Raw genomic sequence first — 57,248 nt, forward strand, 5'->3', positions numbered from 1 at the left:
GGTTCTTGAATCACACCATCGACCATCTTCTGTACTACTTCAGGGCGAGAAACACCCATTTCAAAACCTTCGCGACGCATGGTTTCAATCAGTACCGAAAGGTGTAATTCACCGCGGCCAGATACTTTAAATTTATCTGGCGTCTCACCTTGCTCAACGCGCAGGGCCACGTTGTGAATTAACTCTTGGTCCAAGCGATCACGAATATTACGTGAAGTAACAAACTTGCCTTCTTTACCGGCAAACGGTGAATCGTTTACCTGGAAGGTCATGCTGACCGTTGGCTCATCTACGCTCAATGGCGGCAAGGCTTCAGGATGACTAGGCGCGCAAAGCGTGTCGGAGATATTCAGGCCTTCAATACCCGTCACACAAACGATCTCGCCCGCCTTACCTTCAGGCACTTCAACTCGCTCAAGACCGTAGTAGCCCATCACGCTTAACACTTTACACTTACGGCTTTTACCGTCAGCACCAACGACAACCAACTGGTCATTGGCTTTCATGGTTCCGCGAGTGATACGACCAACACCGATTACACCAACATAGCTATTGTAATCGAGCGCTGAAATTTGCATTTGCAAAGGACCAACAGCATCAACTTCCGGCGTCGGCACCTTGTCTACAATCATTTGGAATAACGGTGACATATCTTCAGCTAGATTTTCAAAATCTAGACCTGCAATGCCGTTAATTGCCGATGCGAACATGATTGGGAAGTCCAATTGCTCATCGGTCGCACCTAGGCGATCGAACAAATCAAATACTTGATCAACTACCCAGTTCGGGCGTGCACCCGGACGGTCAACTTTGTTAACAACTACAATGGGGTTCAGACCTTGCTCGAAGGCCTTTTGAGTTACAAAGCGCGTTTGCGGCATTGGGCCGTCAACCGCGTCAACCAACAGCAATACACTATCGACCATCGACAGAACGCGCTCTACCTCACCACCGAAATCGGCGTGACCAGGGGTATCAACGATGTTGATACGGTAACCGTTCCACTCAATTGCGGTGTTTTTCGCAAGAATGGTAATACCGCGCTCTTTCTCCTGGTCGTTGGAGTCCATGATCCGCTCGGAATCTTGGTTGCGGCGGTCAAGGGTTCCCGACTGACTCAACAGCTTGTCCACCAATGTGGTTTTACCATGGTCAACGTGGGCGATGATGGCGACGTTTCTTAACTTACTGACTTCACTCATAATTTAGAAATTCCGGATGGACATTTTTGCTATCTGTATACGAAGGCATGCACGCAAATAGTGGGGCTGGCAATTTCGCCATTTAAAATAAGGTCGCGATTATAGCGGGTTTATTAGCCAAGCACATGATTTATGCCGTGCATATTACAGCTAACGAGCAAAAGTTAACGACGTAATGCCACTTAATGATCCTTATTTGCCCAATTACAACCACCACTTGGGCGTAACGCCGATAGCCGTTACAATCAAATTAAAGTCAACTACATTCCGCTACGGATGCCAATAACGATGACAAGCAATGTCACATGGAAGAGCCGCTGGACCTTCATTCTTGCCGCAACCGGCTCGGCGGTTGGCTTAGGAAACATTTGGAAATTCCCCTATATCACCGGCGAATATGGCGGCGGCGCCTTCGTCCTAGTGTATTTAGGCTGCATTCTGCTCATCGGCGTACCAGTTATGATTGCAGAGATAATGGTAGGGCGAGCTGGTCGCAGCGACCCCGTTCATAGCATGAGCAGCTTGGGCAAAACGTCCGGCAGGAGCGGTAACTGGGGCGCTGTCGGCGCGATAGGCATTCTGGCCGGCCTCATGATTATGATGTTTTACAGCGTGGTTGCGGGCTGGGCGCTAGACTATGTTGCACAGAGTTTAAGCGGCAGTTACTTGCAAAAGCCCACCGCTGAAATCGAACAAAATTTCTCTTCGCTACTCAGCAATCCGTCAGAACAATTTTTGTGGCACACCGTCTTCTCATTGATCACCGCATCAATCGTTGCAGGCGGCGTGACCAACGGCATCGGCAAATCGGTCGATATTTTAATGCCACTTCTGTTTGGCTTTCTTCTGCTTCTACTCGGCTACAGCTGGATAAATGGCGATTTCAGCGCCGGCCTGCACTTTATGTTCGACACTGACTTCAGCAAACTCAGCAGCGACGCGATTCTCGTCGCGATGGGGCACGCCTTCTTTACCTTGAGCTTAGGTATGGGAGCGATCATGGCCTATGGCGCTTACTTCCCGGGGAAAGCATCCATTGGCAAAACTGTGCTGACCATTGCCGCGCTAGATACCGTGATAGCACTCGTCGCGGGGATGGCCATGTTCCCACTCGTCTTTGCCAACGATCTAACACCGGGACAAGGGCCAGGCTTGATGTTTGTCACGCTGCCCATCGCCTTTTCCAATATGGCTGGCGGGCAATTTTTCGGCACTATCTTCTTCGCCCTAGTTAGTATCGCCGCTCTCAGCTCGTCAATTTCACTAATAGAACCCGGCGTTGCCTGGCTAGAAAAATACGGCATCAAACGCCCGTTATCGACCTTTGGCTTTACCGGGGTAGCGTGGCTCGGTGGCATAGCCTGTATTTATTATGGAGAAGTATTCGATGCGCTTGACTACTTAACCGCCAATATCATGCTGCCGCTGGGCGGCCTAATGATTGCAGTATTTGTTGGTAGAGCAATGCCCCGCAAAATGGTCGCACACGAAGTGGGCATGGGAGACAGTATTCTCTTTAAAAGCTGGTGGTTTGTGCTGCGCTACCTCGCCCCAATCGGTATTATTCTTGTGTTTCTAAACAGCCTTAAACTTATCTGAACAGGATTACTCTGTGCGCAATATCACCTTAAATGTGTTTGTTATTTCTGGCCTGCTGGGCTTTGGCGGGCTTTATTACTACAGCGGTGAAGTCGAAAACCACTACAAGGCCAATGCTGACCGCTACTTAAAAGCGTCACTAGAAAAAATTTCGAGCTGGGAAGTGAGCGACCTAAAATCAGAGCTCGGAAAAGAAACCCTAGCCGAAGTCAGCGATCAGCAACTACAGGAATTAACGGCAAGCTATAGGCACCTAGGCGCATTCACCGACATGGACGAGCCAACATTCTCTCGCTTAAGTGGCGCGCTATCTATACTCAATCACCCGCCCAAGCTCAGCTATAGCAGCAATGTGCGCTTTGAACACGGCAGCGCCATTATGACGGCAACGCTAACACTCGAAAATCAGCACTTTAAATACTACAACCTAAACTTAGGCGCGCCAGCAAACAACTAGGTAGCTACTAAGCGAGTACGCACTTGTGTAACTCAGCCCGCTCGCCGTCCGCTATCGGCGTCGGGCGGTGCTCGGCGTCAACACACACCAAAGTAGTCTCACCCTCAGCAACTAACTCACAGCCGTCCTCCGAATATAAAGACTGCAGCAAACGAAAACTACTATTGCCAATGTGTATCACCCACGCTTTAGCGCGAAGACGTTTGTGATAATGCCACTCCTTTCGGAAATTAAGACCAATCGCCGCCACGATCACACCTGATAACTCACCATCCTCACCCATAGCGAACCCAGTATTTGCCATCCACTGCACCCGAGCTTCTTCCAGATATCGAAAATACTGCACGTGGTTTATATGCCCCATGCTATCTTGGTCGGACCAGCGCGGCGCAACTAGCACATCGAATAATGGCTGCGATAACTCCTTGTTCATGATGGACGGTATACCTTCACATTAGTAAAACCCTGTTCTACTAGGTGGGAAGCGTGCAATCGACTCATCACGCCTTTGTCACAGTACAGCAGATAAACTCGCGATTGATCTAATTCGACAAAACGGCGGTGCAATTCATAAAACGGTACTGCCTGGACCTCGGCATTGACCAACTTCAAGGGTTTGCGATCAACCTCATCGGGGTGTCGCACATCCAGTATTAACGATCCCGACACGGGAATAGATAAGACCTCGACATCGACTACGGTTCTATCTTCATCAGCCAATTGATCGATATTGATAAACTCCGCCGCTGCAATCGCGCGCTCCAACACGGAAAAATCGAATTTTTCCTCCTGCGCGACAATCTTCTCCGGCTTGGCCCGCGTGGTGGGCCTAACCGAAATAACGCCACAGTATTCAGGCATATTCGCCGCAAACTCTTCGGTGCCAATTTGCGCGGCCACTTTGATGATGTCGAGTTTATCCATCGCAATCAAAGGTCTGAGCACGAGGGTGTCGGTAACCTGATCAATGACAGATAAGTTCTGCAAGGTCTGGCTAGAAACCTGCGAAACGGCTTCACCTGTTACCAAGGCCGGCACTTCTAGCTGCGTTGCAACGTTGGAGGCTGCGCGCAACATCATGCGCTTGAGAACAACGCCCATTTGCGAGTTTTCGACATTTTTAAGGATTTCGCCAACCACCTCCTCGAAGGGGACACTGACAAACTTCACCCGATGAGACGCACCATATTTAAGCCACAAATACAGGGCAACCTCTTTCACGCCCACCTGGTGCTCACGACCACCTAAATTGAAAAAACAGAAGTGCGTTCGCATACCCCGCTTCATCATCATGTAGCTTGAGACCGTGGAGTCAAAGCCACCAGAGATAAGTGACATCACCGCGTCAACCGTGCCCAAGGGGTAGCCGCCTAAACCCTCTAAGCGCCGATTAACAATATAGACCGTCTCGTTGCGTACCTCGATTCGCACGGTTACATCGGGCTTATGCAAATCGACGCCGGCGGACTCGACGTGCTGATTCAAGCCACCACCGACATAGCGCTCAACTTCACTGGAATTAAAATCGTGCTGCCCCACACGCTTGCAACGAACTACAAAACGCTTACCCCGCAAGCTATCGCCAATGGCATCGCGGGTTTTCTCAAAAATATCGTGCACATCAATTAGCGGGTACTCAGCGACCTCGATAACATGAGCAATTCCGGGGGTATTGCACAATACCGTTGCAAAACCCTCCAGCACATCCAAATCGGTGGCGTGTGTTTCGATAGTGATACGATCCCAATCGCGAACAATGATCAAGCCAGGATCGAGTGGCAAAAGTAATTTCCGAAGATTATCTCGCAACTGCTGAGTAAATTTCTTACGCACCGGCTTACTTTTGATAATGATCTCAGGAAACAGCTTGACGATAAATTTCATTATAGGGTCGCATAAATAAATGGGCGGCTATTATAGCCTCCCCTAGGTCGCCATGCAGCCCAACCAACTCAGCGCACCGAAATGGCGCACAAACCCCTATGGTGCACCAAAATAAATCGCAATTTTAGCGGCTACGCACAATCTTTAATCACCGCCAACAACCGACGATCTCTACGCCCAAACAGCAAGCACAATTAAACGGCATAAATTTTGCTTTTCCGGTTCACAGATTGCTCCGCTATGCGGCACAATACGTTGCGAATATAATCATCATCAACTCGGCCTAGCCGAACCTTTAACAGACTCTCTATTCTGGAGGACGTACATAATGTCAGAGAACACTCTGAAGTTAATCGCCGATAACGACGTGAAATGGGCAGACATGCGCTTCACCGACACAAAAGGCAAAGAGCAGCACGTCACCATTCCGGCTACCGATGTTGACGCCGGTTTCTTTGAAGACGGCAAAATGTTTGACGGTTCATCGATCGCTGGCTGGAAAGGCATTAACGAATCAGACATGATTCTTATGCCAGATGACTCAGCGTCTGTTTTAGACCCGTTTACTGAAGAATCAACTATCATCATCCGCTGCAACATCGTAGAACCCTCTACAATGCTGGGCTACAACCGCGATCCACGCTCTATTGCTCAGCGCGCTGAAGACTATATGCGCTCAAGCGGCATCGCTGACAACGCGCTATTTGGACCCGAGCCCGAATTCTTCATTTTCGACGACGTTAAGTGGAAAGTGTCTATGGAAGGCGCTAGCTACGCAATTGCATCTGACGAAGCCGCGTGGAAATCTGGCGACAATTTCGAAGAAGGCAATACCGGTCACCGCCCTGGCGTTAAAGGTGGCTACTTCCCCGTACCGCCAGTCGACAGCCTGCACGACCTGCGTGGCGCGATGTGTAATGCAATGACCGATATGGGCCTGACCGTTGAAGTTCACCACCACGAAGTGGGTACAGCTGGTCAGTGCGAAATCGGCGTTGGTCCAAACACCTGCGTTAAGAAAGCTGACGAAGTTCAAATTCTTAAGTACTGCGTACACAATGTTGCACACGCCTACGGCAAAACTGCGACCTTCATGCCTAAACCAATCGTTGGCGACAACGGCAGCGGCATGCACGTTCACCAGTCTTTGAGCAAAGACGGCGTTAACTTGTTTGCTGGCGATGTCTACGGCGGCCTTTCTGAGACTGCGCTGTTCTACATCGGCGGTATCATCAAGCACGCTCGCGCTATCAACGCGTTCACCAACGCCTCTACCAACTCCTACAAGCGTCTGGTTCCGGGCTTTGAAGCACCGGTAATGCTGGCTTACTCAGCGCGTAACCGCTCTGCATCAATCCGCATTCCATTTGTTCCAAACCCGAAAGCGCGTCGCGTAGAAGTGCGCTTCCCAGATCCATCTGCCAACCCTTACCTCGCGTTTGCGGTAATGCTGATGGCTGGTCTAGATGGCATCAAAAACAAGATTCACCCTGGCGATGCTGCTGATAAAGACCTTTACGATCTTCCAGCAGAAGAAGCAGCGGCAATCCCAACCGTTGCCTCTAGCCTAGATCAAGCACTGCAAGCACTAGACGCAGACCGCTCGTTCTTAACCGCTGGCGGTGTTTTCGACGACGATACTATCGACGCTTACATCGCACTTAAAGCACAAGAAGTTGAGCGCCTGGCCATGACAACTCACCCTGTTGAGTTCGACATGTATTACAGCGTGTAATACTTGATAGCGCTTTAAAAGAACCCGCCTCTGGCGGGTTTTTTTTATACTTGTAGCCTAGTACTCCTTCAACATGATATTGACGGGTACAGTCAGCCCTACGGCGGTTCAGTGCGAGGCGTTTTCTCGAAAGCATAGCGGGCCTATGGCGAGAGGAAATAACGAAGCAATGGACTGCCGTAGGGCTGACCCGCAGGGCGCCAAGCAGGCCGCCCCCTGCGGCGTTGCACTGGCTTGACGTAGGCCCACTATGCCTGCGCCAGTGCGTCTTGCAGGGAACGGCCTGCTTGGCGCTGTAACCGTCAATATCATGTTGAAGGAGTACTAGCCATTCTCACGACATTATTAGACTCAGCGTAACCCAAAGGAGCCATCATGCGCGTACCAGTCATATTAAGCTGCCTATTTGCGCTGCTTGGCCAGCCTATAAATGCAGAAATTTATCGCTACACTGACGAAAATGGACGAACTGTGTTTTCCGATAAAGCGCCCAAAAATAGCGAAACCGTGACACTCCCCACCTTAAATACGACGCCCGCGGTAGACGTCGCAGAGCCAGAACGCTCGAAGGTGAACGACATAAACATGGACCGCAACACCATTCAAATAAGCTCCCCCAGTGACGGAACCATCATCCCCAATGGCCTAGTGGCAACCACCGTTAGCGTTAAGACAGATGTGCCTTTGCAAGACGGCCAGCAAATCCGCATAAAGCTAGATGGCAGCACCATCAGCACGTCCAGCGCCACCAGCTATGAGATACCTCGACTTACCCGCGGCCAGCATCAAATACAGGCCATCTTAATTAGCAAAGACGGAGAAAATCTCGCTGAAGACCGCAGCAGCGTAATGGTATACCTGCCCACAAATTAAGCCCACGCCACTGAAGTTTTTCGTGCCAGGACGCACCTTATAGGTGCATACTGAAAATTATTGACCAATTTCGCCTCATAAAACCGCTGCTCAAGCATATAAAATAAGGCCCCAAAATAGGGCTTCTCACCCTATCGAGCAGACAAAATTATGAATTTATCGATAAAGTCCTCGCAATTTCGCTTGGCCTAGAAATTGCTTTAAGGCAAGACATAACGAACATACTGGCGATGCTATGCCTCCGAGCAATATCTACCATCAAATTCTCGACAACTTGAAAACAGCGATACTGTTGGTCGAGCCGAACCTGACCGTCAGCTATATTAATCCGGCGGCAGAGGCACTGCTGGCAGTATCTGATCAACGTATTCACGGTGAAGCGATCACCAAACTTTTTCACGAGCAAGAAGACACCCTCGTAAAACTGCTAGACGCAATCAACAACTGCGAGGCGTATACCAAACGCGAAACGGTATTAACTCTGCGCTCGGGAACAGAAATCACCGTGGATTACGCAGTGACGCCAGTAACTGAAAATCGGCGTACATCTCTCATTATCGAATTGCAGCCATTAGATCGCCTGATTCGCATCAGCAGGGAAGAGGGCCTGCTCTCATCGCAACAAAATAGCCAGGCGCTAATTCGCGGCATCGCCCATGAAGTTAAAAACCCACTTGGCGGCCTTCGCGGCGCTGCTCAGCTACTCGCTCGCGAACTCACCGATCCCAAGCTCCACGACTACACCAATATCATTATTGAAGAAGCCGACCGCTTGCGGAATTTGGTCGACACCATGCTCGGCCCCCACAAGGCACCGGAGAAGAAAAAGACCAACATCCACGAAGTATTAGAACGGGTAAGACAACTTGTTGAAGCTGAATCAAACGGTGACATTCGCATTATTCGCGACTACGACCCCAGCATCCCTGACATTCTTGGTGACCGCGAACAGCTGATTCAAGCTTTTTTGAATGTCATTCGCAACGCCCAACAAGCACTGCGACAAGACTCGCCTAGCGATAGAGACCCAACAATTATTATTAGAACCAGAACACTGCGCCAACTCACCATTGGCACACACCGTCACCGGCTAGTTTGCAGTGTCGACATTGCAGACAACGGCCCCGGCATACCCGCCAAGCTTCGCGCCTCAATCTTTTTACCAATGGTAAGCGGACGCGCCGAAGGCACTGGGCTCGGGCTATCGATTGCGCAATCAATACTTAATCAACATAACGGACTTATAGAATGCAGTAGCGAACCCGGCAACACCGTGTTCTCGCTACACATTCCCCTGGAGCAAGACTCATGAGCCAAGCTAATTCTGTCTGGATAGCCGACGACGATCGATCGATACGCTGGGTGCTAGAAAAAGCACTCACTCAGGCAGGTATCATTACCCGCTGCTTTGAAAACGGCGATGAGCTACTCGGGCAACTCGAGGGTGAAGTTCCGGACGCTATCATCAGCGATATCCGTATGCCCGGTATTGATGGCTTAAAGTTATTGTCGAGAATTACCGCCGCACACCCCGGTCTGCCCGTCATTATAACGACGGCCCATTCAGACCTAGACAGCGCAGTGGCCTCCTATCAAGGAGGTGCATTTGAGTATTTACCCAAACCTTTTGATGTTGACGAAGCAGTCGCCACCACCCAGCGAGCCTTGCAGCACGCCAACAAGAACCGCAATTTACTCCCCGAACAAGCGCCGCTAGAAGCGACCGAAATCATCGGCGAAGCACCGGCGATGCAGGAAGTTTTCCGCGCCATCGGGCGGCTATCGCAATCAAATATCACCGTCCTCATCAACGGCGAATCGGGTACCGGTAAAGAGCTCGTAGCACAAGCGCTTCACCGCCACAGCCCCCGCGCAAGCAAACCGTTTATTGCTTTAAATATGGCGGCCATTCCTAAAGACTTAATGGAATCGGAATTATTTGGCCACGAGAAAGGGGCTTTTACCGGCGCCAGCGCCCAGCGCCGCGGTCGCTTTGAACAAGCCAATGGCGGCACTTTATTTCTAGATGAAATCGGCGATATGCCCGCCGATACCCAAACTCGATTATTGCGCGTGTTGGCAGACGGCGAATTCTACCGAGTTGGTGGCCACACCCCCGTTAAAGTAGATGTGCGAATTATTGCCGCCACCCACCAACACTTAGAGAAGCTAGTAAAAAACAATACCTTCCGGGAAGACCTTTTTCACCGCCTCAACGTAATCCGCATTCACTTACCACGCCTGTCAGAGCGCCGCGAAGATATTCCCAAGCTCATGCAGCACTTCTTCACCCGCGCTGGCAACGAGCTAAACGTAGAGCCCAAACGCCTGCGCCCTGAGACCGAGGAATATCTCTGTCAAATGGAGTGGCAAGGCAACGTTCGTCAGCTCGAAAACACCTGCCGCTGGCTAACCGTTATGGCGGCCGGCCGTGAAATCCACATAGATGACCTTCCGCCAGAATTACTGGAAAGACCCCAGGGCGAAGCGGCGCCAGCATCCAACTGGCAAGATAACCTCAAGCGCTGGGCAGATCAGGAATTAATGCTGGGACGCGACAAACTGCTAGATCGTGCAATACCCCAATTTGAACGAATTATGATCGAGTCCGCCCTGAAGCACACCCACGGACGCCGCCGCGATGCGGCCAATTTACTCGGCTGGGGTCGCAATACCCTGACCAGGAAAATTAAAGAACTGGGTATGGGTGGCGATGATGACGATGATTGATTTTAAATAAAACAGACGCTTGATGTCGGACGTCTGATGCAAAACATAAAAGCCCAGCACTCACGCTGGGCTTTTTTACATCCGGCGTCAGACGCCCGTCGCCTAGCTGGAACCCAAAAAACCCACCTGCCGCCACGCTTCATAACTTACCAGCGCCACGGTATTCGACAAATTCAAACTGCGGGACGTACCGATCATCGGGACTTTTAAGCAGTGCTCAACACCCAAATCATCGCGAATATTCTGTGGTAGTCCAGCGGTTTCTGAGCCAAATAACAGCACATCATCGGCCTTAAATTTGGCATCTGCGTAGTTGCGGCTACCCTTGGTAGTTAGAGCAAAGATACGCCGACCGGCCATTTCTTGCAGAAAACTTTCATAATTCGCATGCCGGCTCACCCGAGCTAAATCAGCGTAATCCAACCCTGCCCGGCGAAGTTTCTTTTCTTCGAGATCAAAACCCAGCGGTTCAATTAAATGCAGATGACAGCCATTATTCGCAACGAGACGAATAATATTACCGGTATTGGGTGCAATACGCGGCTCATGAAGGGCGATATGAAACATGAGGGTATTGGGCAACGCTAGACTTGATCAGCCCAGCGTTGCCAGCTCACTTAGTGAGTAGTTGGTTCAGCGGCCGCTTTTTGCTCTGCCTGCTGCTGCGCTTGACGATAAAGCGCCTCAAAATTAACCGGCTGGAGAGCAAGTGCAGGGAAACCACCTTTCACCACTAATGCGTCAACTGCTTCACGCAAATACGGGAACAACATATTGGGACACGCTATGCCAAGAAGCTGACGCAGTTGCTCACCCTCTATGCCTTCGGCCAGAAACAAACCACCTTGGTGAATTTCTACCAGGAATGCCGTCTCATCATCTTCCAGTTTAGCGGTAATGGTAACGGTAAGAATAACTTCGAAATTATTCTCTGCAACGGGATTACTGCGGGTATTCAAATCGACCTGAATTTTTGGCTTCCACGCCTTGGTGAAAATCACCGGTGCACTTGGCGATTCAAACGACGCGTCTTTAACGTATATACGCTGCAACGCAAACTTAGGTTGAGCGGGAGCTTGTGCTTCTTCTGCCATTATTTTCTACTTCCTAATTCTGGGTATAAACAAACAATATGGGCGCCATTGATAATTACAAGGCGAGCATTCCATCCAATTGCGCGCGACGCTCAAGTGCCATTAACTCATCACATCCACCGACATGGGTATCACCCACCCATATTTGCGGAACAGTTCGCTGCCCCGTGCGAGTCAATAAATCACTGCGAAGGTCATTGCGGCCATCAACCGGAATTTCTTCAAACTTAACGCCTTTGCTAGTCAGCAACTGCTTGGCGCGTACACAATAGGGGCAGAATCGCGTTGTATAGATTGTTACTTTCGCCATAATCACTCTCCCCCTATCTAAATCGTTAATGCTATCTGTTCGACTATTTTACCAGTGGCATCTGCATTGCCTGCCACTCACCGATACCACCTTTCAAACGGTGCACCTGCGTATAGCCTTTAGCACCGAGTTTTTTACCCGCGGCACTAGCGTGTTGGCCAAGCTTGCATACCAGTACGACGGGCTTTTCTTTGTCGGCAAGACCATCGATCTCTTTGTCTAACTTAGCAAAAGGCAGGTTAACCGAGTCTAAGATATGTCCTTTACTAAATTCAGCTTTGTCCCGCAGATCAATTACCACCGCGCCCTGCTGGTTCAACAAGCTTACCATCTGCTGAGGCGTAATAGATTTGCCAGCACGCTTTGACTCGTGAAAACTTAACAGCAATAAGCACGAGATTAAGGCCGATATAAGTATCCACTGCTCAGCTACGAAAGGGATTAATTTTTCCATGAAAGCTCTCTTGATACGTCGCGGTGAACACAATTCGCGAAAAAAGCGAGAGTATACACTGCCACTGTGCAATTCTCACCCTTCCCCGCATAGCCGCCTTGTGCCTAAAAAGTTACAATGTTCCGCTAATTCCAGCCCATTTGAAGTGATTTATTATGGCCGACACGCAAACCAAAAAACCCGTTGTATTAATTATACTTGACGGCTTTGGCTACCGCGAAGACCCCAAAGACAATGCGATTTTCCACGCCAAGACGCCCAATTGGGACAGTTTGTGGGAGAAATCACCGCATACACTTATTTCTGGTTCAGGCTTAGACGTGGGACTACCCGACGGCCAAATGGGCAATTCTGAAGTTGGCCACATGAGCCTTGGCGCTGGTCGTATTGTTTATCAGAGCATTACTCGCATCGACAAAGATATCGCCGACGGTGATTTTTTTAACAATCCCACCTACACCGGCGCCATAGACAAAGCGGCAACGGCGGGCAAAGCCGTTCACATACTAGGGCTGTTATCTAGCGGCGGCGTGCACAGCCACGAAAACCACATATTAGCGATGATGGAAATGGCCGCCAAACGCGGCGCCGAACGAATTTATGTCCACGCCTTTTTAGATGGCCGCGACACGCCACCACGCAGCGCCGAAAATTCACTCATTAAAATAGATCAAAAGTTCGCCGAACTCGGTCGCGGCCGCACAGCCTCCATCATTGGACGCTACTACGCCATGGACAGAGATAATCGCTGGGACCGAGTAGAAAAGGCCTACAACTTGCTCACACAAGCCAGCGCCGACTTCCGCTATGACTCTGCCTGCGAAGCGCTCGCCGCCGCCTATGCCCGCGATGAAAATGATGAATTCGTCAATGCCTCAGTCATTCAATCTGCCCAGCAAGACGACGGTAGCATTAAAGATGGCGACACCGTTATTTTCATGAACTTCCGCGCCGATCGCGCCAGAGAAATCACCCGCGCCTTTGTCGACAAAGACTTCGACGGCTTCCAGCGCAAAACAGTCCCCGCCCTCGCCGAGTTTGTCATGACCACCGAGTACGCCGACAGCATTAAAGCCGCCGTCGCCTACCCGCCAGAAACAATGCACAACAGCCTAGGCGAAGTGCTGGAGAAAACGGGCAAAACCCAACTGCGCATAGCCGAAACCGAAAAGTACGCCCACGTCACCTTCTTCTTTAGCGGCGGCCGCGAAGCACTTTATAAGGGTGAAGACCGAGAGCTCATTGCCTCGCCAAACGTCGCAACTTACGACTTGCAACCAGAAATGAGCGCGCCAGAGGTTACCGACAAACTGGTCGCCGCCATTCGCAGCGGCAACTACGACGCCATTATTTGCAACTATGCCAACGGCGATATGGTCGGCCATACCGGCGTATTTTCTGCCGCCGTAAAAGCCGTTGAAGCCTTGGACACTTGTATAAAGCGCGTTACCGACGCCGTTATCGAAATGGGTGGTCACTGCCTGATCACCGCCGACCACGGCAACTGCGAGCAAATGGTTGACTACGACGCCGGCCAAGCACACACCCAGCACACCACCGAGCTTGTGCCATTGGTCTATGTGGGCTACAAGCACGGCGTCCTGCAGGAGAAAGGTGGCAAGCTAGCTGATATTGCACCGACCATGCTGGCGCTGATGTCCGTCGATCAACCCGCCGAAATGACCGGCACCAACCTACTGCGTGAAGCCTGATTAAGGTGCTGCTGAGCGCTGTCAGTTTTCGAGCACTATGCGCGGCTTTATTGCTGCTTTGCGCTATCGCCGCGGCCGCAGATAACGACAACACCCAGCGCCAACTCAATAACCTTAACGACAAGATTGGCTCCCTAAAAAAATCGATTAATAAGCAGCAGCAAGATCGCAGCAGCACCGCAAAGGCGCTGCGCACCATAGAAAAAGATATCGGCGAACTAGCGGCAAAACTGCGGCAAACCAGCAGCAAGCGCGAACAACAACAGCGCAAACTGGCCGAGCTGGAATCTCGCCAACAGCTGCTTCGCAAACAGCAAGTGAATCAAAAGGCGCTAATTGCAGAACATGTTCGCAATGCTTATACCTTAGGCAAAGAAAGCCAGTTGAAAATGCTGCTAAACCAAGAGCAACCAGAAAAGCTTAGCCGCACACTTACCTATTTCGACTATTTCAACCGCGCCCGCAGTGAAGAACTGACCAAATACCGCGACACCCTCTCTGAATTAGACTCGCTAAAGCCAAGCATAGAGGCGGAAGCTCAGGCGCTTGCAGAAACCAGTGCAGAACTTAAACGCCAACAGCAAAGCTTGTTGCAGCAAAAGCAGCAACGCGCGAACGCGCTGGCGGGGATAGATCGTGAAATTCTAAATAAAACCAGCTCCCTGAACACCCTCGACAAGGAACGGAAAGGTTTAGAAAACGTCTTACAGGCCGTTGAGCGGGAAATCACTAATATCGTGATACCCGAAAACTATAAACCCTTTAATGCCATGCGCGGCAAAATGCCTTGGCCAGTAAGAGGTAAGCTTCTCAATCGCTACGGCGCATCTCGGCAAGGCAGCGCGGTGACGTGGCAAGGCATTCAAATTGCCGGCAACGAAGGCGACTCTGTACTATCCATACACAATGGCCGCGTGGTATTTGCCGACTGGCTGCGCGGAGCGGGCTTGCTGATAATTGTCGACCACGGCGGTGGCTACCTCAGCCTATACGCCCACAACCAAAGCCTGCTGCGCACCGAAGGTGACTGGGTTAAGGGTGGCGAGGCCGTCGCAACGGTAGGAAATAGCGGCGGACAACGCCAAGCTGGGCTTTATTTTGAGATTCGCTACAAGGGCCAACCCACCGACCCGCGCCGGTGGTGCCAATAAGGGCCAAGTATTCGCAGAAAAAGCGAGATACAATAACTTTCGATTGACGTCGTTCCAGGAATTTAGGTCATGCCACACTTTTTTCGCCACACCTTAACTGCTCTTATGCTTGTGCTGTTAGCCGCTCCTTTCGGCGCACTCGCAGACGAGGCGGCAAGCGCCGACACTGCCGCGGAGCCACAGGGGCAATTACCGCTGCAGTCCTTGAGAAACTTTGCAGACGTATTCAACCAAATTCGCCTGAGCTACGTGGAAGAAGTAGACGACAAAACCCTACTTGAAAATGCGATCCGCGGCATGCTCAGCGGGCTAGACCCACACTCTGACTACCTCGACGCAAGCTCCTTTGAAGACCTTCAAAATCACACCACCGGCGAGTTCGGCGGGCTTGGCATCGAAGTCGGTATGGAAAATGGCTTTATCAAAGTTATCACCCCCATAGACGACACCCCCGCGGCTCGCGCTGGCATTCAAACCGGCGACCTCATCATTCAAATCGACAACAAGCCAATTAAGGGCCTGAGCTTACAAGAAGCAGTCACCCTAATGCGCGGGCCAGCTGGCAGCAAGATTGTTGTGACTATTTTACGCAGCGGCATCAGCGCGCCGTTTGAAGTGCAACTCAAGCGCGACGTCATTACCGTGGCCAGTGTGCGCGGTGAAATACTTGAAGCGGGCTACGGCTATATCCGTATTTCCCAATTCCAGAACCGCACCGGCCAGGACCTTAAAAAAGAACTCAGCAAACTGAAATCGGGCCGCGAGCCGCTGAATGGCTTAGTCCTGGATTTACGCAACAACCCCGGCGGCTTGTTGCAAGCCTCAGTGCAAGTGGTGAACGAGTTTATTAACGAAGGCCTTATTGTTTACACCGAAGGACGACTGCCCAATGCGTATAGCCGCTTTATGGCCAGCGCCACCAACCCCGCTGACAGCACACCGATGGTGGTATTGATTAACGGCGGGTCGGCGTCCGCCTCTGAAATCGTCGCCGGTGCACTGCAAGATCACCGCCGCGCGGTCATTATGGGTACCCGAAGCTTTGGCAAGGGTTCGGTGCAAACCGTGCTGCCACTGTCTGAAGAAAGCGCCATAAAACTAACTACCGCCCGTTACTTTACCCCGAGCGGGAGATCAATTCAGGCACAGGGTATTGAGCCAGACATTATTGTGGAGCGTGCCAGAATCGAAGCGTTAACCAGCAGCGGTATCGAGATCACCGAAGCAGATCTGGCCGGCCACCTTGGTCGTGGCGACGGCAAAGAAAGTACCAGCGTCAGCCGCAAGGCAGAAAAGGGTAAGCGCGAAGATTTAGCCGCCGACGACAATCAACTCTATGAGGCACTAAACCTATTAAAAGGCATGTATATCATGACAAAGCCGAAAACCGCCCTTGTTGAAACCGCTATTCAGTAACATTATTTCAGACACAAAAAAGCGGGCATTTAGCCCGCTTTTTTGTGTCTGCTACGAAAATTACAAACGCACTTCTATCCCGCGCGCCGCCATATAGGCTTTAGCCTCTGGTACCGTGTACTCTCCAAAATGGAAAATACTCGCCGCCAGCACTGCGTCGGCCAAGCCTTCGGTAATGCCCGCCACCATGTGATCCAGATTACCAACCCCGCCAGAAGCGATAACCGGTACCGGCACCGCTTCAGAAATCGCGCGGGTCAACGCCAAGTCGTAACCTGCCTTGGTGCCATCCCCGTCCATACTGGTCAACAGCACTTCGCCGGCGCCGTTGGCGACCATTTTAATCGCCCACTCTACCGCATTGATGCCGGTTGGTTTGCGACCACCGTGGGTAAAGATTTCCCAGCGCGGCCGACCGTCAGCCTCGTTGGCAACGCGTTTGGCATCTATCGCAATAACAATACACTGTGAGCCAAACCGATCTGCGGCTTCTTTAACAAAGTCTGGCCGGTGTATGGCCGCCGAGTTAATACCAACCTTATCAGCACCGGCATTTAGCATGGTGCGAATATCTTTAATCTCGCGAATACCACCGCCAACGGTGAGTGGAATAAACACCTCGGCGGCAATCTGCTCAACAGTGTGAACCGTAGTTTCACGGCCTTCGTGGGTCGCGGTAATGTCGAGAAAGGTGATTTCGTCAGCGCCCTGTTCGTTGTAACGCTTGGCCACTTCAACAGGATCACCGGCATCGCGGATGCCGACAAAATTAACGCCTTTTACAACGCGACCCTTGTCTACATCTAGGCAGGGAATAATACGTTTAGCCAAAGCCATATTGGTTTCTCGTCCTGTTCGCTATTAGCGATTGTCGTCGCAGTAACGCTGCGCTTCGGCTAAATCGAGTTCGCCTTCATAAATTGCACGGCCGGTAATGGCACCCAATATGCCCGCCTCGGCAACCGCATTTAGTGCGCGAATATCATCCATATTGGTCACACCGCCAGAAGCGATAACAGGCAAGCCCGACGCTTTAGCCATGGCCACAGTGGCCTCAACATTTACGCCCTGCATCATACCGTCGCGGCTAATGTCAGTGTAAACAATAGAGCTAACACCATCTTGCTCAAAACGCTTGGCTAATTCTGTCGCCAATAATGTCGACACTTCCGCCCAGCCATCAGTGGCGACCAAACCGTCTTTGGCGTCTAAGCCAACGATGACCGAACCAGGGAATGCCTTACACGCCTCGGCAACAAACTTTGGCTCTTTTACTGCCTTAGTGCCGATAATCACGTAGTTAACACCCGCATCTAAATACTGCTCAATGGTATCCAAAGAGCGAATGCCACCGCCTATTTGTATCGGCAGATTTGGGTAGGCCTTAGCAATGGCCGTTACCGCTTCACCATTCACCGGCTTGCCCTCAAAAGCGCCATTAAGATCAACCAAATGCAGACGACGACCGCCTGCTGCAACCCAGCGCGCTGCCATTTCCACGGGGTCATTACCGTATACCGTAGAGTCGCCCATTTCACCTTGACGCAGGCGCACGCATTGGCCGTCTTTTAAATCTATTGCGGGGATAATCAACATAATAAAAACCTAAAAATAAATTCTGATGACGAGATCAACCCGTTACCGGAAAGAAGCTCGCCACGGGGCGATCCCAATTCAAAAAATTACGCAGTAGGCGCAGGCCAGCTTCACCGCTTTTTTCAGGGTGAAATTGCACGGCAAACACGTTTTCACAGGCAAGCGCCGCGTGAACCTGCACGCCATAATCAGCTGTACCAGCCACAAACTCTGGTGCATCTACGTAGTAGCTATGCACAAAATAAAAGCGGCTATCATTGGCGATACCGGCCCACAGCGGATGCTCAATAGTTTGGGCAACGTTATTCCAGCCCATATGCGGCACCTTTAGGCGTGTACCCGCGCTGTCATGCAAATCGTTACCAAAAAACTTGACCGCTCCGGGCAGAATATCTAAACACTCAACGCCGTCATTTTCCTCGCTGCTTTCCAGCAGCGCCTGCATGCCAAGACAGATTCCGAGCATTGGCTTTTGCGCTGCCACCTCTTGAATCACTTCATCAAGGCCGCGGGCTTTTAGTTCAGCCATACAGTCGCGAATAGCACCAACACCGGGGAAGATAACGCGATCGGCGCCGAGAATAGTCTCTGGGCAGTCGGTGACAATCACCTTAACGCCGTCACCCACTTTTTCGAGAGCGCTGGCTACCGAATGCAAATTACCCATGCCGTAATCAACGACGGCAACGGAAGAAGAACTCATACCGATAAATCCTAGAGACTGCCCTTGGTAGAAGGCGTAATACCCGCCATACGCTCGTCGGCCTGCAAAGCCATGCGCAAGGCGCGACCAAATGCTTTAAACACCGTTTCCGCTTGGTGGTGGGTGTTTTTGCCGCGCAGATTATCAATATGCAGCGTCACTTTGGCGTGATTCACAAAGCCGTGGAAAAACTCGGAGAACAAGTCCACGTCAAAACCGCCCACGCTGCCGCGGGTATAAGGGACGTGGTATTCCAAGCCGGCACGGCCAGAGAAGTCGATCACCACCCGCGACAAAGCCTCGTCCAGCGGCACGTATGCGTGGCCGTAGCGAGTAATGCCTTTCTTATCACCCACAGCCTCGGCAAAAGCCTGACCCATGGTAATACCGATGTCTTCTACGGTGTGATGCGCATCAATGTGAAGATCACCTTTGGCGTTGACCACCAAATCAATCAGGCCGTGACGTGCGATCTGATCCATCATATGATCTAGAAAAGGAACCCCAGTTTCAAAATGAGACGTGCCCGTGCCGTCTAGATTTACTGACACGGTAATTTGGGTTTCTAGGGTGTTACGGCTGATCGTAGCTTTGCGCTCGTTCATCGACGCCTCATCGGTTATTTGCTTACAATAGCGTATTATAAAAAATCCCGACCCGTATTACACCAAGCAGAAACGTACTAAATGCCTGTATACGCAGAAATAATCACACAACCCGATCCTCAGGATGCGGCTGACCTCGAAATACTGTATCCCAACGACAGTGTAAAACTACTGGCGTCCGCCGTGTCAGGTAAGCTAATTATCTACGGTGGCCGTTTTAATGGCCGAATTCTCTCGGCCTTCACGCTCACCCCCATATACGGTGGCGACTACCAAATAGCACGCTTATCCGTTCGCGAGGTAACACGTCGCAGGGGCGTGGCGAGGCAGCTCATCATTCAAGCGATGAAGCAATTACCCAAGGATCTGCAGTCAATTTCTGCCGACTTGCGCCGCGCGCCAGAACTGGTCAATCTATTCTCAGAACTGGGTTTTAACGCCAATAACAGCCTCTGGTGTTGGCAGCGCAACACCTAATGAAAGCTAGTAATAAACCTATTTTCAGCCAGCAGCTGCTGGCATGGTTCGACATCGCCGGCCGCAAAGATCTGCCCTGGCAGCAAAACATCACGCCGTATCGGGTGTGGGTATCAGAAATCATGCTGCAGCAGACTCAGGTCACCACCGTCATCGACTACTACCAGCGCTTTATGGCTCGCTTCCCAACAGTGCAGAGCCTTGCCGACGCGCCAACTGACGATGTCCTCGCCCTCTGGACCGGCCTTGGCTATTACGCCCGCGCCAGAAACCTCCATAAAGCAGCCAAACTCGTCTGCGAAGAATTTAACGGCGAATTTCCACACGACCACGAACTACTCCAGCAACTCCCCGGCGTAGGCCGCTCCACCGCAGCCGCCATCTACTCTATCGCCTGCAATGGCCGCGCGCCGATACTCGATGGCAATGTTAAACGGGTGCTCACACGCTATGCAGCCATCGACGGCTGGCCAGCCTTAAAGCACGTTGAAAGCCAATTATGGAATCTAGCCGAAGAACTCACACCTAAGAAGCGAGTAGCCGACTACACCCAAGCCATCATGGATCTCGGCGCCACCCTCTGCACCCGCAGCAAGCCCCAGTGCCCAAGCTGCCCAGTGCAAAGTAGCTGCCAGAGCTTCGCCAACAACACTCAAACTAACTACCCCAGCAAAAAACCGAAGAAACAAATACCCACTAGACAAGTTCACATGCTGATTATTGAAAATAATCGCGGCGAAATATTACTAGAGCAGCGCCCCGCCAGCGGCATATGGGGTGGTCTGTGGAGTTTCCCCGAAGCGGCAAATGTCGACGAACTCGACCACTACCTCGACAAAAACCTCTGCTCTGCCAGCACCACGCAGCACTGGCCCGTAATGCGCCACACCTTTAGCCACTTCCACCTGGACATCAACCCCGTCCATATCCGCCTCCAAAGCGAAATCACCACAGTCATGGAAGCCAAGCCACAGCTTTGGTATAAGGGACACCCTGAACAACAAGTCGGCCTCGCCGCGCCGGTAAAGAAACTGCTAGACGCTGTCTTCAGCTCAGATCTATTAAGAGAAGCCCCACTATGACCCGCACCGTATTCTGCAAGAAATTCCAGCGAGAACTCGACGGCCTAGACAAGCCGCCCTACCCAGGCCCCAAAGGCCAAGACATCTTTGAAAACGTCTCCAAAAAAGCCTGGGAAGAATGGCACGCCCACCAAACCATGCTCATAAACGAAAAGCACCTGAGCATGATGGACCCCGCTTCACGGAAATTCCTACAGGCTGAGATGGAAAAGTTTCTATCCGGCGAAGACTACGAAAAAGCCGAAGGTTACGTCCCCCCCAGCGAATAAGTCTTCTATGTCAGGGGCTTGACTCACTGTTTCGGAACAGGTTTAATACGCGCCTTCTGAGAGGCAGCCAAAGCCCTCAAACTAGGCCCAGATAGCTCAGTCGGTAGAGCAGAGGATTGAAAATCCTCGTGTCGGCGGTTCGATTCCGTCTCTGGGCACCACTACTTTCCTGTTTAACATCAAATATCTATCACCCCCCCAACCCAGACTACTTTTGCAGTCGCCCTGCTATTGATACACGCTGCCGAAAAACTAAATCTATATCTATGGAAACCCAGCGATCCTCAATTTAACTAGTTTCGATAGATCAATACACCAACGATAATCAAATTCAATGTTGCCAACGAGGAAGTTAGTTGCACAACATTACGCCTTCTACCACTCTTCCTCACGAACTGCCCAACAAAAAAAGTGGCCGATCACAAAAGACGACACTATGATCAACAAGATTGAGTAGCCCCCTCTACGAGACAGTGCTCATAACAGCCTCCATCACACCTCCTCCGCCAACTTAGGTTTATCACCCTCTGGCATAGGCGAGTAATATCTGCACGCAGGGTATGTGGAGCAAGCTAATATCTTCTTCCCTGCATGCTCGCCCTTTTTAACAGTTCGTTTAACTAAACTCGATGAACACTTTGGGCAGTTGCGAGAATCGTCTAAATTCACCACCTTGGGCTGTATCGTTGATTCGACTGCAACTTTTTCAGGCGCAGGCAGAAAACCAGACAACAACTCAGCTACGGCAGATATTGTGTAGGCTGCTTTCGCCGGTACTTGAATCATCGGTATTCCGGCTGTTTTACAAGCTCCAAGTAATAAATCATCACGCTCTTGCCGTGACTTGGCCTGATGTGACTTATCATCCAGCTCAATTACGCACATAACTGATAGATCAGTTGGATCACAGAGGACGAAATCAAAGTGCTTTCGATCTATTTTGTTTCGAGCGGTACTAGAAGCTCCCCGCTGCAATCCTTTTCGAGGGCTTAATACATCACCAACACGAACTTTACCGAAAACACGAGCGCGGCCAGCAACAGCCTGATCTAGCACTCCCAAAAATGAGCGTTCTGCTGGGGTAAAGAGTGGACCGGCCTGCTGGTAAGGAAATTCATCGACAGTAGCTGTGTCGCCAGTATTCGCTTTAGCGGGCAGTTTGGCTTTCAAAACAAGAATTGCGACTACGATAAGCACGACGAAAAGGAACAGCCACTCCATGTGAACACCTCATCCATACAATATTGAATTCGCGATTGCGAGATGTGGAATATAGCAGTTCGCCCCAATTACCTGCTAGCTATTGAGATTTACTGCCAAAGGCAATACAGCCAAGTGACGATCAATTTCCACTACAGCGTCTCGATAAATTGGAAGGTGATTTTTCTCTGCCTGCCAATGCTGATGAAATAACTCGATTGTTTCTTTAGCTACGTCGAGTATTAGCGTTTTCGGTATGCCTGCTCTCCCTGCCAAATGAATCAACTCTTCCTCGTTGAGCTCATCAAACCGACGCGTGCGACTGCATTTCAACGCCGTTTCGTTGTCGGGAATATAAGGGATAGTCGAGAGGAAGTCATAGGCTGGCGCTAGTCTAGCTACTCTCCGGTCAGGGTAATAAACCGACCAATTTTTCAGGTGCATGTCGGCATTGCCGATCAGGGTATTAAAGGTGAGACGCCGGATAAACTCACGCATGTCGTCCTGGTCACTTTCAATAGCAATAACGTTCGCGATATTGGCAGCGCTCGCTTTTTTATATTTGTCTCGCGGGTAAACACCGAAGATTTGCGCGAAGTCTTCCGTATGAACTGCACTGCCATCACTCAAGCGATCAAAACGCTCAATCACGAAAGCCTTACCTGGCAGCGCTGAAACGTCTTTTGGCAGGCCGCCAATCTCATCTATATCAACAAGATCGACAGCTGGCACATTCATCCCCAGCATGCGGGCTAGGGTCATCATTGAATATTCGTTTTCTGGTACGCCCGGATACTTGTCAGACGGTAGTTTGACGATCCATGATCCACCCACCCCCTTTGCCGGAATAGTGAGGCCACCACTGACTCCCTGTAACGCCGAAAACTTCAACTGCACTCCTGCCAACGAAAAGCGCAGTAATTTCTCTTCCCGCGCCTGCTTTTCGGCCTCATCAACAGGGTCTGATACTTCGGGCGGCCAGTCTTCTCCATCAGCTGGGCGTACCGTTACTGCTCCAGGGAGATCCCGCCCCAAAGCCCAGAGCAAAAAAAACTCCCGCTCAGGATTCACTCCAGCACGTTCAGCAAGGTAGTCCCGCATCCGCTCTTCTGGCAGTAAATTAGAGAAAAATGGCATGAGGCGGGTTTGATACGGCCTGAACTCAGTGAGCAACTCACCGTAGTGATCTTTGAATCCTAGGCTTAAGGTCGGTCGACCTGCGTCAGCGATATAGTCCTCATTAAAGGCAAACAGATTCCTGTCACCATCGACCCGAGTAAGGGTGCCGATAGGCTCACCATAGAGAAATACGTCCAGGACAGACAACTTAGGCATCATCATCTCCATCAAGCGAATAGGCCGAACGCCAACGACCTTCTGGCTCTGAATCCCGCTGATGCACCGCTTCGTTACGCAGCCTATTCACTTCCTCAAGTACTGTCTGAAGGGACGACACTTCTGTCTTTCCAGTGATCAGTTTCTGTAACTGCTTAGCGAGTGCCTTGAGCTTGCCCTCGCTTTCAGGAGGTAGAGATATTCGAGACAACTCATTGATACGACTCCGCAATTGAGCAACGCCCCTATCGCCGGCAAGCGCTGTATTCAATTGATCCGCTGCTCGCTGCAACTTTGCCATCACGTCTAACATTGACTTTGATTGGGCTTTTGCTTGCGTGCTCCGAATGATGGAATTCACCGCCGAAAGTCCTTTTCGCGGTACCAGCTTCAACTCCATGTCCAAGGCAAGAGCAATTTCAACCAAACTGGAGATGCGCAAATCCACGCCACCGGACTCAATCTTGGAGATATGACTCTGAGGTACACCAGATAAATCAGCCAGTGTGCGCTGACTCAGCCCCTTGGCTTCTCGAGCTCGTTTCAGCGACTTAGAAATGTCAATGACGGCATTCATTGTGATCTACTTTAATAGATATATTTAAACCGATAATATGTCATTACATATCACACATCAACAGCACAAACAGGAAACCGATCTATCAAAACAGATAAAATAGATCAATGATCTACAATAATGCATCAAAAAATAGAGAATTACTCAACCCCCCAAGCCAAATGCGTAACAGCCAACACCGCCGGCTATTCCACATACACCACTAGCTTACCGATATTTCCGCCGCTCATTAGTTTCGCCAGTCCATCGGGGGCATTTTCTAAACCATGGATAATATGGTTTTTATTAATCAGTTTTCCGTCCAGGAGCCACTTTTCCATGGTCGCTAATACGTCATTTATTTGATGCAAATAATCCAGTATTAAAAACCCTTCCATGCGCAGACGCTTCGAGGTAATTAGCGGGAAGTTTTTAACGCCGTACTGCTCTGACTTTCCATACTGAGAAACGCTGCCGGAGGCGACGATTCGTCCATTTATCGCCATATTCGGCAATACTGCGTCTAGAATTTCGCCACCCACATTATCAAAAAATACTTGGACGCCATCTGGCATCAGTTCCGCTATGGCGTGCTGCAAATTTGTCACAGCCTTGTAGTCGACTGTGCCATCCAGTTTGATCTTCTCTTCCAAGAATTGGCATTTATCTGCACCGCCGGCTAAGCCGTAAACTATGGCGCCGGCTGCTTTGGCAATTTGCGCGGCCATGATGCCAGTCGCGCCTGCAGCGCCACTGATGAGCACCTTGTCGCCCGCTTTGAGACGTCCAATTTCCATCATCCCGATGTAGGCCGACCAGCCAGTAATTCCCAGCGTGCCGAGATAGGCATCTAACGGCACGTCTGGATGGGGCTGAAACTTTAGTGTGATTTTATCGCTCAGTAAGGCCTCACCATCGATCACTAGATAATCCGCCCAAGACTGTAGGCTAAGAATATATTCGCCCTCTTTAAACTCAGGATGAGCAGAGGCTGCAATACGACCAATAATATTGCCGCGCATTAAATCGCCAATTTGTAACTGCGGGAGATAGTCTTCTTTTTCGCTAAGCCACAATAGGTTGGAGGCATCCAATGACAGCAAACAGCTTTTAATCAATACTTGCCCTTGTTTTAAGGCCGTCACGGGACGAGATTCCCAACGCAACTCCGATCCATCGAGCTGATCTTTTAGATAATGATCAATGACCCATGCATTGAAATGACTTGGTAAACCCATACCGATAACTCCTTAGAAAACAGTATCTCGTTAATTTTATTTTCAACTATTTAGCGCGCTTGAGATTTAGCTGCTCGCGCTGCTCTTTGTCAATGTTACATTAGCCGAGGAGATTTAATGATTATTATCCGCCCTGAATTTGTATTTCCCGACGAGCGATTTTTATGGATCTAGCAACATTAGCAAACACAATCTGGTCTGAGCTCTCACGGGCACAAGCAGATCGAGAACACCCATGGCGCACGCCGGTACTTGCCAGCGTTGACAGTGAAGGCTTACCTCAAGCGCGCAGTGTAGTGCTAAGAAAGGTTTGCAGCGACACTCAGACTTTACAGATTTATACAGATTCCCGCAGTCCGAAAGTTAAGCAATTACAGACATCCGCTCAGATCCAACTGGTATTTTGGAGTAGGTCGCTGAACTGGCAGTTGCGGGTAAGCGCACAAGCTAAAATTTCAAGAAGGGGCCCCGATGTCGATGCCGCATGGCAACAAGTTAAGCAAAGCCCGGCTCGACAAGACTATCTCTCTCCCCTCGCGCCAGGCGACACGCTGGACACGGAATTGCATAAGAAGCCGAGCAACACTCATCATTTGGCCATTATTAGCGCGACCGTCACTAAAATGGATTGGCTGTCTCTGAGCCCGGCAGGGCATCAGCGCGCAGAAATTTCTGGGAACACCCTGCGCTGGCTAAGCCCTTGATCAATGGCTGCACAGTGATGAGTTTAAACTTACGTCTAGCTATTGGAGCGCGCTGATACTTTTCCAACCTTGAAAACTGTCAGAGGCAAACACGATCATCAGCACCAAATATTATGATTTTGTAGCCTCTCGGCGATTAGGGACATGCTGCATCGCAGTCCGCGCCCACTCGTTCGTAGCAGCGAGTCAGCGCGACATGTCAGCAAGCTAGAGTACTTGCTGAACTACCTTGAGACGCCTTTGCGGTACTGTTTTTAATAATAAATCGTCACGGTTACCGTATCGCTATAGCTACCTTGAGACGGTGTGATCTGTGGTGCTGTGCGAGCATAAATACTTTGCGCTTGGGCGCTGCCCGTGCCGGTATCGGCAAGCGTGTCGCTGTTGAGGGTATCACCCCAGCGCTGGCTCCGAGCGACATCTCGATATAACTCATAGCTTACATATTTGCCGGCGCCATTGTGCATCCGACGGGTGCTACCGCTCGCATTCTGGCCGTTGTCTAGCCCGATCTGATACGGGGTGGTGTTGGTGCATTGCGGCGCGACAATAGCCGTGGTGTCTATATTGGCGCTGAGAACGCCTTGGGTGCCAAAGCTTATGTTTTGAACAGAAAAAACCGGATTGCAGCTCGCCTCGACGGTGGCGCTAGCGACGAAGGGAAAACTGCCGGTGCCGCTAAATGTGCCGCCACTGGTGCAGCTAGTCGGCCAGCTTGGTGTTCCCAATAACGCCTCATTCGCGCGAAATGACATTAGAGCGTCGATAAAATTCGAAAAGTTGTTGCTGTAACTCCCTGGGACGGCCGTGTTTTGAGGAGAAATTATGTCACCATAAACCGTCACACTGCCACTTCCTGAGCCACCCAATACCGGTACCGAATATTGCAGATCAACCTCGTATCGATTCACTCCGGATATGGCAATCGGCCACACTACCGAGCGCGCGGAATCCCGATAGAGATTGAACTGCAGCTCGTTGCCCCCACTGGTCATTCGTCTTGGCACGATGGTAACCCCCGAGCCTTGAGCGCCAACCCCAATACTGAAACAGAGCCTTACCCGCGCTGTTGCAAGCAAAGCTAAGCCGCCGGTATTGCATTGGTAATTGAGAGTCGCCGCAACACCGCCCCAACCAGTGAATGGGTCACTGGCACCAAAGCTCACATTGGTCATACTCGCAGTGCAGCTCGTTGATGCGTGAGCAGCTGCCGGTATAGCTAAAAGCGTTGTTAGCACCACTTTGCGTAGGTAACGTGCTGTCATGGTTGCTCTCGACAGATCAATGGTCCGATGCCGGAAATACCATCTATTTGCTTCGGCATGACGATGTCTACAACACAACTGTCGCCTCCTTGCAGCTCTACGATAACAGGGTTGTGGGTGGGCAGAACCTCCAAATATGCTTGGCCATCGTGTCCCACAATCGCGAGGGTGTTTCCGTCCTGCAGTAAACGGCTACCAAGAGGAATTACTTGGCCATCGCTGTTATGAAGGGTAAGTAAGGCGGCACGTACTCGGCGCATACCAAAATCAACCCGCAGCCCCGCTCGCTCTGCTGGCACTGCCAGTACAGATTGCTTGTCGAATTGAATGTTACTTGGCAATTGCAAGGGATCTATGGACACCTGATTACCGCGGTATGCACCCAAGCCCGTCAACAAATAATAACCCTGTTTATTAGTTCGACCGATTGGGCGATTTTCTAAATTTACTGGCACGCCGGCAATGCCGTTAGTGGAGACCAATGCAAAACTGTCGCTGACTTCACGGGCGGGGAAAATACTTTGCGGCGCGTCGGCCATCCAGATAAATGAGCCGCTAAGATCGCCGAAGGCTGAATCACCACTGGGTAACGAGCGAATCCCACCGCCGAGCTGGGCGTAATCACCTCGGTAAAGTGCATCGGCCTGGACGTAATCAACTTCACCTGTACGCTGCATTTGCAAGCCCCAGCCAGTACCGCCGTCGGCAGACACCCCGCGACGGAGATAGGCAGCCTGTTGCTTGGCGCCATCGCGATTGTGGCTGGCAGAAACACCGCCATTGACGCGACCACCTAGCGATACTGACAGGCCGGCATACAGGCTGTAACTTTCGCCGTTGTCGAGCTCGCGCGCCGCGTTAACAAACAGTGTGACACCGCCCAAAAGGCGGCGACTGTAGCTTGCGCCAATACTTCTAAAACGTCCTTCTTCCAAGGTATCTAGGCGGCTGTAGTTGAGCGATACTCGACCACTAGCACTGGAACCTACCCCGAGTAACAATCGTTCGGTACGCTGGGGCGGTGGGCGGCCGCCATTAGAGGCAATATCACGGTAGCTGCCAAAGCTGCGTTGCAAACTGTAATCGACGGTGACACCAAGACGACTCCAATTATATCCCAAGGTACGCTGCCAGCCGTCAGCTTGGTGACCCACACTGCGCGCCAAAGCGCCGCTAAACAGGCCCGCTTCGCCCAAGGTAAATAAGGCCCCAAGTCCGCCAGCCACCAGTTGCTCATCGGCTTCCCCGTGTGTTTCTAGCGTGAGGGTATCGCTGAGACCATAGCGTACGCTGCTACTTGCAACTGGGTGATCGCGATAGCTATACGAGTCCGTACCATATAGCTGGCGAACACTGCCCGCCTCCAAAGAAAAATCACTGAGGCCGCGCTGCAACAAACGAGGGGAACTGTAAAAAGAAAAGTCCTGCACCGTAGTGCGGCCAAGGGCATCAGTCAGCACCATTTGTGCTTGGCTCAAACCGCTAATCGTTGGCGCGCTATCAATGCGATAAGCGCCTGGTAAAACCTCCCCACTGTATTGGCGCAGCCCCTCGACATATAGCTCGACTTGCGATGGCAGCGCCGCTTCGCCGAAAAATGCGGGCAGCGGCTGAACAACTAAATCTGGCTGAAGAGAAAAATTACGCCGCAATTGCAAGCCACCTAGTCGCGTCGCACGGCTCCACGACAAGCCGCCACTAATAAAATCCCCCGCGGTGACAGTGAGCAGATCGTCCTGCGACGACCAGGTCCAGTGAGTATCTAGACGAGTGTAATCGTCATCGCCATCCCGACTGTTTATCCTTAATAAACCAGTATTTTCAAAGACCTGATTATCGACAAAGGCGCGCATTGCGGTGCTTGCCGCGAGGTCGTACTCACCCCGCTCATCTACCGTCGTATACATATCGTAATTGAATAAAGCGCCGAAACTAGCCTGTGCATGAGGGGTGCGATTGCTATCTCTACGATAAGACTGGACGCTCATAATGAGTAAATGCGGCGCAGCCGTCAGGTGCAATTGCTGCTGAAGTACGTCGTAGCGGTATGTAAGATCGGGGATAGCGTCTAACGCTAGATGCTGGTCATCCGATGGATTGGTCAAGACGATCCCAATTGCGACTAGGTGCTGGGGCTCTACATAAAACGCGCCATTGTGTGACATCACCTGAAGGATATATCTGGTGGGCACCATATTGAGAAACACTTCAAGATAAAGTGACTCTTGGCTACCCGGCATAACGGGGCCATCAAGAAGCATAATACTGCCGTTAGTTGTCGACTCGGGAGTCGCGACAGAGGGAAAGTCAGCGTTAGCCCAAACCGATGTCAACGCACAGCTAATCAGTAAGGTCAGCTGGCGCCAGAGGGTGCCGCGTGGGCTGACCATTGACCTGCATCCTTATTTCCGTCGCCGTTGCCGCGCTACTGGGCAAATTAAAAGTCCAAATCCGCGAACTCCCCGCCAGTAAGTAACCTACTAGGCCTTTATGTTCATAGACGACGCGACCTTCGCTGCTCAATAACGCAAGATCCGTAATCTGGGCGCGGCCGCTACCGGTATTTTCCGCCGCTAATTTCAAGCCCGCCTCGGTATCTTGCAAGCGCCAATTAAGTTTGGCGGCTGTCTCACCCAAGGGGGATTCTATAAATGCAGGAACAGAAAAACGCAGTAAAAAATTAAGCCCTGGCTGCGCGCCGAGTTGACCGCCGACAGCCAAATCATCGACTGACGCCGCAGGTAATTCATCTATTAAAATACGGAAACTGCGTTCACCCGAGACCGCGCCTAAGCCTGCGTCGCCGCGCTGAATAACCCGCACCACCTGTTTACCGCCCGGAGCGATATTTAAAAATGGCGGACTGGCTACCAGTGCAGTAGAAGGGGTAAGCACCTCTTTTCCAGCCTGCTGTTGCCACATAAAAATACGCACCTGTGCGCGGAGCGCGGTGGTGCCGGTATTGCGCAGAGTCAAACCCTTAGCCACGTCACTGGGTGCAAACTCCAATAACGTGGGAGCAACGCCTAAACCGGCAGCAAATGCTGGAAGAATTGTCAGAGCCAGGGACAGCCCTAAGAAGTGATGTAGCCGCAACGAGGACCATAAGGCAGACAGTAAACGGCGCATAAAGTATGGGGACCACAACAAATTTTTAGAATGTAACGCTGACCGTCACTGTATCAGAATAAGCACCAGCGGGTGGCGTTGTAGCGTTGTCACCTGACTCAACGCGTCCATACACTGTTATATCCTGTTCAATGCCTGTACCGGTGCCCGCGTTTACACTGCCAAAGGTGGCACCATCGCCCCACAATGTGCTGTGCCCAGCATCACTGTAAAGGCGGTAACTAACAAAGTTAGTAACCCCAGCGTCGGCCATGCGACGAGTCGTGCCATCATCGTTGCCACCTTGGTCCAGCTCTAAGTCATAAGCTGCATCGTCGGTACAGGTGACAGACACAGTCGACGTCGCCGTGTAATTGGTGTTGAGCAACTGAACGGTACCAAAGCCCATGTCCGTGGCCGGGGTAGTCAGTTCACAACTATCTTCGATGGTGATCGTAACATCAAAAGTATCGCTTGTTTGAGCCAATAAGCTACCCGACCATGTCAGCGTGGCAACCAGTAATCCATATAGGTAGTTTCGTTGAATAGTCATTTCTACATACTCATTAATTTAAAATCCTGCGGCATTTGAGTATATGCTTTCTAAGTATTACCTATAGATAGTAATTGTACGGATTAGGGTGTCGGTAGAGCGCAATAAATAACGATTACAATCCAAATTAATTTTTGGTTGGGAAAGTTATATTTCTAAGAAAATGACAAGTGAATAAATATCCAAGACACGGAAATGTGCGTTTAAAATCTATATCCTTGCTAACCCTCACATTCCATCCATAGTTTTTGTAATGATGCCGTTTCGGCCTAGCTCATGCTTAACCCTCCAAACAGAAAACACATTTCGAAAGTCCAACATTAAAACCGAATTTCAAGCCAAGCGCGCACGGTGGCACAAAGGTAGGTGGAAAGAAACGCTCTACTTCTACAGTTTTTTACCGATTCCATAAGTCGAAAAGTTAAGCAATTACACTACTAAACTCAAATTCAAATCGTATTTTGGAGCAATGCGCTTAACTGGTCTTTGCGCGCAAATGCAAAGGCAAGAATTACAAACACAGTTGGCGATGTCGATGCCGCTTGGCAACAGATTAAGCCCAGCCCGGCAAGTCTATCTCTCTCCCCTCGCGCGATGCGACAACCATCATTTAAAAATTATTAGTGCGACCGTCACTCAAATGGATTGGCATCCTTTGAACTCGACAGGACATCAGCGGACAGAAATTTCTGGCTATGCACTGCGCTGGCTAGCTCCTTAATTCATAGTCGTATAGTGATTAGTTAGAACTTATGACTAACTCAAGAAGAGCGCGCATATAATTCTCCACCGCGACAAATGCAATAGGCAAACACAGTCATCGACAGAATTTATAGAGGTTTGTTACCTTTAGGAGGGGAAGGACGCTACACAGTTATTCGACAGAGCACTTCGAATAACTGTGTGCTGTATTATCGACTAGCATTTACGGCGACTATGTTGGATGTTTCCACGCCATCGCCGGCCGGCAAGACCGAGTCGTCACCATCTAACTTAATCAAATAGGCTAAAACATAAGCCGCGGGAAACCGAGCTACCGTATCGCGCCCGGGTTTCTTGGCATCGAAGTACACCGCTAAGCCTTTATTCATCGCCTCTTTTAATTGCTCGCGACTCAAATCGGCGGTGACGATTTCGCGCTGATCGCACTTAAGAAAGGCGCTGGAGCAACGGGAAAACTTGCGTTCTTCGGCCTTGAAACGCAGTTGCTGACCGTCAGCCAGGGTCGCCGCCCGATAGTAGCGCCAGCCGCCAACGTATTTCATTTCTAGTAAAACCTGGTGGCGCGTTACACCGTCGTCATCAACAATGGTGCGGAGATAACGCTCGCTGAAGTCGTCAACCCAACCCCTCGGAATGCGCTTCGTAATGCTCATGCCGCGCAATACCGTGTCTCTATCCGCACCCACTTGCTCATAGCGGGTCAACTCAACCATGTCTTTCACTGTTAATACGTTTTCGTTTTCTGCCTGTGCCGACATCCCAAACCAACTAGCCAGCAATGCCACCAATAGAACTCTCATACATCCCCCTATTTACAGCCCTGAATCGGGTTTGCAGCGTTTTTCCACAGCAACACCCCAAAAATTGACTTTGCAATCAATATCTACGGAAACCTAGTAAGAATAGATCTTTTTCAGCGTATAGCAACGCACTAAGACCACCATGCCGAAGGGCGGCGGGTTTCGGAGAGTATTTTGAAATGAAGGGGCCGACGTCGCGCCGGCCCAGGCTAAGGCAAGTCCCTTATGACCAGCTCAGATCCTGCTTGCGAAACGGCGTGCTGCGCACTCGTTTACCAATCGCTTGATAGATTGCATTGCCGATAGCCGGCCCAATAGGGCCGACCGGTGCCTCGCCAATGATGGCAAAGCGATCATGGCCAGATAATGCCTCAAGATGGATTTTAATTTCAGGGATATCCGCCATCTTGAGCATGGGGTAGCGGTCAAAATTGCTCTCGACTACAGCGCCATCCACGATGGTTAATCCTTCATTGAGAGACATGTTGAGCCCGAAAATAATTCCTCCTTCCAGCTGGGCAAGCACGGCATCTAAATTGACGGTGCGACCGCAGTCAAAGGTAAAATCAATGCTATGCACGGTCAGCTTCCCCTCTTGGCTAACCTCGACATGAGCGACCGCGCACACCGTGGCACCAGCCTGCTTTTCTCCTGAATGAGGCCAGTTGCTAATGGCGATGCCGCGCCCCTGCCCTTTTGGCAAGGGCTTGCCCCAGCCAGCACGTTCCGCCGCCAGCTTAAGGCAATGCGACCAAGCAGGGTCCCAATCTGCCAATAATTTCAGGCGATACTCGAGCGGATCAATACCGCCAGCCACCGCACATTCATCAATGAATGTTTCAACCGTAAAAGCGTGAGCGTTATAACACGGTGCGCGATAAGCGCCAGTCGCGATATGCATCGGCAGATTGCTGGCCGCAAGGCGCACATTGGGTATCGCGCCACTAAACGCATACGCCATATCGGTAAAGCCGAGATTCAAGGCCATACCGCTAAAGCAGGTCTCGCCTTCCAGCGATTCCAGCATGCCTTGTTCATTTAGCCCCGCGCGGAAACGCGCCGCCAATTGGGTTCGATATGCACCCTGCTGGGTTGTTTCTTCCCTCGACCAAATTACTTTTACAGGCACGCCAGGATACTGACGGGCTACCGCGACAACGGCGCGAACATCATCACCGATGACGCGCCGACCAAATCCGCCGCCAACCATGGTTTGATGAATAGTCACTCGATCTGGATGTACACCAGACTCGTCAACCGCAACCCAAAAGGCCTGCTGCATGTCCTGAGTTGAATGCCACAACTCCAAGCTATCTTCGGTATACAGAGCCGTACCGTTAAGCGGCTCCATCGTCGCGTGTTCGCAGAACGGGGTTCGGTAGGTCGCCTCAATGGTTTTAGCTGCCTTTACCGTGTCTACATTTCCAGACTTAGTTAATGGAGCGCCCGCCCAGCGATCAAGAATCCGATCCTGACGTTCATGAATTTTCTCGTCCGAGTTCCAAAATGCGCCAAGACCGTCATCCCACTCCACCGGCAGCGCATCTAAGGCCTTTTTCGCCTGCCAATAATGGTCTGCAATCACCGCCACACCACTGCGACACTCTGACCCTTCAAAACCAAAGGTAGGACTCGCATCAACTGGCGAACCGGGAGTTGCAGAAGGATCAATCACCACAACCGCGCGAACACCCGGCATAGACAACACTGCTTCAGGATCATGGCTTTTTAGTAGGCCGCCGTGCACCGGAGATTGCCGCAATGCCGCATAGACCATCCCCGGCCGCGTGACGTCTACACCGTATTTGGCACTGCCATTGACCACCTTGGGCAGCTGCACTTTATGGGGTTTGGTTTTTCCCAGCAGCGTCCATTCACTCTGGGGCTTTAAAGAAGGCTCGGACTCAAGTACAACACTTGCCGCCTCTGCTGCCACTTCACCAAAACGCAGCGTTCTGCCACTAGGCAGGTGCTTTAGCACGCTATTGCGGGCTTCGATTTCAGTAATCGACACATTCCACCGTTGAGCAGCGGCCAGCTTGAGCCGCTCCCTTGCACTGGCACCTAACTGCATAGTGTAGGGCATACGCTCATGATCGGTACTGTGACCACCGAAAAAGGGCTGCATGCCAACGGCGTAACTGCCGGGTTGCTTATACTCGCGGCTAAAAGAAGCAAACTCGACGTTGACGCGCTGCCAGTCACACGCCAGCTCTTCGGCAATATTCATTGCCTGCTGGGTAGAGGCACCATTGCCAATTTCTGGTGTTGGTACGGTAACAATGATTGTGTCATCGGCCTGAATAGTCAGCCAAGGTGACAGCGCACTATCGCGCTGACCACCGTTCTTCCCGGTCGCCGCCATTGCGTCAATTGGCACAAGCTGCAGTGACAAGCCCCCCGCCACCGTAGCGCTAGTAATTAAAAATTTTCTCCGCGACATTTTCATCTGAGTCATGCCCCCATCTCCTGCGCTGCACGGCGGATACCTTCGCGAATACGGGGGTAGGTACCACAGCGACAGATATTAGAGATATTCGCATCAATCTCCTCGTCGCTCGGATTGGGTATACGCTTAAGCAAATCTGCCGCCGCCATTAAAACCCCAGACTGGCAATAACCGCATTGCGGTACATTTAGCTCCACCCACAATTTTTGCAATATGTGGTCGCCAGATTCAGACAAACCTTCAATGGTTGCAATGTCGGCGCCGTCCACAGCCTGTACGGGAATCAAACATGAACGGGTAGCGTTACCATTCAAATGAACCGTGCAGGCACCGCACATGCCAATGCCGCAGCCAAACTTTGTGCCGGTCATCTGCAAATGGTCGCGCAGGGTCCACAGCAACGGTGTCGTTGGGTCAATGTCGAGCGACTGGGCTTGCCCATTGACTGTGAATTTAATAGTCGTCATTTCAATCCCGCCCTCGATTTCGCCAAGGCCTCAAAATCGGCATTGATCGCCGCCAACTTCTCATCCGTCATCGTTTTGGAGTCAAACTTTTGCATGAATGCCAGCGTAAAGCCGCGCCCCTGATCTATGCGCGGCTCGGTGGAAAAACCCGGCAAATACTTATCTACTATAGCCCTCGCCTCTGGGTCGTCGAGTATGACGCCAACCAAGGTTGAACGCGTGGTGTAAACCACCACGCTTGAGCCTTTCAACTCAAGCAATTCAGCGTTCACTGCAGCTAACTTTTCGTCGGTAATCATTTTCGGATAAAACGGCTGAATATCAAGCAAGGTCAAAGGCCGCGCCACTTCAATTTGGCGAATCTCTGCGATACTTGGAATATGGCGATCGAGGATTTGTTTTGCTTCGTCGTAATCCAGCAGTGCGCCAATATCGGACTCCGCAACGGAATAAGACACACCAGGAAGGGTCACCGCGGGTTCTGGCGGCGGTGGCATTACAAAAAACCAAAGTGCGGCGAAAACGGCGAATAATATCACTACACCGCCGACAATTATTTTAGATTTACGTCGGGTCATAGCCAGTGCTCAAGAAACAATCAGTACCCACTATAGTACACCAGTGTTGATTATATATCTCGCTTGAGCGGCTACTTTAAATGACGATTTGTTAAGCTTGAATATCGTGCCGTAATTTATTATCAAGAAGCTGCTTGGCTCCGGATCTAACTGTACGGCGCGAGTTCCGAAGGATTGGGCCGAGTTTTAAAGCGCTGGTGAACCCATAAATACTGCTCTGGCACCTCGACAATTTCGCGCTCTAAAAGGACGTTAAATTCTCTCGCCACCGCCACAGGGTCGTCCGCTACCTCATCTAGGGGCGGCATAATACGCAGCAGGTATTTGCCATCGGGTTCACGCCGAAAGAAAAACGGCACTAAAGCCGCACCAGTGCTGCGCGCCAAACGGCCGGGCACCGTGACGGTAGCCGCATCTATCCCAAAAAAGGGGACAAAGGCGCTGTGCTCCATGCCGTACTCACCAAAATCTTGATCTGGCGGATACCAAACCACCTTACCTTGACGCAAATACTTGAGCGCCTTGCGCATATCATCGCTGGGGATCATATCTGCAAATCGCCCCAAGCGTGCATTTAACACCACCTCCTCTTGCGCCGGATTCGGGTGCCTGCGGTAAACACCGTGAATATGGTAATGAAAACTAAGCATGCGCACGCCGAGTTCTTGGGTTGTGAAATGCGCACCCAATAATAAAACTCCCTTGCCCCTCGCCAACGCTGCGTCTAGATGCTCAGCACCCTCAAGACGGTACTGACCTATTAACCGGGCATCGTCGCTAAACCAGCTGGCAACCGTATCGAAAAGCCCCATTCCCAAGGCTTCAACATGCCGACTCAGGAGCGCCTCCCGCTCAAGCTCACTTAACTGGGGAAAGCACATGGCCAAATTCGTTCGCGCTACACGCAGGCGCAAACCGAGTCGCGACCGCATTAACCGCCCTAATTGCCTGCCAAGTGCCAACTGCCACTGAAGCGGCAACTTTGCCAAAGCGCGCAAGACGCCATAGCTAAGTCCAAGGACCAATCGACGTGAAAATGAAGATGGTTCTGCGACAGCTTCGGCAGGCGGTGACTCAGTAGACGTCATGATCAATACCTATGTCGTGGTGGAAATCTGGAACTGTTTGCAGTATTCGGCAAAACGCAGATCAACCTCATCCGCCTGTAAGCCAAAGTCTGCTAACTGGTATTGATGCGCGCCGTGCTTGTGCTGTGGATTCGCCGCCATATAGTTAGCGATATTGCTCGCCATAATATCGGAGTATGCATAGCCGAAATGATGGTAGATAGCTCGTACCACAGCAGCGGGATCAGCCAGCATATCGGTGTACTGAACATCAAACACCCGCTCGGCAGAATGTCTGAGTCGCGCTCGCATCCCTCGCTGTAATGATGCGGCAAGCTGTGAACTTAAGTGCCGCCCGACCTCCAGGCAATCTACCATTCCACACGCGGCCTGCTGCATCACCGCATCTAAACTACAAATAGATGGCAAAACTTGTTTAGGATCGCGATGAGTTTGCACAACGCAGGCGTCGGGAAAAGTTGTCAGCAATGCATCTAACCAGTTCAAATGCAGTGGGCTTTTCAGCACCCAGTGACCGCCACCCCGCTGCCACTGCAGTATTTGCAGTTGCAATTTGTACTCCTCATAAGCGACACAAACCTGCTCCGTACTCAGGCCTTCAATCCAGGCGCGATAGGCGTGGTTATCTTCTTCGAAGATGGGCAATATATACGCATTAGCCAGCAGGCCCGCGCACTCTTCAGGCCCTAGGGGATCAACATCATGGATCTTGCGCAGCGCCGGCAACATACGACGCAATTGATCGACTATTCCCACGGCGCGGGCAATTCGCGGGTCCGCTTTGCCTACCACATGATCGGGATCTGGCGTCGGTTGCATGCTCTCCCAAAATAGCAAAGGTCGTGCATCCGGGTCTAAAGCCAAAAGCTGACTCAATATAGTCGTACCGGTGCGCGGAAACGCCGCAATAAATAAAGGCCGCACAATGCGCTGCTCGCGAATCTCTGGATGGCGATTCACTAAGTCCTGAATGCGCAAACGATTTACCAAGGGCTTAAGTAAAATCTGCCAAGCTACCACCCGCCCCAGAGGGCTGAATCTTTGATTGCGCTTTAAATAATCCAGACGAAGACGCAGCGGCTCAAGAAAACGTGGGTCGCCAAAATCATTTAGCCCGGTTTTTTTACGGGCCGCCGCCATTAACTTGTCCTCAGAGAAGTCTGGGTAGTTCAAACCCAATGCCTGCGCCTTACCTAAAAGCCATGCTAAAGCACGAACCCCCATGCTTAAGTTAGGCTTCTCCTGCCAAGGCTTTCTATGAATTTGGCGCTGATCCATCAGTGATATCTCTTAGTTAATTCGTCGCTGGCAGCAGCAAGCTGCAATTAAAGACCAAGCGGAAAAACTGAATATATCAGCGGGGGGCGCAAATTCACACCAGCTACAAGGTGTGAAATCAGAGTAAAAATGAAATATGAGGACTAGTACTAAAATTTTAAATAATTAAATACCTAAGCACGTAATTTCAAAGACGGCGAACAGAAATAATCGTAAATAACCAACCACGACTCTTCAGTAAAACCCGCAACACTACGACTCAAATATTATTATTTGTAATCTATAGCATTCAATCTTTAGAAATATTTATAGAACAATGCTCACCACAAATACAAAAACGCATGACATTACCGAACTACATTTAACACAAGCATCCCCGTAATCGCCTTGCTCGCTACTATGTCATTTTTGAAAATCACGCACACCGACCGACAATAAACTTTCGCGGCGGTTCACTTAGTGCAAACTTAAGAAGGGCCTGGCATTTGGGGGTGGCTTACACGACAACAGCATTCTAGCCACTGCACTGACTAACCCCACATGCGTCAACGTCCCTGCCAGAAAATATCTACTTGAGATTGACAATGTCCAATAGAGAAAAGATCACATTAAAACTAGTCAAGCGCAATATCGTCATGAGTTTATGTAAAAGATTCTTTATGATCTCCCACATATCACCTGCGCGGTATCTCGCTGCGTGGGTATATTCATATTCAGAATTGGCACAGGAAAATCAAAATTAATTTAATCATGCATAAAAAACATGACTACCAAATTGCCATCTAAGTGATATGAAATAGCCGTGCGAGAAAGGGGTTATAAAAATAACATTCTACCAACAGCATCCTTGCCAGCTGGAGTGAAATAAAATGATCGACGATTAAAAACCGTCGATCCGAGGCCGCTATCAGCTTTTAAACTTCACTAAAAAATCATAAAACGATGTCGCGAATTTGCCGTAGGGCGGGCGCAATAATGTCATCGGCGAAAACGACGGCTGATAGTAAATTGGCCGCAATTTCGAAAACGTCACAAACCCTTCATAGCCGTGGTAATGCCCCATGCCACTTGGGCCAACTCCGCCGAAGGGAATGTCGTGCTGTGCAACATGAAAAAGCGCATCGTTAACCGTCACACCGCCGGACATGACACGCTCAATATATTGGTCTTGCAAAGCGCGCTTATTGGTAAATGGATAAATCGCCAAGGGACGGTCATTGGCGTTGATATAGTCAATCACCTCTTTTGGCTGATCGTAGCCCATCACCAACAACAAGGGACCAAACGTTTCGCGGCTGCGAATATTCATATCCGCGGTGGTATCGAGGATCAAATGCAGCGGCATTTTACGCGTGGCAGGATCGCTGCCCTGCTCGCCGTGTAAATTAATTACCCTTGCGCCTTTGCTGCGCGCATCTTCCAGGGTCCCTTCCAGTCGCTGCAACGAGCGGTTATCAATAATAGATGTGTAATCTGGGCTATTAATATCGGGACAGTGCTTTTTCACCCACGCCTGCGATGCGCTGACAAACTCTTCAATTTTGCTTTGATGAACAAACACATAGTCGACGTTGGTACAGATTTGACCCGCATTGAACTGCTTGATAAATAGAATACGGTCTACGGCTTTTTCCAAAGGATAATCTGGATCAACAATGGCCGGAGCCTTACCGCCCAACTCCAGCACCACAGGTGTTAAATTCTTTGCGGCCGCAGCCATAACCGCGCGGCCAGTTTGACCAGAACCGGTAAACACTAATAAATCAAAAGGTAGTGTCGAAAATTCAATCCCGACTTGTCCCGTTTCCTCAAAGAACACTAACTTCTCAGGTGGAAAGTAATTCGGCACTATCGACGTTAACAAGCGAGTCAGGGCAATAGAATTTTCAGACATCTTCACCATAGCGCGGTTGCCCGCCGCAAAGGCTGCGGTGATTTGAGTCATACTAAGATTGATAGGAAAATTCCACGGAATGATGAGACCAACCACACCTAGCGGCTGGGGAATCACTCTATTTTTACCGCCGGGAAACATCATCTGATCAACGTGACGGCGCTGAACCTTCATCCAGCCCTTCATCTTTTTAATAATGCCATTGATGCCGTCGGTGACAGTAATAATTTCAGCGAACAAGCTTTCGTGGCGCGAACGATTACCGTAATCCTCTGATATCGCAGCAATAATCGCGTCGCGGTTTTCATTGATCATACGTTTCAGGGTCAGCAGGTCTTGCTTGCGCTGCGCATAATCCGGCACTGGATCAGCTAGATAGGCCTTGCGCTGAGCGTCAAAAGCCTGCTGTAAGATCGATGCCTGTTCAGTATTTTCTGCTATCTCAACACTGCTATTCATGCCCTGCTCTCCTATTCCAGATCTCAATTATGTTTATTTTAAAAGCCGGATTTACACCCAAACCGAGTAATTCCATCATACACCTCTCAATGTATTAGGTGTAACCATTCTAGTTAATAGCGTAAGCGCGCTGATTTCACACTTTTCCCTTAGACGTATTCAGAGCGGCAATAGCCGCAAGAGCAGAAGTCCAGCCCTCAAAAGCCAATCACGCTATTAGGAAATGCCTGAGCTCAAAATCTGCCACCCGTGCTTACCCTGCTTATGAAGCACCCAACACCGGACAGGCCAGTCACTCAGGCCGTCAGTATTTCATTGCGCCCAATTCGCCAGCGCGGTTTCTCCGTCACCTAATGTGGCCAACAATTCGCATGCACGGGAATCAAACAAACGCCGCCCAGATATCTCGCAGAATTAAAATACAAACCGCATTTTTCTTGTTGTAAATCAAATTCTGAACTCTAGATTCGGCGTCTAATAAACAGGCAAGAGAAAAGCAATTTGGAAAAATGGAGAACCGTGATGAAAATGTTAAAAGCAGCAGCCTGTGTTGTGACGGGAGCGAGCCTGTCCTTTTCTGCGCTAGCTTATGAAGCGGGAGATTGGATAGTTCGCGCAGGGGTAACACAGGTCGCCCCTGACGCCTCTAGCTCCGCTGTTAGTGTTAACGGTGACAATGGTGCGGCGCTCGACGCCAACAGCGCTGTCGACGTAGACGACAATGAACAACTGGGTTTAAACATTCAGTACATGATGAGCAAACAGTGGGGAGTGGAATTACTTGCGGCAAGCCCCTTTAAACATAAGCCAAACGCCGCCACAAATTGAGTAGACGCGTTTATTTTTTTCATTCTTAATCATAAACAACACCGCGAGCTACTTTTTATTACATCGCACTTATTGGCATCGCCATTTAATTTTATATATTAAAGACGAGCACCTATTATTTTTTCATCACAAAGATAAATGGCTATAACGGGCTATCTGCTTTAAGGCATATCGATGATAGCGAAAACCGAATCAGATCAAAAAAGCCCGCTCGCCTGTCTCAACGTCACTTTCAGGTACTCGCCAAGTCTCTTTAAGCTCTTCGAGCCAGACTTTAGTTATTTTATCTACCATTGGCACCTGGAACTCTATCAACTCGCCAGCTCTTTAAATGCGCACAATGGCCGAAAAAATCTACTGGCTTATTTATAAATGAGCAGGGATTATTAATTTAATAAAATACAGAATGGAATAAATGCGGAATGTTAAGAGGAAGTGCCTGGGTGTGGCCGCAAGGTCTTTCCCTTACGGCCACACCCAAAAGTATTACTTAATTTTGGGATTTAAACGGCCTGAGTCATATTCCATATACATGGCTTCTAAACTCATCGGTTTAATTTTAGAGGCATTGCCCGCGGTACCGAAGGCTTCATAGCGAGCAATACAAATCGCCTTCATTTCTTTAATGGTTTCTTGCAGATATTTGCGCGGATCGAATTCGCTCGGGTTTTGCGCCATAAAGCGACGAATCGCACCGGTCGATGCCAAACGCAAATCGGTATCGATATTTACTTTCCGCACACCGTACTTAATACCCTCGGCAATTTGCTCAACCGGCACACCGTAGGTTTCAGGAATCTTACCGCCGTATTCATTAATAATCGCCAGCCAATCCTGAGGCACACTAGAACTACCGTGCATAACCAAATGGGTGTCTGGAATACGTGCGTGAATCGCTTTAATACGGTCAATTGCCAAAATATCGCCTGTAGGCGGACGGGTAAATTTGTAAGCGCCGTGGCTAGTGCCACAGGCAATTGCCAAGGCATCTACACCGGTTTTAGCAACAAAGTCTGCGGCCTCTTCCGGATCGGTCAGCATCTGATCGTGGGACAAAATGCCCTCGGCGCCGACGCCGTCTTCTTCGCCAGCTTGACCGGTTTCAAGCGAACCTAGGCATCCCAACTCACCTTCAACCGAGACGCCGCAGGCGTGCGCCATATCAACTACTTTGCGAGTTACATCGACGTTGTAGTCATACTCAGCCGGTGTTTTACCGTCTTCTAATAACGACCCGTCCATCATCACTGAGCTAAAACCCAACTGCATTGAGCGCTGGCAAATTGCGGGGCTGGTGCCGTGATCCTGGTGCATCACCACTGGTATTTCTGGGAATTCTTCAATCGCCGCCAAAATCATATGCCGCAGGAAAGGGGCGCCCGCGTATTTACGCGCGCCAGCAGATGCCTGCATGATGACGGGACTATTGGTTTCGCGAGCCGCCTCCATAATGGCGCGGGTTTGTTCTAAATTGTTTACATTAAATGCCGGTACGCCGTAACCGCATTCGGCGGCGTGATCCAACATTTGACGCAGACTGATAAGTGCCATTGTGAGTTCCTTTTAAGTTTTAATTTGTGTGCTAGATGCTGGACGGAAGACGGGAGATGCAAAGAACAAAGCGTCTTCCATCTCCCGTCCCGCGTCTCCCTTAACCTTTCGCCCGCTCTTCCAGGATCGCTACCGCAGGCAATACTTTACCTTCTACATATTCCAAAAATGCACCGCCGCCAGTGGAGATGTACGACACTTGATCGGCAATACCAAACTTATCGACAGCGGCTAGGGTATCACCACCACCGGCAATGGAAAATGCGCTGGATTCTGCAATAGCGCGGGCAATGTCTTCGGTGCCGTCGGCAAATTGATCAAACTCAAATACGCCAACCGGGCCATTCCAGATGATAGTACCAGCTTGTTTCAGTATTTCGGCAAGGCAGGCAGACGACACGGGGCCGATATCAAAAATCATATCGTCATCACCGACATTTTCAACCGGACGCAAGGTTGCCGGCTCTTTTGGGTCGAATTTCTTACCTGTAATCACGTCCGTCGGAATCGGGATATGGCATTTTTCCATCAGGGCTTTTGCCTTGGGAATCAGATCTTCTTCATACAGCGACTTACCCACATTGTAGCCAGCCGCGGCGAGGAAGGTATTGGCGATACCGCCACCAACCACAAGCTGGTCAACTTTGTCTGACAGGGTTTCGAGCACTTCTAATTTGGTCGATACCTTTGAACCGCCGACGATGGCGACAAAGGGACGCGCTGGATTTGCCAGGGCGCGCTCTAAATTTTCTAGCTCACTAGCCAGCAACGGACCAGCGCAGGCTATCGGCGCGTATTTGGCCACGCCGTGGGTTGAGGCTTGCGCGCGATGCGCCGTGCCGAAGGCGTCCATGACAAACACATCGCACAGCGCCGCATAGGCTTTTGACAGATCGTCGGCGTCTTTTTTCTCGCCAACATTAAAACGCACGTTTTCAAGCAGAGCGAGCTGGCCACTTTCTAGCGATACGCCATTCTGCCAGTCATCTAGTAAGGCTACTGGTGTACCGAGTGCCTCACTTAAATAATCCGCAACCGGCTTAAGAGAGTACTGCGCGTCAAACTCGCCTTCCGTCGGACGGCCAAGATGCGACATCACTATTACTTTCGCGCCGGCATCAAGCGCCAACTTCAAGGTGGGCAATGCCGCACGCAGGCGGGCATCTGAACTTACTTTGCCTTCGCTGATAGGCACATTCAGATCTTCTCGAATCAGTACGCGCTTACCGGCCAGATCCAAATCCTGCATTTTAATTACTGCCATGTTCTATTCCCTGTTCTTCGAGAGTCACTGTTCAAATAAGCCATCGCGGCTTGTTCAATATTAAATCTAATCTAGCGCAGATGATAAACCGCCATACCCATACCCTATGCAATATTTGGGCACAGTCCAAACTTTGCGCCTATTGCAGCCAGTGCGCGGTGACATCCAACATCCGGTTAGCGTAGCCCCATTCGTTGTCGAACCACGTAAACAAACTCACCAACTCGCCCGCAACACGGGTCTGCCCCGCATCCACAATCGCCGAACGGGGATCGTGGTTAAAATCACAGGATGCCAGCGGTTCATCGCTGTAACCCAATATGCCTGCCAAGCGCCCATTGGCCGCCATTTTTAAGGCCGCGTTCACATCCTCTGCACTCACATCAGCATCCAGGCTGACTGTTAGCTCCATCGCCGACACATTGTGGGTGGGGATTCGCACCGCCCGCGCCGCAAAACGGCCATCAAGCTCGGGAATAATGCGCCCAATGCCCGCAGCCAGGCCGGTATCGACTGGAATCATCGATAAGCCCGCCGCGCGGGTTTTTCGCAAATCGGTATGGTGATAGGCGTCCAATACCGGCTGATCATTCATGGCCGAATGAATGGTCGTGATGCAACCGGACCGCACCCCAAACGCTTTATTCAAGACATCGATCACCGGCACGATGCCGTTGGTTGTGCACGAGGCGTTGGAAACAATGCGCTGCTCTGGATCAAGCTCTTGATGGTTTAAGCCGTACACAATGGTCGGAATACCTGGCTCACCAGGCTGCGACAATAAGACGTGACGAGCGCCGCGCTCAATGTGCGCCTCTAAATCTGCATAGCGACTGATAACCCCTGAACATTCCAGCACCACATCGACGTCATGCCGTGTCCAGTCTACATTTGCCATATCGTCGTGATGACTAACGGCAATCACATCGTCATTAATCACCAAACTGCCATGACGATGCTCAACCGAGCCAGGAAAGCGCCCGTGGGTGCTGTCGTATCTGGTCAGGTGCGCAATGGTCGCCAGGTCCGCGGGCTCATTTATTGCGACAATCTGCATGTTTGCCCGCAAAGGCGATTCGTAAAGGGCGCGCAATACACAGCGCCCTATGCGGCCGTATCCGTTTATGGCCAGTCTTAGCATTAGGATCTGCTCACACTAATCCAAGCAATCTTCAACGGCGTCAACAACGGCGTCAGTGGTGATGCCAAAATATTCAAACAAGGCATCCGCCGGCGCAGATTCGCCGAAGCTGTCCATGCCAACAATGCGGCCATCGAGGCCAACGTATTTGTACCAGTAGTCGCGGTGAGCGGCTTCAACAGCAACACGGGCGGGAACGCTGCTCGGCAATACCGATTCGCGGTAGTCACCGTCCTGGCTATCGAAAACGTCGGTGCTTGGCATCGATACGACCCGCACTTTTTTGCCTTTGCCGCTCAGTATTTGTTGCGCAGCCATCGCCAACTTCACTTCTGAACCCGTCGCAATAATGATGGCCTCTGGCACGCCGTCGCAATCGCTTAAGACATAAGCACCGCGGGCAACATTGGCCAATTGCTCAGCATTGCGCTGCTGATGTGGCAAACCTTGGCGGGTGAAAATCAGCGCGCTTGGGCCGTCGGTGCGCTCAAGTGCCGCTTTCCACGCTACCGCAGATTCGGTCATATCGCAGGGGCGCCACAGCGACATATTTGGTGTGCCGCGCAAGCTGGCGATTTGCTCGATGGGCTGATGGGTTGGGCCATCTTCGCCCAGACCGATAGAGTCATGGGTATAAATATGAATTACCCGCTGCCCCATTATCGCCGCCATACGCACTGCGTTGCGGGCGTATTCCATAAATACCAGGAAGGTTGATCCGTAATTAATAAAGCCGCCGTGCAGGGCGATACCGTTCATCATCGCCGACATGCCGAATTCACGAACGCCATAATGCAAGTAGTTGCCGCTGGCATCTTTGGCACTGATGGCTTTAGCGCCCTTCCAAATTGTAAGATTTGAACCCGCCAAATCCGCTGAGCCACCCAGGAGTTCTGGCAGCATTGCACCGTAGGCATCTAAACACAGCTGGGATGCTTTGCGGGTAGCGACATCTTTCGATTCTGCTTGGCACTGCGCAATATAGGCATCGGCCTTGGCAGCAAAATCTGCGGGTAAATCACCGGCAGCGCGACGGCCAAATTCTGCCGCCAACTCTGGGTATTTAGTCGCATAGCCTTCAAAGACTTCGTCCCAAGCCGCTTCCAGGGCCTTACCTTTGTCCTGAGCATTCCAGTCCTCATAGATTTCTTCAGGAATTTCAAAGGGCGGATACGGCCAGCCCAGAGCTTCGCGGGTCAGGGCAATTTCAGCATCGCCAAGTGCAGCGCCGTGGCTTTCTTCTTTACCTTGTTTGTTTGGCGAACCTTTACCGATGATGGTTTTGCAGCAAATTAAGGTCGGCTTACTTGTCTCTGCGCGCGCGGCTTCAATAGCGCGGGCGATCTCGGCGCTGTTGTGGCCATCAACAGCGGGAATAACATGCCAGCCGTATGCTTCAAAACGTGCGGGGGTATCGTCGGTGAACCAACCTTCTACTTCACCGTCGATTGAAATGCCGTTGTCGTCGTAGAAAGCGACCAATTTACCTAGACCCAATGTGCCAGCCAGTGAGCACACTTCATGGGAAATCCCTTCCATCATGCAGCCATCGCCAAGGAAGGTATAAGTGTAGTGATCGACAATATCAAAACCGTCGCGGTTGAATTGCGCGGCCAATACTTTTTCAGCAACCGCCATGCCCACTGCGTTGGCGACACCCTGACCAAGCGGGCCAGTGGTTGTTTCTACGCCCGGCGTATAACCGTATTCCGGATGGCCCGGCGTGCGGCTGTGCAACTGGCGGAACTGCTGTAAATCTTCAATCGCCAAATCGTAGCCGGTGAGATGCAGTAAAGAATAAATCAGCATCGAGCCGTGACCGTTAGAAAGCACAAAGCGGTCGCGGTTTACCCACGACGGATTGTTTGGATTGTGCTGCAAGTAATCGCGCCACAAGACTTCGGCAATATCGGCCATCCCCATGGGAGCGCCTGGGTGACCAGAGTTGGCTTTCTGAACGGCATCCATACTGAGGGCGCGAATGGCGTTAGCTAGATCACTGCGAGAGGGCATCGGTGGCTCCTGAAATTTTAGCGGGCTGCAAAGAGGCGGTATTTTCCCCTACCAGCGACCAGACAGCAAATAGCAGAAGCGTAAAAATGGCCTATTTACTTGCGTCATTTGCCATCCACAGCGAAAATCATTGCCTCTGCGAACAATTCAGGCCAAAAACCCCATGTTCAACAATATTTTGATGGTATGTATCGGCAATATTTGCCGCAGCCCATCCGCCGAATACCTGCTTAAACACAAGCTGGCTCACAAACCCAATATCACCATTCACTCCGCTGGCTTGGGCGCATTAGTAGACAAGCCCATCGATGCCAGTGCCGGCCAACTTCTTAGCGCCAATGGCGTCGACGCCAGCGAGCACCGCGCGCGCCAGCTCACTACCGACATGCTATTAAAAGCCGACTTAATTTTGGTAATGGAGCAACGGCATATAAAAGGCGTCACCGATCTTGCCCAGCAGGTCAGCGGAAAAACCTTTTTGCTGGGAAAATGGTCGCAAAATCAAGCTGTTCCCGACCCCTACCGCAAAAGCATGGAAGCCTTTGAACACGTATACAAACAGATCGACCAATTCACCGATGATTGGCTGAAGTATTTGTAGGGGCGGGAATACAACAACGCCAGTAAATGAACTCAAGCCAACACACTAGCCCTCTTGCACTCCAGCTGTCTTAAAGGCGAGGAATAGCACAAACCTTACCTTGCCCGCGAGAGAGTTGATGTTTAAACTATGTATAAACATCTATCGTTTGGAGGTAGCCATGACTGACATCGTCCTCGACATCAAACACTGGGGCAACAATCTCGGCGTACGCTTACCCGCCGCCGTGGCCAGGGCCGCACACCTTCACGCCGACCAACGGGTCCGAATTACCGTAGAGGGCGAGCGAGTCATTATCACCCCCTTTCGAGATGAATCCTTAACACTAGAGCAACGCTTGGCCCGTTTCGACCCAGAGCGGCACGGCGGCGAGGTCATGCAAACCGAGCGTAATCTCGGTGCCGAAAAATGGTAAAACGCGCCGCGCCCAAAATATGGGCACCTGATCGCCAAGATGTGATCTGGATCGACTGCAATCCACAGCGCGGGCAGGAAATGCGCGATGTACATCCATTTCTAGTCTTGTCGCCCAAAACCTTCAATCAGCGCACTTCACTGGTCATCGGCTTACCAATGACAACCGCTGACTACAATGCCGACAACCCCTTTGCCGTTAATGTCGGTTTGGCCGGCGGACGCAAAGCTGGGCAAACCAGTTACGTGCTATGCCATCAACCCAAGTCTTTCGACTGGCGTATCCGTGGCGGCGCGCCGCACCCAATGAAAAAAGTATCGGATGCCCGCTTTGCGGAGGTGCTTGCCCTGTTAAACCAAATCATCCAGCTGACTTAAAAACGTCTCGCAATTACCCGTCCATACTGTTTTATACCACGCACATTTCATACAGATTCTCAGCATTTTGCCTGCGCTTCGAATTTTTGCCCCCCGAAATCTATATCAATATTTTTTGATATAGATAAAAAGCCCTGCTACACTGCGCGACATGAACACTGCCACCCAAGCCTCGAGCAACAGTACTTCACTAGATACCGAGCTATTGCAACTTTGCAAAGCGGGCGGTGATGCGCTGCGTCTGCAGGTTTTACGGGTGCTAAGTCGCGACGCTTACTCTGTTCAGGAGCTTTGTCATATTCTGGACTGCCGTCAATCCGGCATGAGCCACCATTTAAAGACGCTGACTGTCGCTGGACTCATCACCAAGCGCCGCGAAGGCAACAGCCTATTTTATCGCCGCACTTACACGCCGAGCCTTCCCGAACTGAGCGCCTTACATGACGCCCTACTCGGCAGCGCCGATTTAATCGTCTTAGCCAGTGACCAGCAGCAGCGCTTGGAGCAGGTGTATTTAGAGCGAGCCGAACGCTCGCGGGTATTTTTCGCCGAGCACGCTGGCGAATTTGGCGAACAACAGGAACAAATGGTGGCCTACGGCGTGTACGGCCAGAGCTGCCTTGAATTACTGCGCAGCAGCCAGGCCAACGGCGGGAAACTGGCCATTGAAATAGGCCCCGGCGAAGGCGCGTTTTTAGCAGAATTGTCACCCCACTATGACAAAGTCATTGGCGTGGACAATGCCGACACCATGCTTACCCGCGCCAATGAATTTATAAACCAACAAGCCTTGAGCAACGTATCGTTCATTCTTGGCGACAGCCGCAACGCCAATCTGCAGCAAAACGCGGCGGACTGCGTAGTCAGTAATATGGTGCTGCACCACGTGCCCTCGCCGGCAGAAATTTTTAAAGACGCGGCGCGGCTGCTAAAACCCGGCGGTATTTTTTGCGTCACCGATTTATGTCGCCACGATCAAAGCTGGGCGCGCGATGCCTGCGGCGATTTGTGGCTGGGCTTTGAGCCCGACGATTTAACGGAGTGGGCACAGGCCAGTGGTCTGCAGGACGGCCCCGCTGCGTATTTAGCTCAACTAAATGGATTTCGCGTACAGGTTCGGCAATTTATAAAGCCGGATCATGTTCAACTTCACACCAAGAACCGCAGCGTTTAAAAAAACGTCGGCAATTAAAACAGAGGACCCAGCAACATGTCTGACTACAGTATTTTTACATCAGAGTCGGTGTCGGAAGGACATCCAGACAAAATGGCCGACCAGATTTCTGACGCCGTATTGGACGCCATTATCGCCCGCGATAAATACGCCCGCGTTGCAGTAGAAACACTGGTAAAAACCGGCATGGCAATTGTCGCTGGCGAAGTCACCACCTCGTGCTATGTCGACTTAGAAGACATCATTCGCGACGTGATTACCGGCATCGGCTACAACAGCTCGGACGTCGGTTTTGACGGCGCGAGCTGCGCGGTACTCAACGCCATTGGCAAACAATCTGTCGACATTAACCAAGGTGTCGACCGCGCCAAGCCAGAAGACCAAGGCGCTGGCGACCAAGGTTTGATGTTTGGTTACGCAACTAACGAAACGCCGTCGTTAATGCCTGCGCCGTTGTTCTACTCTCACCGCCTTGTTGAGCGCCAAGCATACCTGCGTAAAAACGGGGTATTGCCGTGGCTGCGTCCTGACGCCAAAAGCCAAGTGACTCTGCGCTATGAAAATGGTGTGCCGGTTGCTGTGGACGCGGTGGTTTTATCTACCCAGCACAATCCAGAAATTTCACTGAGCGACTTACAAGAAGCCGTGCGTGAAGAGATTATTAAAAACGTATTACCTGCAGAGCTGCTGCACGCAGGCACCAAATACCACATCAACCCCACCGGCAAATTTGTCATCGGCGGCCCGGTAGGCGACTGCGGCTTAACCGGTCGTAAAATCATCGTAGACACCTATGGCGGCATGGCACGTCACGGCGGCGGTGCGTTCTCTGGCAAAGACCCATCAAAGGTTGACCGCAGCGCGGCGTATGCTGGTCGTTATGTTGCCAAGAATATCGTGGCTGCAGGCCTAGCCGATCGCTGTGAAATTCAAGTGTCATACGCAATCGGTGTTGCCGAACCAACGTCTATCTCAATCAACACCTTTGGCACCGGCAAAGTCAGCGACGATAAATTAATCGCCGCAGTTCGTGAGGTATTTGACCTGCGCCCCTACGGCATCACCAAAATGCTGGACCTGGCTCACCCCATGTATCAGCCGACCGCCGCCTACGGTCACTTTGGTCGCGATCCCTACGAACACACTTACACGTGGAAAGAGAACGGCGAAACCAAATCTGAAACCAGCACTGCATTTAGCTGGGAGAAAACAGATCGGGCGGAGGCATTGAAGGCGGCGCTGTAGCTCGGGAGAGGCTTGACGGGAGACGGCATACGCGAAACCCGATAAGCCACTCAAAATAATGAGGAGAGTTGCCATGGAACGGCGACATATACGAATGGATGTTTGGCAGGACGCTGTCGCACTGGTTCATCAAATATATGAATTCAGCTCAGCGTTCCCCCAAGACGAACGGTTTGGATTGACCAGCCAAATGCGTCGCTCGGCAGTTAGCGTTCCGAGCAATATCGCTGAGGGGGCTGCCAGAGGTTCTGACAAAGAATTTTTGCGGTTTTTATATTATGCGAGGGGCTCTCTCGCAGAGCTAGAAACCCAAATGATTATAGCCACACAACTAGGCTATATGAACGAACAAGAAAATTGGCAGCCAGCCTTGGAACGCGTTTTCGCGAAACTAGCTGCATTAATTAACCGACTTAGGGCGAGTATCGGCTGATACGCATTTGCGTCTCCCATCTCCCGTCCAGCATTTTGCTTACAGAGGAATACAACATGACAACATTCACAGATTACAAAGTAGCCGACATCAGCCTAGCAGCATGGGGGCGCAAAGAACTCAGTATTGCAGAAGGCGAAATGCCAGCACTGATGGCACTGCGCAGCAAGTACGGCGCAGACAAGCCCTTAGCTGGCGCTAAAATTCTCGGCTGCATTCACATGACGATTCAAACTGGTGTTTTGATCGAAACCTTGATCGAGCTGGGTGCCGAAGTGCGCTGGTCTTCATGCAATATTTTCTCAACCCAGGACCACGCTGCCGCTGCAATTGCCGCTGCGGGTATTCCTGTTTTCGCTTGGAAAGGCGAAACCGAAGAAGAATACGAGTGGTGTTTAGAGCAAACTATTCTTAAAGATGGCCAGCCTTGGGATGCCAATATGGTATTGGATGACGGCGGCGACTTAACCGGCCTGCTTCATCAGAAATACCCACAAATGATGGATATCATTCACGGCATTACCGAAGAGACCACCACAGGTGTTCACCGTCTTCAGGAAATGATGAAGAAGGGCGAACTAAAAGTGCCCGCGATCAACGTCAATGACTCTGTAACCAAGTCTAAAAATGACAACAAGTACGGCTGTCGTCACAGCTTGAACGATGCGATCAAACGCGGCACAGATCACCTGTTATCTGGCAAGAAAGCATTGGTTATTGGCTACGGTGACGTGGGCAAGGGCTCTGCACAATCGCTTCGCCAAGAAGGCATGATTGTTAAGATCACTGAAATAGATCCGATCTGCGCAATGCAAGCCTGCATGGATGGCTATGAAGTGGTATCGCCATTCATCGACGGCATCAACGACGGCACTGAAGCCTGTATCAACACATTGGTGCTGGGAAACACTGATTTGCTGGTTACCACCACCGGCAACGTCAATGTATGCGATTCTAATATGTTGAAGGCCCTCAAAAATGGCTGCGTCGTCTGCAATATCGGTCACTTCGACAACGAAATTGATACGGCCTTTATGCGTAAAAACTGGGAATGGGAAGAAGTGAAACCACAGGTTCACCTCGTGTACCGTAACAAGGCAACTAACGACCATTTAATTCTGCTGTCTGAAGGTCGCTTGGTTAACTTGGGCAACGCAACAGGCCACCCAAGCCGCATCATGGATGGCTCATTCGCCAACCAAGTACTGGCGCAAATGTACCTGTATGAGCGTCGCTTTGCCGACTTAGAAGATAATTTTAAAGCGGCTGCCATTACCGTTGAGGTATTGCCTAAAAAGCTAGACGAAGAAGTAGCAGCTGACATGGTCGCTGGATTCGGTGGCGTCATCACCAAGCTCAGCACTACTCAGGCTGACTATATTGGTGTTAGCGTTGAAGGACCATTTAAGCCCGAAAGTTATAAGTACTAAGCGGGAGACGCTTGATGGGAGACGGCAAACGCGAGAGCTGAGTTGGCTTTTGCGTCTTCCGTCTCCCGTCCAGCCTTAAGCGATATTGCAAAACATCACCGGAACACCATCATGTCCAACCGTTACAGCTTTGAATTCTTCCCGCCCAAAACCGAAGCCGGTCGCGAGAAGTTAAAAGACACCCGCAGCCAATTGGCCGCGCTAAATCCCGAGTTCTTTTCGGTGACTTACGGCGCTGGCGGCTCCACCCGCGACAACACCCGTGGCATTGTGCTGGAAACAAAAAAGGCCGGCTTATCAGTCGCGCCGCACTTGTCTTTTGGCGGCGATGAAGAGTCTGAGATTTTAGAATTATTAAACAGCTACAAAGATGCGGGTATCGATCGCATCGTTGCCCTGCGCGGTGACATTCCCTCTGGCATGGGCGCCACTCGCTTGGTTTATGCTCGTGAATTGGTTGAATTTATCCGCAAACACACTGGCGATCACTTTCAACTAGAAGTAGCGGCCTACCCAGAAATTCACCCTGATGGCAAAAGCTACGATGCCGATATTGGCTTTCTAAAAGATAAACTGGACGCCGGTGCAAACAGTGCCATCACCCAGTATTTTTTCAGCGCCGATTCCTACTTCTACTTTTTAGACGCCTGTGACAAGGCCGGTATCGACAAGCCAATCTTTCCCGGCATTATGCCGATAACGAACTATACCAATCTGGCGCGCTTCTCCCGCAATTGCGGCGCAGAAATTCCCCGCTGGCTGTCCAAGAAACTAGAAGGTTACGGCGACGATCAGCAAAGCATCATTGATTTCGGCACAGAGTTTGTGACCGAGCTTTGCCATATTCTGATGGAAGGCGGCGCACCCGGTATTCATTTTTACAGTATGAATCAGGTAGAACCGATTAAGAGCATTGCTAATGCCGTGATGGAGTCACATCCATAAGCCCTTCTCAAACGGCGTTAGCACAAACGCCGTCAGCTTTAAGCAATCCGTTGTAAAAATTGGCGCTGACCACACTATGGTAAAGCAGATTTCACAGTGTGTATTTGAGGGCCGATGTTGGTAACAGGCGGATGGTCGAATATTCCGAACGCCGCCAGCACGCGGAGCTTTGCAGTGGAGCCGAAGGCACAACGACAAAGCTGTAGCAGAGCTTGGCCTTGTTAGGGCTCTTGGCATATAGTTGTACGGCATTTCCGTACATAAAGGTGGCCGCATGGACACGATCAGCGTAAACAAATTTAGAGACAACCTTAAAAGCGTTGTAGAACAAGTAGTTAGCAGGCATGAACCGCTCAAAGTGACTCGGCGAGCCGGTGAGGCTTTTGTTGTAATGAGCGCCGACGATTGGGAACGAGAGCAGGAAACCCTGCACGTACTCCAAAGCAAAAACCTCATGCAACAAATTGCCGATTCCCTTGAAACCCATACCCGCGGGCAAGGCTACAAACCGACCGAAGAGCAGATGAATGAGATCACTGGTATTTGAGGGTAATACCTGGGAAGCGTATGAAAGCATGCGCGAAAAGGACAAGAGGCTGCACAAGGCACTCTGTAAATTACTCAAGGAAATGCTCAGATCTGATGATCCTTCATCCGACCTCGGCAAGCCCGAACCACTCATGCACAATCTCTCGGGCCTTTGGTCAAAACGAATCTCGCAGAAAGACCGCTTGATATATCGTTTCGATGATAAGTCCATTTATATCTTCGCTATTGGTGGACACTACGATCAGCCCTAACGAGACTGCAAAAAAACTCCAGCCACTCCAAAAATGAAATTACATTCGTGTTCCCACTCGAAATCTGGAGCTTATTCGCATGCCAACTCGGCCAGATTTCAAAAAAAGCGCCTATTTTTAGCTCAAAATGCAATCAAACAAATTCGCCAGAATTCCGTTTTAGTTTTTCTGCAGCCTCAACGCCTGAGCTTACCGGCATATTTTGGATTGCCGCAGGCAACGAAAAATATGTCCGAGTACAGCGAATTGTTAGGCGGAAGTCCTCCACGACCCCTGGAGCTCTCCCGAAACTGCCGACGCGGACGTATTGTTCTGCCACCGTACCCTTGTCATCAACTGTGTCCAGCGCCGTGCGATGCGTTGCATCTGTTCGGAGGCTGTGTACGTACAATAAATGCAAATTCAAATACTAGGAAAGATTATGACCGGATTCATTGCAGTGGTGCTTTACGTGGTGTGGATACAACTTCTCACGCTGTCTTACGCATTCCCTCGCGTGCCAATGGCGCTTTTCGGAGGCCGCAAGTTCTCAGACTGGGAACGCGCTGAGGTCAACCGCGACCCGGCCTTCATGGTTCGCGCCAAGGGCGCGCACCTGAACTGCGTGGAAAACTTTCCGCTTTTCGCAGGCGTGGTGGTGGTTGCCGCGCTCATGGGCAAGAGCCCTGTGGTAGATAGTCTTGCGATGTTCATCCTGCTTGCGCGCGTGGGGCAGAGCCTGTCACATCTCATAAGCACTGCCCCGGCGTTTGTGCTATCACGTGCTACGTTCTTCCTTGCCCAGGTCGGCATGATTTTCTGGATTTGCTTTCAGCTCATCGTCTGATTTTGCCCCTGGATGGGGGCGCCCGATACAGGACATCCCGTGATAATAGGGCCGAACCCGGCCGCCTAACGCCCGGCTCACCGAGCAAATTTTTGGTGGCAGCTTTTTTGCGTATTTTTGCAAAAAAGGTGACAGCGGAAATTTGTCCGGTGCAGCCGTTTGTTATAGCTTTGCATATGCTTTTGCTATTGTTTGGTTAATTTCCGTTGCCAACGTTTGAGCCTCACGCATGGAATTTTGCACCGACTCCCAGTTAGCCCAATGCTGCTCCCATTTTTCTTTACCAACCACAGACTCAAAATCTACTTTCGTTGGCTCTAGCCACGCCTCATATTTATGTAATGCTTCGATGCGTCGATTAAGGTCTGACACGCCTCTAGATTTTGGCGACAGTTTTGCAGCGCTCGTAATCCAAGTATGCCAGGGCTTATTGCCCTTTGATTGATTGCATTTACCGCAAGCGGGAACCAAATTGTGGATTTCGGAAACATAACCAGTTGGTTTTTTGTTAAGCACCAAAGGCCGCAAATGATCCCACTCTGAGGCAGTAGCACCACAATAAGCACACTGGAAGCTATCGTGATCCATGCCAAGAATATCCAATGCTTCTTTCACTTGCTCATTTGTTGGAACAATTATTGGAATAATTGAGTTTATAAATGAGTTCGTAATGCTTGACGACCTTCCCGTGATTTTCATTGGGGTTGGCATTCTGAATAGTGATAAGTAATCCATAGCTCTCATTTGCTATAACAGTTTTGTTATCAAGACTGGGGTCACATATCACTTTGGCCCCCTATCACGGGAGCAAAAGTGAGCGACGTCTCAGAAAATTCAATGTTTTTAAATGGTTGACAAAGATGTGGCGCAAAAGCCTTTGAAGGTATCACGACTCGTTCCCTGTATATTTTTGAATTCCCTTTCTCCCGATCATATACCTACTTGATTATAAATCAATCAGTTAGCGCCTCGCAGGCCGTGATAGGGAGCCTGTGGCTCCTGAAAAGGCGCCATTGGCGATTATCCGACGGTGATTTAATGCCTTTTATGGCATGTGAGTGCCCAATAAGCACGGCTTGAAAAGAGAGCTCGCTTTTGTGACTGGTCAGCATTTGGCTTAATCAACACGCCACTCATTTTTCCGGCGGCGGTTTTTTCTGA

The 57,248-nt window shown here is 50.8% G+C and carries 57 protein-coding genes and 1 tRNA gene (2 of these 58 running past the window's edge); 26 read left to right on the forward strand and 32 right to left on the reverse strand.

The window, feature by feature from the left end; genetic code table 11:
- Positions 1-1,202, reverse strand: partial view of a translational GTPase TypA gene (gene typA / locus KXJ70_RS08365; RefSeq protein ID WP_219042955.1) — the 5' portion only. Its footprint begins 610 nt before the window's first position; the window shows 1,202 of its 1,812 coding nt (coding positions 1-1,202); the start codon lies at positions 1,200-1,202; its stop codon lies off the left edge, out of view.
- Between the two features lie 288 nt (positions 1,203-1,490).
- Between typA and KXJ70_RS08370 the strand changes: the two genes are divergently transcribed.
- On the forward strand, positions 1,491-2,801 hold the full coding sequence (locus KXJ70_RS08370) for a sodium-dependent transporter (protein ID WP_219042956.1): 1,311 nt from the start codon (positions 1,491-1,493) through the stop codon (positions 2,799-2,801).
- 13 nt (positions 2,802-2,814) lie between these two features.
- The gene (locus KXJ70_RS08375; RefSeq protein WP_219042957.1) at positions 2,815-3,258 is read left to right on the forward strand and encodes a hypothetical protein; all 444 of its coding nucleotides are present in this window, start codon (positions 2,815-2,817) and stop codon (positions 3,256-3,258) included.
- 7 nt (positions 3,259-3,265) lie between these two features.
- Here KXJ70_RS08375 and KXJ70_RS08380 read toward each other — a convergent pair whose 3' ends face one another.
- Positions 3,266-3,691, reverse strand: a complete 426-nt coding sequence (locus KXJ70_RS08380; RefSeq protein ID WP_219042958.1) for an acyl-CoA thioesterase — start codon at positions 3,689-3,691, stop codon at positions 3,266-3,268.
- Positions 3,688-5,142 carry a tRNA uracil 4-sulfurtransferase ThiI gene (thiI, locus tag KXJ70_RS08385; protein ID WP_219042959.1) on the reverse strand — a complete coding sequence of 485 codons (1,455 nt, stop codon included), beginning with the start codon at positions 5,140-5,142 and terminating at the stop codon, positions 3,688-3,690. Before thiI ends, KXJ70_RS08380 begins: the two co-directional genes overlap by 4 nt.
- A gap of 328 nt (positions 5,143-5,470) precedes the next feature.
- On the opposite strand from thiI, the gene glnA reads away from it, so the two are divergent.
- The 4 genes from glnA (at position 5,471) to ntrC (ending at position 10,480) form a co-directional block, all read left to right on the forward strand.
- A complete protein-coding gene (gene glnA / locus KXJ70_RS08390) occupies positions 5,471-6,877 on the forward strand; it encodes a glutamate--ammonia ligase (protein WP_219042960.1) in 1,407 nt (468 codons plus the stop codon).
- Positions 6,878-7,252: 375 nt separating this feature from the next.
- Positions 7,253-7,750, forward strand: coding sequence for a DUF4124 domain-containing protein (locus KXJ70_RS08395; protein WP_219042961.1), 498 nt, complete (start codon positions 7,253-7,255; stop codon positions 7,748-7,750).
- A gap of 235 nt (positions 7,751-7,985) precedes the next feature.
- Positions 7,986-9,062 (forward strand): nitrogen regulation protein NR(II), encoded by a 1,077-nt coding sequence (gene glnL, locus KXJ70_RS08400; RefSeq protein ID WP_219042962.1) that lies wholly within the window; start codon positions 7,986-7,988, stop codon positions 9,060-9,062.
- On the forward strand, positions 9,059-10,480 hold the full coding sequence (ntrC, locus tag KXJ70_RS08405; protein WP_219042963.1) for a nitrogen regulation protein NR(I): 1,422 nt from the start codon (positions 9,059-9,061) through the stop codon (positions 10,478-10,480). Before glnL ends, ntrC begins: the two co-directional genes overlap by 4 nt.
- A 102-nt stretch (positions 10,481-10,582) precedes the next feature.
- Here ntrC and KXJ70_RS08410 read toward each other — a convergent pair whose 3' ends face one another.
- From KXJ70_RS08410 to KXJ70_RS08425, 4 genes are read right to left on the reverse strand one after another with little or no spacing between them, the layout of a single operon-like run.
- On the reverse strand, positions 10,583-11,047 hold the full coding sequence (locus tag KXJ70_RS08410) for a tRNA (cytidine(34)-2'-O)-methyltransferase (protein ID WP_219043132.1): 465 nt from the start codon (positions 11,045-11,047) through the stop codon (positions 10,583-10,585).
- Between the two features lie 50 nt (positions 11,048-11,097).
- On the reverse strand, positions 11,098-11,574 hold the full coding sequence (gene secB, locus KXJ70_RS08415; protein WP_219042964.1) for a protein-export chaperone SecB: 477 nt from the start codon (positions 11,572-11,574) through the stop codon (positions 11,098-11,100).
- Positions 11,575-11,629: 55 nt separating this feature from the next.
- A complete protein-coding gene (gene grxC / locus KXJ70_RS08420) occupies positions 11,630-11,884 on the reverse strand; it encodes a glutaredoxin 3 (RefSeq protein WP_219042965.1) in 255 nt (84 codons plus the stop codon).
- Between the two features lie 43 nt (positions 11,885-11,927).
- Positions 11,928-12,338: a rhodanese-like domain-containing protein gene (locus KXJ70_RS08425; protein ID WP_219042966.1), complete on the reverse strand. Its 411-nt coding sequence runs from the start codon at positions 12,336-12,338 to the stop codon at positions 11,928-11,930.
- A 155-nt stretch (positions 12,339-12,493) separates the two neighbouring features.
- Between KXJ70_RS08425 and gpmM the strand changes: the two genes are divergently transcribed.
- From gpmM to KXJ70_RS08440, 3 genes are all read left to right on the forward strand, one after another.
- Positions 12,494-14,050: a 2,3-bisphosphoglycerate-independent phosphoglycerate mutase gene (gene gpmM, locus KXJ70_RS08430; RefSeq protein WP_219042967.1), complete on the forward strand. Its 1,557-nt coding sequence runs from the start codon at positions 12,494-12,496 to the stop codon at positions 14,048-14,050.
- A 5-nt stretch (positions 14,051-14,055) separates the two neighbouring features.
- The gene (locus KXJ70_RS08435; RefSeq protein ID WP_369409756.1) at positions 14,056-15,201 is read left to right on the forward strand and encodes a murein hydrolase activator EnvC family protein; all 1,146 of its coding nucleotides are present in this window, start codon (positions 14,056-14,058) and stop codon (positions 15,199-15,201) included.
- Positions 15,202-15,270: 69 nt separating this feature from the next.
- Positions 15,271-16,617, forward strand: coding sequence for a S41 family peptidase (locus tag KXJ70_RS08440; RefSeq protein WP_219042968.1), 1,347 nt, complete (start codon positions 15,271-15,273; stop codon positions 16,615-16,617).
- A 60-nt stretch (positions 16,618-16,677) separates the two neighbouring features.
- On the opposite strand, the gene hisF is transcribed toward KXJ70_RS08440, so the two are convergent.
- Genes hisF through hisB form a run of 4 tightly spaced genes read right to left on the reverse strand, consistent with a single transcriptional unit; the run spans position 16,678 to position 19,521 of the window.
- Positions 16,678-17,454, reverse strand: a complete 777-nt coding sequence (hisF, locus tag KXJ70_RS08445; RefSeq protein WP_219042969.1) for an imidazole glycerol phosphate synthase subunit HisF — start codon at positions 17,452-17,454, stop codon at positions 16,678-16,680.
- Between the two features lie 24 nt (positions 17,455-17,478).
- A complete protein-coding gene (hisA, locus tag KXJ70_RS08450; protein ID WP_219042970.1) occupies positions 17,479-18,213 on the reverse strand; it encodes a 1-(5-phosphoribosyl)-5-[(5-phosphoribosylamino)methylideneamino]imidazole-4-carboxamide isomerase in 735 nt (244 codons plus the stop codon).
- 34 nt (positions 18,214-18,247) lie between these two features.
- Positions 18,248-18,916 (reverse strand): imidazole glycerol phosphate synthase subunit HisH, encoded by a 669-nt coding sequence (gene hisH / locus KXJ70_RS08455; protein WP_219042971.1) that lies wholly within the window; start codon positions 18,914-18,916, stop codon positions 18,248-18,250.
- Between the two features lie 11 nt (positions 18,917-18,927).
- Positions 18,928-19,521: an imidazoleglycerol-phosphate dehydratase HisB gene (gene hisB / locus KXJ70_RS08460; RefSeq protein ID WP_219042972.1), complete on the reverse strand. Its 594-nt coding sequence runs from the start codon at positions 19,519-19,521 to the stop codon at positions 18,928-18,930.
- Between the two features lie 81 nt (positions 19,522-19,602).
- Here hisB and KXJ70_RS08465 point away from each other — a divergent pair, with 81 nt between their 5' ends.
- The 4 genes from KXJ70_RS08465 to KXJ70_RS08480 all read left to right on the forward strand — a co-directional run bounded on the left by KXJ70_RS08465 (position 19,603) and on the right by KXJ70_RS08480 (position 21,510).
- Positions 19,603-19,998: an acetyl-CoA sensor PanZ family protein gene (locus tag KXJ70_RS08465; protein WP_219042973.1), complete on the forward strand. Its 396-nt coding sequence runs from the start codon at positions 19,603-19,605 to the stop codon at positions 19,996-19,998.
- A complete protein-coding gene (mutY, locus tag KXJ70_RS08470; protein ID WP_219042974.1) occupies positions 19,998-21,080 on the forward strand; it encodes an A/G-specific adenine glycosylase in 1,083 nt (360 codons plus the stop codon). The genes KXJ70_RS08465 and mutY overlap by 1 nt, the downstream gene beginning before the upstream one ends.
- Positions 21,077-21,349, forward strand: a complete 273-nt coding sequence (locus KXJ70_RS08475; RefSeq protein WP_219042975.1) for an oxidative damage protection protein — start codon at positions 21,077-21,079, stop codon at positions 21,347-21,349. The genes mutY and KXJ70_RS08475 overlap by 4 nt, the downstream gene beginning before the upstream one ends.
- A gap of 85 nt (positions 21,350-21,434) precedes the next feature.
- A tRNA-Phe gene (locus KXJ70_RS08480) sits at positions 21,435-21,510 on the forward strand.
- A gap of 331 nt (positions 21,511-21,841) precedes the next feature.
- Here KXJ70_RS08480 and KXJ70_RS08485 read toward each other — a convergent pair.
- From KXJ70_RS08485 to KXJ70_RS08500, 4 genes are all read right to left on the reverse strand, one after another.
- Entirely contained in the window at positions 21,842-22,570 is a 729-nt protein-coding gene (locus KXJ70_RS08485) for a DUF2726 domain-containing protein (RefSeq protein WP_219042976.1), read from the reverse strand.
- Positions 22,571-22,645: 75 nt separating this feature from the next.
- Positions 22,646-23,884: a type II toxin-antitoxin system HipA family toxin gene (locus tag KXJ70_RS08490; protein ID WP_255558226.1), complete on the reverse strand. Its 1,239-nt coding sequence runs from the start codon at positions 23,882-23,884 to the stop codon at positions 22,646-22,648.
- A complete protein-coding gene (locus KXJ70_RS08495) occupies positions 23,877-24,461 on the reverse strand; it encodes a helix-turn-helix domain-containing protein (protein WP_219042977.1) in 585 nt (194 codons plus the stop codon). Before KXJ70_RS08495 ends, KXJ70_RS08490 begins: the two co-directional genes overlap by 8 nt.
- A gap of 185 nt (positions 24,462-24,646) precedes the next feature.
- Positions 24,647-25,678, reverse strand: a complete 1,032-nt coding sequence (locus KXJ70_RS08500; RefSeq protein ID WP_219042978.1) for an MDR family NADP-dependent oxidoreductase — start codon at positions 25,676-25,678, stop codon at positions 24,647-24,649.
- Between the two features lie 164 nt (positions 25,679-25,842).
- Here KXJ70_RS08500 and KXJ70_RS08505 point away from each other — a divergent pair, with 164 nt between their 5' ends.
- Positions 25,843-26,382, forward strand: a complete 540-nt coding sequence (locus KXJ70_RS08505; protein WP_219042979.1) for a pyridoxamine 5'-phosphate oxidase family protein — start codon at positions 25,843-25,845, stop codon at positions 26,380-26,382.
- 254 nt (positions 26,383-26,636) lie between these two features.
- On the opposite strand, the gene KXJ70_RS08510 is transcribed toward KXJ70_RS08505, so the two are convergent.
- The 11 genes from KXJ70_RS08510 to KXJ70_RS08560 all read right to left on the reverse strand — a co-directional run bounded on the left by KXJ70_RS08510 (position 26,637) and on the right by KXJ70_RS08560 (position 41,044).
- Positions 26,637-27,647 carry a Csu type fimbrial protein gene (locus KXJ70_RS08510; protein WP_219042980.1) on the reverse strand — a complete coding sequence of 337 codons (1,011 nt, stop codon included), beginning with the start codon at positions 27,645-27,647 and terminating at the stop codon, positions 26,637-26,639.
- On the reverse strand, positions 27,644-30,037 hold the full coding sequence (locus KXJ70_RS08515) for a fimbria/pilus outer membrane usher protein (RefSeq protein ID WP_219042981.1): 2,394 nt from the start codon (positions 30,035-30,037) through the stop codon (positions 27,644-27,646). Before KXJ70_RS08515 ends, KXJ70_RS08510 begins: the two co-directional genes overlap by 4 nt.
- On the reverse strand, positions 29,988-30,776 hold the full coding sequence (locus KXJ70_RS08520; RefSeq protein ID WP_219042982.1) for a fimbrial biogenesis chaperone: 789 nt from the start codon (positions 30,774-30,776) through the stop codon (positions 29,988-29,990). Before KXJ70_RS08520 ends, KXJ70_RS08515 begins: the two co-directional genes overlap by 50 nt.
- A gap of 25 nt (positions 30,777-30,801) precedes the next feature.
- The gene (locus KXJ70_RS08525) at positions 30,802-31,308 is read right to left on the reverse strand and encodes a Csu type fimbrial protein (RefSeq protein WP_219042983.1); all 507 of its coding nucleotides are present in this window, start codon (positions 31,306-31,308) and stop codon (positions 30,802-30,804) included.
- A gap of 911 nt (positions 31,309-32,219) precedes the next feature.
- Positions 32,220-32,831, reverse strand: coding sequence for a hypothetical protein (locus KXJ70_RS08530; protein WP_219042984.1), 612 nt, complete (start codon positions 32,829-32,831; stop codon positions 32,220-32,222).
- 223 nt (positions 32,832-33,054) lie between these two features.
- Positions 33,055-35,289 carry a xanthine dehydrogenase family protein molybdopterin-binding subunit gene (locus KXJ70_RS08535; RefSeq protein ID WP_219042985.1) on the reverse strand — a complete coding sequence of 745 codons (2,235 nt, stop codon included), beginning with the start codon at positions 35,287-35,289 and terminating at the stop codon, positions 33,055-33,057.
- Positions 35,286-35,747 (reverse strand): (2Fe-2S)-binding protein, encoded by a 462-nt coding sequence (locus tag KXJ70_RS08540; RefSeq protein ID WP_219042986.1) that lies wholly within the window; start codon positions 35,745-35,747, stop codon positions 35,286-35,288. The genes KXJ70_RS08535 and KXJ70_RS08540 overlap by 4 nt, the downstream gene beginning before the upstream one ends.
- Positions 35,744-36,325 carry a hypothetical protein gene (locus KXJ70_RS08545; RefSeq protein ID WP_219042987.1) on the reverse strand — a complete coding sequence of 194 codons (582 nt, stop codon included), beginning with the start codon at positions 36,323-36,325 and terminating at the stop codon, positions 35,744-35,746. Before KXJ70_RS08545 ends, KXJ70_RS08540 begins: the two co-directional genes overlap by 4 nt.
- A gap of 146 nt (positions 36,326-36,471) precedes the next feature.
- Positions 36,472-37,413 carry an LpxL/LpxP family acyltransferase gene (locus KXJ70_RS08550; RefSeq protein WP_219042988.1) on the reverse strand — a complete coding sequence of 314 codons (942 nt, stop codon included), beginning with the start codon at positions 37,411-37,413 and terminating at the stop codon, positions 36,472-36,474.
- A 9-nt stretch (positions 37,414-37,422) separates the two neighbouring features.
- Entirely contained in the window at positions 37,423-38,691 is a 1,269-nt protein-coding gene (locus tag KXJ70_RS08555) for a sulfotransferase family protein (RefSeq protein ID WP_219042989.1), read from the reverse strand.
- A gap of 907 nt (positions 38,692-39,598) precedes the next feature.
- Complete coding sequence (locus KXJ70_RS08560; RefSeq protein WP_219042990.1) at positions 39,599-41,044, reverse strand: coniferyl aldehyde dehydrogenase; 1,446 nt, start codon at positions 41,042-41,044, stop codon at positions 39,599-39,601.
- Between the two features lie 522 nt (positions 41,045-41,566).
- Between KXJ70_RS08560 and KXJ70_RS08565 the strand changes: the two genes are divergently transcribed.
- Entirely contained in the window at positions 41,567-41,872 is a 306-nt protein-coding gene (locus KXJ70_RS08565) for an OmpW/AlkL family protein (RefSeq protein ID WP_219042991.1), read from the forward strand.
- 486 nt (positions 41,873-42,358) lie between these two features.
- On the opposite strand, the gene fba is transcribed toward KXJ70_RS08565, so the two are convergent.
- From fba to tkt, 4 genes are all read right to left on the reverse strand, one after another.
- Entirely contained in the window at positions 42,359-43,423 is a 1,065-nt protein-coding gene (gene fba / locus KXJ70_RS08570) for a class II fructose-bisphosphate aldolase (protein ID WP_219042992.1), read from the reverse strand.
- A gap of 100 nt (positions 43,424-43,523) precedes the next feature.
- The gene (locus KXJ70_RS08575; protein ID WP_219042993.1) at positions 43,524-44,687 is read right to left on the reverse strand and encodes a phosphoglycerate kinase; all 1,164 of its coding nucleotides are present in this window, start codon (positions 44,685-44,687) and stop codon (positions 43,524-43,526) included.
- Between the two features lie 139 nt (positions 44,688-44,826).
- On the reverse strand, positions 44,827-45,828 hold the full coding sequence (locus tag KXJ70_RS08580) for a type I glyceraldehyde-3-phosphate dehydrogenase (protein ID WP_219042994.1): 1,002 nt from the start codon (positions 45,826-45,828) through the stop codon (positions 44,827-44,829).
- Between the two features lie 15 nt (positions 45,829-45,843).
- Entirely contained in the window at positions 45,844-47,841 is a 1,998-nt protein-coding gene (tkt, locus tag KXJ70_RS08585) for a transketolase (RefSeq protein ID WP_219042995.1), read from the reverse strand.
- Positions 47,842-48,004: 163 nt separating this feature from the next.
- On the opposite strand from tkt, the gene KXJ70_RS08590 reads away from it, so the two are divergent.
- From KXJ70_RS08590 to KXJ70_RS08640, 11 genes are all read left to right on the forward strand, one after another.
- Positions 48,005-48,442: a low molecular weight protein-tyrosine-phosphatase gene (locus KXJ70_RS08590; protein ID WP_219042996.1), complete on the forward strand. Its 438-nt coding sequence runs from the start codon at positions 48,005-48,007 to the stop codon at positions 48,440-48,442.
- A gap of 160 nt (positions 48,443-48,602) precedes the next feature.
- Positions 48,603-48,857 (forward strand): AbrB/MazE/SpoVT family DNA-binding domain-containing protein, encoded by a 255-nt coding sequence (locus KXJ70_RS08595; RefSeq protein WP_219042997.1) that lies wholly within the window; start codon positions 48,603-48,605, stop codon positions 48,855-48,857.
- Complete coding sequence (locus KXJ70_RS08600) at positions 48,851-49,234, forward strand: type II toxin-antitoxin system PemK/MazF family toxin (protein ID WP_219042998.1); 384 nt, start codon at positions 48,851-48,853, stop codon at positions 49,232-49,234. Before KXJ70_RS08595 ends, KXJ70_RS08600 begins: the two co-directional genes overlap by 7 nt.
- 151 nt (positions 49,235-49,385) lie before the next feature.
- The gene (locus KXJ70_RS08605; protein ID WP_219042999.1) at positions 49,386-50,408 is read left to right on the forward strand and encodes an ArsR/SmtB family transcription factor; all 1,023 of its coding nucleotides are present in this window, start codon (positions 49,386-49,388) and stop codon (positions 50,406-50,408) included.
- Between the two features lie 36 nt (positions 50,409-50,444).
- The gene (gene metK, locus KXJ70_RS08610; RefSeq protein ID WP_219043000.1) at positions 50,445-51,653 is read left to right on the forward strand and encodes a methionine adenosyltransferase; all 1,209 of its coding nucleotides are present in this window, start codon (positions 50,445-50,447) and stop codon (positions 51,651-51,653) included.
- Positions 51,654-51,726: 73 nt separating this feature from the next.
- Positions 51,727-52,086: a four helix bundle protein gene (locus tag KXJ70_RS08615; RefSeq protein ID WP_255558227.1), complete on the forward strand. Its 360-nt coding sequence runs from the start codon at positions 51,727-51,729 to the stop codon at positions 52,084-52,086.
- Positions 52,087-52,142: 56 nt separating this feature from the next.
- A complete protein-coding gene (ahcY, locus tag KXJ70_RS08620) occupies positions 52,143-53,516 on the forward strand; it encodes an adenosylhomocysteinase (RefSeq protein WP_219043001.1) in 1,374 nt (457 codons plus the stop codon).
- 111 nt (positions 53,517-53,627) lie between these two features.
- A complete protein-coding gene (gene metF, locus KXJ70_RS08625; protein ID WP_219043002.1) occupies positions 53,628-54,461 on the forward strand; it encodes a methylenetetrahydrofolate reductase [NAD(P)H] in 834 nt (277 codons plus the stop codon).
- A 274-nt stretch (positions 54,462-54,735) separates the two neighbouring features.
- Positions 54,736-55,008 carry a type II toxin-antitoxin system Phd/YefM family antitoxin gene (locus KXJ70_RS08630; RefSeq protein ID WP_219043003.1) on the forward strand — a complete coding sequence of 91 codons (273 nt, stop codon included), beginning with the start codon at positions 54,736-54,738 and terminating at the stop codon, positions 55,006-55,008.
- Positions 54,989-55,261, forward strand: coding sequence for a Txe/YoeB family addiction module toxin (locus KXJ70_RS08635; protein ID WP_219043004.1), 273 nt, complete (start codon positions 54,989-54,991; stop codon positions 55,259-55,261). The genes KXJ70_RS08630 and KXJ70_RS08635 overlap by 20 nt, the downstream gene beginning before the upstream one ends.
- 421 nt (positions 55,262-55,682) lie before the next feature.
- Positions 55,683-56,087 carry an MAPEG family protein gene (locus tag KXJ70_RS08640; RefSeq protein WP_219043005.1) on the forward strand — a complete coding sequence of 135 codons (405 nt, stop codon included), beginning with the start codon at positions 55,683-55,685 and terminating at the stop codon, positions 56,085-56,087.
- A gap of 162 nt (positions 56,088-56,249) precedes the next feature.
- On the opposite strand, the gene KXJ70_RS08645 is transcribed toward KXJ70_RS08640, so the two are convergent.
- Complete coding sequence (locus tag KXJ70_RS08645; protein ID WP_219043006.1) at positions 56,250-56,822, reverse strand: HNH endonuclease; 573 nt, start codon at positions 56,820-56,822, stop codon at positions 56,250-56,252.
- Positions 56,823-57,220: 398 nt separating this feature from the next.
- Positions 57,221-57,248: the 3' portion of an MgtC/SapB family protein gene (locus KXJ70_RS08650; protein WP_219043007.1), read on the reverse strand. It continues 482 nt past the right edge of the window; the window shows 28 of its 510 coding nt (coding positions 483-510); its start codon lies off the right edge, out of view — the gene reads right to left on this strand; it ends in the stop codon at positions 57,221-57,223.

The sequence above is a fragment of the Zhongshania aquimaris genome, from assembly GCF_019312595.1.
Lineage (GTDB): Bacteria > Pseudomonadota > Gammaproteobacteria > Pseudomonadales > Spongiibacteraceae > Spongiibacter > Spongiibacter aquimaris.

Coding starts and splice junctions, on each gene's coding strand:
- KXJ70_RS08370 (WP_219042956.1), top strand. CDS start 1,491: ATGACAAGCAATGTCACATGGAAGAGCCGCTGGACCTTCATTCTTGCC.
- KXJ70_RS08380 (WP_219042958.1), bottom strand. CDS start 3,691: ATGAACAAGGAGTTATCGCAGCCATTATTCGATGTGCTAGTTGCGCCG.
- thiI (WP_219042959.1), bottom strand. CDS start 5,142: ATGAAATTTATCGTCAAGCTGTTTCCTGAGATCATTATCAAAAGTAAG.
- glnA (WP_219042960.1), top strand. CDS start 5,471: ATGTCAGAGAACACTCTGAAGTTAATCGCCGATAACGACGTGAAATGG.
- KXJ70_RS08395 (WP_219042961.1), top strand. CDS start 7,253: ATGCGCGTACCAGTCATATTAAGCTGCCTATTTGCGCTGCTTGGCCAG.
- glnL (WP_219042962.1), top strand. CDS start 7,986: ATGCCTCCGAGCAATATCTACCATCAAATTCTCGACAACTTGAAAACA.
- ntrC (WP_219042963.1), top strand. CDS start 9,059: ATGAGCCAAGCTAATTCTGTCTGGATAGCCGACGACGATCGATCGATA.
- KXJ70_RS08410 (WP_219043132.1), bottom strand. CDS start 11,047: ATGTTTCATATCGCCCTTCATGAGCCGCGTATTGCACCCAATACCGGT.
- secB (WP_219042964.1), bottom strand. CDS start 11,574: ATGGCAGAAGAAGCACAAGCTCCCGCTCAACCTAAGTTTGCGTTGCAG.
- grxC (WP_219042965.1), bottom strand. CDS start 11,884: ATGGCGAAAGTAACAATCTATACAACGCGATTCTGCCCCTATTGTGTA.
- KXJ70_RS08425 (WP_219042966.1), bottom strand. CDS start 12,338: ATGGAAAAATTAATCCCTTTCGTAGCTGAGCAGTGGATACTTATATCG.
- gpmM (WP_219042967.1), top strand. CDS start 12,494: ATGGCCGACACGCAAACCAAAAAACCCGTTGTATTAATTATACTTGAC.
- KXJ70_RS08440 (WP_219042968.1), top strand. CDS start 15,271: ATGCCACACTTTTTTCGCCACACCTTAACTGCTCTTATGCTTGTGCTG.
- hisF (WP_219042969.1), bottom strand. CDS start 17,454: ATGGCTTTGGCTAAACGTATTATTCCCTGCCTAGATGTAGACAAGGGT.
- hisA (WP_219042970.1), bottom strand. CDS start 18,213: ATGTTGATTATCCCCGCAATAGATTTAAAAGACGGCCAATGCGTGCGC.
- hisH (WP_219042971.1), bottom strand. CDS start 18,916: ATGAGTTCTTCTTCCGTTGCCGTCGTTGATTACGGCATGGGTAATTTG.
- hisB (WP_219042972.1), bottom strand. CDS start 19,521: ATGAACGAGCGCAAAGCTACGATCAGCCGTAACACCCTAGAAACCCAA.
- KXJ70_RS08465 (WP_219042973.1), top strand. CDS start 19,603: ATGCCTGTATACGCAGAAATAATCACACAACCCGATCCTCAGGATGCG.
- mutY (WP_219042974.1), top strand. CDS start 19,998: ATGAAAGCTAGTAATAAACCTATTTTCAGCCAGCAGCTGCTGGCATGG.
- KXJ70_RS08475 (WP_219042975.1), top strand. CDS start 21,077: ATGACCCGCACCGTATTCTGCAAGAAATTCCAGCGAGAACTCGACGGC.
- KXJ70_RS08485 (WP_219042976.1), bottom strand. CDS start 22,570: ATGGAGTGGCTGTTCCTTTTCGTCGTGCTTATCGTAGTCGCAATTCTT.
- KXJ70_RS08490 (WP_255558226.1), bottom strand. CDS start 23,884: ATGCCTAAGTTGTCTGTCCTGGACGTATTTCTCTATGGTGAGCCTATC.
- KXJ70_RS08495 (WP_219042977.1), bottom strand. CDS start 24,461: ATGAATGCCGTCATTGACATTTCTAAGTCGCTGAAACGAGCTCGAGAA.
- KXJ70_RS08500 (WP_219042978.1), bottom strand. CDS start 25,678: ATGGGTTTACCAAGTCATTTCAATGCATGGGTCATTGATCATTATCTA.
- KXJ70_RS08505 (WP_219042979.1), top strand. CDS start 25,843: ATGGATCTAGCAACATTAGCAAACACAATCTGGTCTGAGCTCTCACGG.
- KXJ70_RS08510 (WP_219042980.1), bottom strand. CDS start 27,647: ATGACAGCACGTTACCTACGCAAAGTGGTGCTAACAACGCTTTTAGCT.
- KXJ70_RS08515 (WP_219042981.1), bottom strand. CDS start 30,037: ATGGTCAGCCCACGCGGCACCCTCTGGCGCCAGCTGACCTTACTGATT.
- KXJ70_RS08520 (WP_219042982.1), bottom strand. CDS start 30,776: ATGCGCCGTTTACTGTCTGCCTTATGGTCCTCGTTGCGGCTACATCAC.
- KXJ70_RS08525 (WP_219042983.1), bottom strand. CDS start 31,308: ATGACTATTCAACGAAACTACCTATATGGATTACTGGTTGCCACGCTG.
- KXJ70_RS08530 (WP_219042984.1), bottom strand. CDS start 32,831: ATGAGAGTTCTATTGGTGGCATTGCTGGCTAGTTGGTTTGGGATGTCG.
- KXJ70_RS08535 (WP_219042985.1), bottom strand. CDS start 35,289: ATGACTCAGATGAAAATGTCGCGGAGAAAATTTTTAATTACTAGCGCT.
- KXJ70_RS08540 (WP_219042986.1), bottom strand. CDS start 35,747: ATGACGACTATTAAATTCACAGTCAATGGGCAAGCCCAGTCGCTCGAC.
- KXJ70_RS08545 (WP_219042987.1), bottom strand. CDS start 36,325: ATGACCCGACGTAAATCTAAAATAATTGTCGGCGGTGTAGTGATATTA.
- KXJ70_RS08550 (WP_219042988.1), bottom strand. CDS start 37,413: ATGACGTCTACTGAGTCACCGCCTGCCGAAGCTGTCGCAGAACCATCT.
- KXJ70_RS08555 (WP_219042989.1), bottom strand. CDS start 38,691: ATGGATCAGCGCCAAATTCATAGAAAGCCTTGGCAGGAGAAGCCTAAC.
- KXJ70_RS08560 (WP_219042990.1), bottom strand. CDS start 41,044: ATGAATAGCAGTGTTGAGATAGCAGAAAATACTGAACAGGCATCGATC.
- KXJ70_RS08565 (WP_219042991.1), top strand. CDS start 41,567: ATGAAAATGTTAAAAGCAGCAGCCTGTGTTGTGACGGGAGCGAGCCTG.
- fba (WP_219042992.1), bottom strand. CDS start 43,423: ATGGCACTTATCAGTCTGCGTCAAATGTTGGATCACGCCGCCGAATGC.
- KXJ70_RS08575 (WP_219042993.1), bottom strand. CDS start 44,687: ATGGCAGTAATTAAAATGCAGGATTTGGATCTGGCCGGTAAGCGCGTA.
- KXJ70_RS08580 (WP_219042994.1), bottom strand. CDS start 45,828: ATGCTAAGACTGGCCATAAACGGATACGGCCGCATAGGGCGCTGTGTA.
- tkt (WP_219042995.1), bottom strand. CDS start 47,841: ATGCCCTCTCGCAGTGATCTAGCTAACGCCATTCGCGCCCTCAGTATG.
- KXJ70_RS08590 (WP_219042996.1), top strand. CDS start 48,005: ATGTTCAACAATATTTTGATGGTATGTATCGGCAATATTTGCCGCAGC.
- KXJ70_RS08595 (WP_219042997.1), top strand. CDS start 48,603: ATGACTGACATCGTCCTCGACATCAAACACTGGGGCAACAATCTCGGC.
- KXJ70_RS08600 (WP_219042998.1), top strand. CDS start 48,851: ATGGTAAAACGCGCCGCGCCCAAAATATGGGCACCTGATCGCCAAGAT.
- KXJ70_RS08605 (WP_219042999.1), top strand. CDS start 49,386: ATGAACACTGCCACCCAAGCCTCGAGCAACAGTACTTCACTAGATACC.
- metK (WP_219043000.1), top strand. CDS start 50,445: ATGTCTGACTACAGTATTTTTACATCAGAGTCGGTGTCGGAAGGACAT.
- KXJ70_RS08615 (WP_255558227.1), top strand. CDS start 51,727: ATGGAACGGCGACATATACGAATGGATGTTTGGCAGGACGCTGTCGCA.
- ahcY (WP_219043001.1), top strand. CDS start 52,143: ATGACAACATTCACAGATTACAAAGTAGCCGACATCAGCCTAGCAGCA.
- metF (WP_219043002.1), top strand. CDS start 53,628: ATGTCCAACCGTTACAGCTTTGAATTCTTCCCGCCCAAAACCGAAGCC.
- KXJ70_RS08630 (WP_219043003.1), top strand. CDS start 54,736: ATGGACACGATCAGCGTAAACAAATTTAGAGACAACCTTAAAAGCGTT.
- KXJ70_RS08635 (WP_219043004.1), top strand. CDS start 54,989: ATGAGATCACTGGTATTTGAGGGTAATACCTGGGAAGCGTATGAAAGC.
- KXJ70_RS08640 (WP_219043005.1), top strand. CDS start 55,683: ATGACCGGATTCATTGCAGTGGTGCTTTACGTGGTGTGGATACAACTT.
- KXJ70_RS08645 (WP_219043006.1), bottom strand. CDS start 56,822: ATGGATTACTTATCACTATTCAGAATGCCAACCCCAATGAAAATCACG.